Annotated in this window: 44 protein-coding genes; 28 read left to right on the top strand and 16 right to left on the bottom strand. The window is 40.4% G+C overall.

Annotated features, from left to right (window positions below; all coding sequences use genetic code 11):
- Positions 1-39: 39 nt before the first annotated feature.
- A complete protein-coding gene (locus AACX33_RS13940) occupies positions 40-2,931 on the bottom strand; it encodes a glycerol-3-phosphate acyltransferase (protein WP_194001250.1) in 2,892 nt (963 codons plus the stop codon).
- A 687-nt stretch (positions 2,932-3,618) separates the two neighbouring features.
- On the opposite strand from AACX33_RS13940, the gene AACX33_RS13935 reads away from it, so the two are divergent.
- The 3 genes from AACX33_RS13935 to AACX33_RS13925 all read left to right on the top strand — a co-directional run bounded on the left by AACX33_RS13935 (position 3,619) and on the right by AACX33_RS13925 (position 5,154).
- Complete coding sequence (locus tag AACX33_RS13935) at positions 3,619-3,849, top strand: hypothetical protein (protein ID WP_194001252.1); 231 nt, start codon at positions 3,619-3,621, stop codon at positions 3,847-3,849.
- Positions 3,846-4,115, top strand: coding sequence for a ParE family toxin-like protein (locus AACX33_RS13930; protein ID WP_194001254.1), 270 nt, complete (start codon positions 3,846-3,848; stop codon positions 4,113-4,115). The genes AACX33_RS13935 and AACX33_RS13930 overlap by 4 nt, the downstream gene beginning before the upstream one ends.
- Before the next feature lie 82 nt (positions 4,116-4,197).
- Positions 4,198-5,154, top strand: a complete 957-nt coding sequence (locus tag AACX33_RS13925; protein WP_194001256.1) for a GDSL-type esterase/lipase family protein — start codon at positions 4,198-4,200, stop codon at positions 5,152-5,154.
- 83 nt (positions 5,155-5,237) lie between these two features.
- Here AACX33_RS13925 and AACX33_RS13920 read toward each other — a convergent pair whose 3' ends face one another.
- Together AACX33_RS13920 and AACX33_RS13915 are read right to left on the bottom strand one after the other, a co-directional pair.
- Positions 5,238-6,260 (bottom strand): tetratricopeptide repeat protein, encoded by a 1,023-nt coding sequence (locus AACX33_RS13920; RefSeq protein WP_194001258.1) that lies wholly within the window; start codon positions 6,258-6,260, stop codon positions 5,238-5,240.
- A 303-nt stretch (positions 6,261-6,563) separates the two neighbouring features.
- Positions 6,564-7,157, bottom strand: coding sequence for a hypothetical protein (locus AACX33_RS13915; protein WP_194001259.1), 594 nt, complete (start codon positions 7,155-7,157; stop codon positions 6,564-6,566).
- A gap of 178 nt (positions 7,158-7,335) precedes the next feature.
- On the opposite strand from AACX33_RS13915, the gene AACX33_RS13910 reads away from it, so the two are divergent.
- On the top strand, positions 7,336-7,887 hold the full coding sequence (locus AACX33_RS13910) for a pentapeptide repeat-containing protein (RefSeq protein WP_194001261.1): 552 nt from the start codon (positions 7,336-7,338) through the stop codon (positions 7,885-7,887).
- 329 nt (positions 7,888-8,216) lie between these two features.
- On the opposite strand, the gene AACX33_RS13905 is transcribed toward AACX33_RS13910, so the two are convergent.
- The 6 genes from AACX33_RS13905 to AACX33_RS13880 all read right to left on the bottom strand — a co-directional run bounded on the left by AACX33_RS13905 (position 8,217) and on the right by AACX33_RS13880 (position 14,259).
- Complete coding sequence (locus AACX33_RS13905) at positions 8,217-8,573, bottom strand: hypothetical protein (protein WP_194001263.1); 357 nt, start codon at positions 8,571-8,573, stop codon at positions 8,217-8,219.
- A gap of 72 nt (positions 8,574-8,645) precedes the next feature.
- A complete protein-coding gene (locus AACX33_RS13900; RefSeq protein ID WP_194001265.1) occupies positions 8,646-9,011 on the bottom strand; it encodes a DALR domain-containing protein in 366 nt (121 codons plus the stop codon).
- 258 nt (positions 9,012-9,269) lie between these two features.
- On the bottom strand, positions 9,270-9,920 hold the full coding sequence (gene folE / locus AACX33_RS13895) for a GTP cyclohydrolase I FolE (protein ID WP_194001267.1): 651 nt from the start codon (positions 9,918-9,920) through the stop codon (positions 9,270-9,272).
- A 116-nt stretch (positions 9,921-10,036) separates the two neighbouring features.
- Positions 10,037-11,062 (bottom strand): CobW family GTP-binding protein, encoded by a 1,026-nt coding sequence (locus AACX33_RS13890; protein ID WP_194001269.1) that lies wholly within the window; start codon positions 11,060-11,062, stop codon positions 10,037-10,039.
- Positions 11,063-11,266: 204 nt separating this feature from the next.
- Positions 11,267-12,412 (bottom strand): CRISPR-associated endoribonuclease Cas6, encoded by a 1,146-nt coding sequence (cas6, locus tag AACX33_RS13885; RefSeq protein WP_194001271.1) that lies wholly within the window; start codon positions 12,410-12,412, stop codon positions 11,267-11,269.
- Between the two features lie 908 nt (positions 12,413-13,320).
- Positions 13,321-14,259: an Rpn family recombination-promoting nuclease/putative transposase gene (locus AACX33_RS13880; RefSeq protein WP_194001273.1), complete on the bottom strand. Its 939-nt coding sequence runs from the start codon at positions 14,257-14,259 to the stop codon at positions 13,321-13,323.
- Between the two features lie 354 nt (positions 14,260-14,613).
- On the opposite strand from AACX33_RS13880, the gene AACX33_RS13875 reads away from it, so the two are divergent.
- The 10 genes from AACX33_RS13875 to AACX33_RS13830 all read left to right on the top strand — a co-directional run bounded on the left by AACX33_RS13875 (position 14,614) and on the right by AACX33_RS13830 (position 25,555).
- Positions 14,614-14,919, top strand: coding sequence for a CRISPR-associated protein Csx3 (locus AACX33_RS13875; protein ID WP_194001275.1), 306 nt, complete (start codon positions 14,614-14,616; stop codon positions 14,917-14,919).
- Between the two features lie 309 nt (positions 14,920-15,228).
- Positions 15,229-17,508 (top strand): type III-A CRISPR-associated protein Cas10/Csm1, encoded by a 2,280-nt coding sequence (gene cas10 / locus AACX33_RS13870; protein ID WP_194001277.1) that lies wholly within the window; start codon positions 15,229-15,231, stop codon positions 17,506-17,508.
- 4 nt (positions 17,509-17,512) lie between these two features.
- The gene (csm2, locus tag AACX33_RS13865; protein WP_194001279.1) at positions 17,513-17,989 is read left to right on the top strand and encodes a type III-A CRISPR-associated protein Csm2; all 477 of its coding nucleotides are present in this window, start codon (positions 17,513-17,515) and stop codon (positions 17,987-17,989) included.
- A 2-nt stretch (positions 17,990-17,991) separates the two neighbouring features.
- Positions 17,992-18,972: a type III-A CRISPR-associated RAMP protein Csm3 gene (gene csm3, locus AACX33_RS13860; protein ID WP_194001281.1), complete on the top strand. Its 981-nt coding sequence runs from the start codon at positions 17,992-17,994 to the stop codon at positions 18,970-18,972.
- Positions 18,969-20,021, top strand: a complete 1,053-nt coding sequence (gene csm4 / locus AACX33_RS13855; RefSeq protein WP_194001283.1) for a type III-A CRISPR-associated RAMP protein Csm4 — start codon at positions 18,969-18,971, stop codon at positions 20,019-20,021. The genes csm3 and csm4 overlap by 4 nt, the downstream gene beginning before the upstream one ends.
- 4 nt (positions 20,022-20,025) lie before the next feature.
- Positions 20,026-21,312 (top strand): type III-A CRISPR-associated RAMP protein Csm5, encoded by a 1,287-nt coding sequence (gene csm5, locus AACX33_RS13850; RefSeq protein WP_194001285.1) that lies wholly within the window; start codon positions 20,026-20,028, stop codon positions 21,310-21,312.
- Positions 21,313-21,380: 68 nt separating this feature from the next.
- Positions 21,381-22,742: an AAA family ATPase gene (locus tag AACX33_RS13845; protein ID WP_194001287.1), complete on the top strand. Its 1,362-nt coding sequence runs from the start codon at positions 21,381-21,383 to the stop codon at positions 22,740-22,742.
- A gap of 10 nt (positions 22,743-22,752) precedes the next feature.
- Positions 22,753-23,814 (top strand): DUF4435 domain-containing protein, encoded by a 1,062-nt coding sequence (locus AACX33_RS13840; protein ID WP_194001289.1) that lies wholly within the window; start codon positions 22,753-22,755, stop codon positions 23,812-23,814.
- 45 nt (positions 23,815-23,859) lie between these two features.
- On the top strand, positions 23,860-24,621 hold the full coding sequence (gene cas6, locus AACX33_RS13835; protein ID WP_194001291.1) for a CRISPR system precrRNA processing endoribonuclease RAMP protein Cas6: 762 nt from the start codon (positions 23,860-23,862) through the stop codon (positions 24,619-24,621).
- A 22-nt stretch (positions 24,622-24,643) separates the two neighbouring features.
- Complete coding sequence (locus AACX33_RS13830; protein WP_194001293.1) at positions 24,644-25,555, top strand: putative CRISPR-associated protein; 912 nt, start codon at positions 24,644-24,646, stop codon at positions 25,553-25,555.
- Positions 25,556-25,946: 391 nt separating this feature from the next.
- Here AACX33_RS13830 and crn3 read toward each other — a convergent pair whose 3' ends face one another.
- The 3 genes from crn3 to AACX33_RS13815 form a co-directional block, all read right to left on the bottom strand.
- Positions 25,947-26,867, bottom strand: a complete 921-nt coding sequence (gene crn3, locus AACX33_RS13825; protein WP_194001295.1) for a CRISPR-associated ring nuclease Crn3/Csx3 — start codon at positions 26,865-26,867, stop codon at positions 25,947-25,949.
- A gap of 286 nt (positions 26,868-27,153) precedes the next feature.
- Positions 27,154-27,489, bottom strand: a complete 336-nt coding sequence (locus tag AACX33_RS13820; RefSeq protein ID WP_227789088.1) for a type II toxin-antitoxin system HicB family antitoxin — start codon at positions 27,487-27,489, stop codon at positions 27,154-27,156.
- Positions 27,473-27,745, bottom strand: coding sequence for a type II toxin-antitoxin system HicA family toxin (locus tag AACX33_RS13815; protein ID WP_194001297.1), 273 nt, complete (start codon positions 27,743-27,745; stop codon positions 27,473-27,475). Before AACX33_RS13815 ends, AACX33_RS13820 begins: the two co-directional genes overlap by 17 nt.
- 171 nt (positions 27,746-27,916) lie before the next feature.
- Between AACX33_RS13815 and AACX33_RS13810 the strand changes: the two genes are divergently transcribed.
- Positions 27,917-29,359, top strand: a complete 1,443-nt coding sequence (locus tag AACX33_RS13810; protein ID WP_194001299.1) for a TIGR03985 family CRISPR-associated protein — start codon at positions 27,917-27,919, stop codon at positions 29,357-29,359.
- A 199-nt stretch (positions 29,360-29,558) separates the two neighbouring features.
- Here AACX33_RS13810 and AACX33_RS13805 read toward each other — a convergent pair whose 3' ends face one another.
- On the bottom strand, positions 29,559-29,714 hold the full coding sequence (locus AACX33_RS13805; RefSeq protein ID WP_194001301.1) for a hypothetical protein: 156 nt from the start codon (positions 29,712-29,714) through the stop codon (positions 29,559-29,561).
- A gap of 119 nt (positions 29,715-29,833) precedes the next feature.
- Here AACX33_RS13805 and AACX33_RS13800 point away from each other — a divergent pair, with 119 nt between their 5' ends.
- On the top strand, positions 29,834-30,841 hold the full coding sequence (locus AACX33_RS13800; protein WP_194001303.1) for a mechanosensitive ion channel family protein: 1,008 nt from the start codon (positions 29,834-29,836) through the stop codon (positions 30,839-30,841).
- Complete coding sequence (locus AACX33_RS13795) at positions 30,838-32,181, top strand: DUF2254 domain-containing protein (RefSeq protein ID WP_194001305.1); 1,344 nt, start codon at positions 30,838-30,840, stop codon at positions 32,179-32,181. The genes AACX33_RS13800 and AACX33_RS13795 overlap by 4 nt, the downstream gene beginning before the upstream one ends.
- Positions 32,182-33,404: 1,223 nt before the next feature.
- Here AACX33_RS13795 and AACX33_RS13790 read toward each other — a convergent pair.
- A complete protein-coding gene (locus AACX33_RS13790) occupies positions 33,405-33,896 on the bottom strand; it encodes an orange carotenoid protein N-terminal domain-containing protein (RefSeq protein ID WP_194001307.1) in 492 nt (163 codons plus the stop codon).
- A gap of 492 nt (positions 33,897-34,388) precedes the next feature.
- Here AACX33_RS13790 and AACX33_RS13785 point away from each other — a divergent pair, with 492 nt between their 5' ends.
- The 5 genes from AACX33_RS13785 to AACX33_RS13765 all read left to right on the top strand — a co-directional run bounded on the left by AACX33_RS13785 (position 34,389) and on the right by AACX33_RS13765 (position 44,711).
- Entirely contained in the window at positions 34,389-36,932 is a 2,544-nt protein-coding gene (locus tag AACX33_RS13785; protein ID WP_194001309.1) for a dynamin family protein, read from the top strand.
- A 149-nt stretch (positions 36,933-37,081) separates the two neighbouring features.
- Complete coding sequence (locus tag AACX33_RS13780; RefSeq protein WP_194001311.1) at positions 37,082-40,486, top strand: virulence factor SrfB; 3,405 nt, start codon at positions 37,082-37,084, stop codon at positions 40,484-40,486.
- An 89-nt stretch (positions 40,487-40,575) separates the two neighbouring features.
- On the top strand, positions 40,576-41,685 hold the full coding sequence (locus AACX33_RS13775; protein ID WP_194001313.1) for a hypothetical protein: 1,110 nt from the start codon (positions 40,576-40,578) through the stop codon (positions 41,683-41,685).
- Between the two features lie 953 nt (positions 41,686-42,638).
- On the top strand, positions 42,639-43,970 hold the full coding sequence (locus tag AACX33_RS13770; protein WP_194001314.1) for a hypothetical protein: 1,332 nt from the start codon (positions 42,639-42,641) through the stop codon (positions 43,968-43,970).
- A 39-nt stretch (positions 43,971-44,009) separates the two neighbouring features.
- On the top strand, positions 44,010-44,711 hold the full coding sequence (locus AACX33_RS13765) for a hypothetical protein (protein WP_194001316.1): 702 nt from the start codon (positions 44,010-44,012) through the stop codon (positions 44,709-44,711).
- Positions 44,712-45,003: 292 nt separating this feature from the next.
- On the opposite strand, the gene AACX33_RS13760 is transcribed toward AACX33_RS13765, so the two are convergent.
- Both AACX33_RS13760 and AACX33_RS13755 read right to left on the bottom strand, forming a co-directional pair.
- Positions 45,004-45,729 carry a cytochrome b/b6 domain-containing protein gene (locus tag AACX33_RS13760; RefSeq protein WP_194001318.1) on the bottom strand — a complete coding sequence of 242 codons (726 nt, stop codon included), beginning with the start codon at positions 45,727-45,729 and terminating at the stop codon, positions 45,004-45,006.
- A 145-nt stretch (positions 45,730-45,874) separates the two neighbouring features.
- A complete protein-coding gene (locus AACX33_RS13755; protein ID WP_194001320.1) occupies positions 45,875-46,738 on the bottom strand; it encodes a metallophosphoesterase in 864 nt (287 codons plus the stop codon).
- Between the two features lie 157 nt (positions 46,739-46,895).
- Here AACX33_RS13755 and der point away from each other — a divergent pair, with 157 nt between their 5' ends.
- From der to proC, 6 genes are all read left to right on the top strand, one after another.
- Positions 46,896-48,260 carry a ribosome biogenesis GTPase Der gene (gene der, locus AACX33_RS13750; RefSeq protein ID WP_194001322.1) on the top strand — a complete coding sequence of 455 codons (1,365 nt, stop codon included), beginning with the start codon at positions 46,896-46,898 and terminating at the stop codon, positions 48,258-48,260.
- A 157-nt stretch (positions 48,261-48,417) separates the two neighbouring features.
- Complete coding sequence (locus AACX33_RS13745; protein WP_194001398.1) at positions 48,418-49,344, top strand: energy-coupling factor transporter transmembrane component T family protein; 927 nt, start codon at positions 48,418-48,420, stop codon at positions 49,342-49,344.
- A 323-nt stretch (positions 49,345-49,667) separates the two neighbouring features.
- Positions 49,668-49,946, top strand: coding sequence for a transcriptional coactivator PipX (gene pipX, locus AACX33_RS13740; protein WP_194001324.1), 279 nt, complete (start codon positions 49,668-49,670; stop codon positions 49,944-49,946).
- Positions 49,943-50,611 carry a YggS family pyridoxal phosphate-dependent enzyme gene (locus tag AACX33_RS13735; RefSeq protein ID WP_194001326.1) on the top strand — a complete coding sequence of 223 codons (669 nt, stop codon included), beginning with the start codon at positions 49,943-49,945 and terminating at the stop codon, positions 50,609-50,611. Before pipX ends, AACX33_RS13735 begins: the two co-directional genes overlap by 4 nt.
- A gap of 424 nt (positions 50,612-51,035) precedes the next feature.
- A complete protein-coding gene (locus tag AACX33_RS13730; RefSeq protein WP_194001328.1) occupies positions 51,036-51,650 on the top strand; it encodes a cell division protein SepF in 615 nt (204 codons plus the stop codon).
- Between the two features lie 130 nt (positions 51,651-51,780).
- A complete protein-coding gene (gene proC, locus AACX33_RS13725) occupies positions 51,781-52,593 on the top strand; it encodes a pyrroline-5-carboxylate reductase (protein WP_194001330.1) in 813 nt (270 codons plus the stop codon).
- Positions 52,594-52,620 lie beyond the last annotated feature (27 nt).

Genomic DNA, 52,620 nt, shown 5'->3' with positions numbered 1-52,620 from the left:
GCTCCCCGCTCCCCTGCCTCTTCTCCCCTGCTTCTTCGGTTAATCTGGTCTCAAGTCGTCAGATAATTCGACAATTCCCCTAGACCCATCCATTCGTACACGTTGCCCATCCTGTAATATCCAGGTGGCATTGTGAACATCCATAATCGCGGGAATACCGTACTCACGGGCGATGATTGCACCGTGGGAAAGTCGTCCACCAGCCTCAGCAATTAAGCCGCCAGCCCTGACTAACAGAGGGGCCCAACCGGAATCTGTGTAAGGTACTACCAAGATTGTCTCGCGGTTGATTTCTGGTAAATCTTCTAAGTTGCGGACTACCTTGATTCGTCCTTCGGCTTGGCCGTGGCTGGCGGGAATACCCTGTAATATGTGGTCTGAGTAAAGAGGCGAGGGGGGTAGGGGATGGGGTGGTGTATGGCCGTAAACTAAAAGGGGGATTTGATTAAACTGGCTATCTTGGTCAAATAGCGATCGCCTGAATTGTACAATCTCAGATAAATGTTTCCTAAGTTGAAAATCATCCTCCGCTACTAACCGCCGCACCTCATTCAATTCTAGAAAAAAGATATCCCCAGTTTCCTGGAGTAAGCCGGATTTTAACCAAATTTGCTCTAAAGCGACAAATCGCCACCGCAGTTCAGCCAATAGTCGAGAATACAGTTCAGTAACTCGTCCTTTAATATCTACCCGTTGCTGTACTACCCCTCGTTTGCGCTTGGCTGATAACACCCGCTTGATGGAATCTCCACCATGTGTCTCTGGTGGATTTTGCAACAACTGTACAAACAACTGCTTGATGGGTTGGGGGTTTTCCTTCCAGGTAGGAACAGCAATATTTGTCCCCACATCACTTAAATAACCGTAATCTTCCAGCAGTTCGTTAAATTCATAGAGAATTTTATCTCCTTCTGGAGTTCTTGCCAATTGTTCAAATACTTGATCCGGTTCACACGCAGGTAATACCTGTTTCGCATCTGCGGCTAAAGCCGTTAGCGATCGCAATGCTGATACTTCTGGGGCTAAACTGTTATCAATTTCCCCATCTTTGACCCGAAAAATTGCCTGTCTCAAAGCTGCACTCAAGGGCGCTAAAATGCTGTAATAAGTGCCACTGCGGAGCAATACCAGAATCAAATCTATTCTTTCTAATAGCTGGGGCGCTGTCAGTTCTTCTATAGATTCATGGGCTAATTGTGACAAACCAGGAATAAACTTTTGACTATAATCCCGCTTAAAGTCTTTTTCTAAGCTGAGTTCTCGCTTCAGCAACCGCATTAATCCTGGCAAATTCTCCAAAGTTGTCTTTAACGGCGGTTTGCTCATCTTAGCGCCTCTGGTTAAAAATTCCAGACTTTCCGGTGGTAAGCCCATCCGCAGAAAAATCTGTCCTAAGAGGGATGCATTAAAATAAGCTCTGGAATAATGCAGTGTGGCAGTTTCGGTAAAATCCAACCCCAAGGCGCGATCGCCTAAAACCAAAGTAAAAATATCTCCCCAAACGCCACAAGTCAAGGGGCGATTAATTGACCAAGTTAAGGGTTGAATTACCCCAGGAATGACTTCGGCGGCGATTTTCCTAGTCCAGATCGGTAACAGGGTCGTAATGGGTCGAGATTGCAAAACCCAGAGATTTTGACTGTCATAAGTCCACTCAATATCTTGGGGTAAGCCGTTATACTGTTTTTCTAGTCGCCGGACTAAGTATACTACTTGTTTAATTAATGATTGTGGTACTTGGCCGCTACCTTCCAATTGCACAGAGGAAATATTTTCTGTTTCTACCACAAAGGCGCGATATTGTTCTGGTGTAACTTTGCCGGAAACAACTTGAGTCGGGCTACCTGGTAATGCTTCAATGACAATTGCATCCCCTTGTTGGGTAATGGGGTCACGACTGAAAGCTACGCCAGAATAGACACTCTGGATTTGTTGTTGTACCAGTACACCCATTGCGGTATCTGGTAAACCGCGATCGCGACGATACTGCACAGCCGGGGGATGATTGTAAGAAGCTTGGACTTCAGCGATCGCCGCTTGTAATTGCTGTTTGCTGCTAACATTCAAAATTGTGGTGTACTGTCCAGCCGCCGAAGCTTGTTCGGAGTCTTCCCCAATAGCCGAAGAACGCACGACTAAAGGAGATAAATCAGAAGGCTGAAGCATGGCTATCAACTCTTCGGGATCATCCATTGGGGAAATCACCCATCCTTTCGGCACTGGATAGCCCCAGCGCTTAATTTGAGATAATGTCGCGGCTTTTTCTCCGACTACGGCAGGATCTAACTCGTCATCTAAGGTCAGAAGCGAGCGATTACCGCGTAAATAGGCAAAAGTTGCTTGGGAATCTGTATCCGCCTCTTCCACTGGAAGATTCAAATCATCGGGAATTTTTGTGTAAATCCACCCCAATACTCCAGCTAGGACAATAGCCGCCATGATTTTGGGGAAATTGCCCACATTCAGAAGTAACACAAACAAGGGAAATACAAATAAAACTCCGAATTTTACCAGTTGCCGAGATTGCAGCAGTGAAAAACTGATAATTGCCAACAAACCTGTAAATATTGCCACCAGGGGGTCGTGGACGATAAAGCCCCAAACGACATTGGTTGTACCTGCCCCTCTGCCTACCCCATATCTACCTAATACTAAGGCAATCAAGGCAATTAATTCCCAAAACGATCCTTCGGGAAAAAACAACCGAGACAGCAATACTGCCCCAATTCCTTTGATCGCTTCTGACAACACCGCCAGAATCCCTACCCATGTGCCGCCATGATAAAAAGCGGCGGAAACACTGATGTTTTTCGTGCCGATTTGTGATAATTGCCTGCCTTTGAGGGCGTAGGTAATCCCAGCAATAATTGGTAACGCGCCCAAGACTGGACAGGCAATTAAAATAACTAAGACACCCCAAAGTTCAATCATTGTGAATTTTAGATTTTAGATTTATTTTCCCTCTAAAACCTCAAATCTGAACTTCTGAAATTTTTGTGAAATTTTTTGATGGTGGTGAGGATGCTTTGGTTGATGGACACTTGGCTGCGGTGCAAACCGTGGTTGCAAGTGTCCCTTCAGTAATTCTCAGTTTAGCGCATAGGCAGCTTGCAACGCCCAAATAATCAAGGCAGCAATCGATCCCAATAGCAGCACAGTAGAGATGGTGACTACTTTGGGGGAATCTGCACCCTTAAATTTCATAATTCCGCGATTTAAATCGGACATAGCTTGTAAACCTCCTACAGTGCTAATTTGTCCGTTTTGATTGTAGTCTTTCTATTTGCTGATCAAGCTAAATTACAGATAATATTTTGTTTAAGCTTTGCAACAATTACGGTCTTGCACTCTCACAGAGGCAATTATGGGCTAAATCACCTATAGCTCACGTTGCTATATCAACCCAGTATAGTAATTCTCATTCCAGTGAGGTACAAGCAGTAATAATTAAACGCAGATGGACGCAGATAAACGCAGATAATTTTGTACTTTATTAGACTAGGAAATGCTATATGAACTACCACAATCGGTAAAATCTTCGCTCTGAGCGCTGACAGTTCTCAATATTTGAAATACTTGGTATGATGGTAGGTAAAAGGCTACTCAAATTCCTAACTCATGACGGAATTACTCCAGCGCGTAATTGCGGAAATTCAAAAATTACCAGAAGAAGAACAAAATGCGATCGCTACCCGTCTTTTAGATGAACTTAAAGATGAGCAGGGGTGGAAAATTCGTTTTCAAGCTACAACAGCTAATCAATGGGATAATCTAGCTGATATGGTACGTCAGGAAATAGCATCTGGTGAGGTTACTCCTCTTGATGAGGTTTTTCCCCCTTCGCTATGAAGTCAAGTGTAACAAAGACATTTCGCCAGCAATTTGCTCAAATTCCCCTATCAGTTCAAGAACAAGCTACCAAAGTATACTCTCTGTGGCGTTCAGACCCTTATCATCACAGTCTTCAGTTTAAACGAGTGAGTCAACGTCAACCAATATACTCCGCTCGTGTGGGAATTAACTATCGCGTTCTGGGATTACTAGAGGAAAATCATATCTACTGGTTTTGGATTGGTACTCATGCCGAGTATGACAAGTTGCTTCAACGATTGTAAATAGCCTGACGGCATCTTCCACACGTCAGTAGGTAGGAACCGATTAAACTATGATAAAAGTTTGATCGGAGGGTGTTTACTGGTGAAGTTAGCACTAATTATAATTTTGGCGGCTGTAGGGTTATGTGTGGTGTTGGAGGTGGGATTGCGATCGCTGTTTGGTTTTGGTAATCCACTGATTTATATTACTGATCCGCAAATTGGTTATTTATTAGCCCCAAATCAACGCACTCGCCGCTATGGTAATCGCATTGCAATTAATCAGTATTCTATGCGAAGCGCACCGATTGAAAAGATACCCGCACCTTCTACTCTCCGGGTGCTAATTATTGGTGATTCTATTGCTAATGGTGGCTGGTGGACAGACCAAGATCATACAATATCCAGCCTGCTCACCCGTTCTTTAAAATCATTAAATATTAGTAATTTTCAGGATATAGAAGTATTAAATGCTTCAGCTAACTCTTGGAGTCCTAGAAACGAATTAGCCTATTTACAAAGATTTGGTAACTTTAACGCCCAAGTAGTCGTGTTATTAATTAATACCGATGATTTATTTGGGACTGCACCGACTTCTTTACCAGTGGGACGCGATCGCAATTACCCAGACAAAAAACCTCCCCTTGCATTGGCGGAAGTATGGCAACGGTATAGAATCAAACCAAAACCCATCCCCGAAATCAAAGCGGTGCAGAAAGAAACGGGGGATATAGTCGGGATTAATTTAGAGGCCATTAGCCAAATCCAAGCATTGTCTCGTGAAAACAATAGCGAATTTTTGCTGCTGATGACTCCCTTATTACGAGAAATTGGGGAACCAGGCCCCCGTGACTACGAAATTAAAACCCGTCAAAGACTGATTGAATTTACCCAATCGCAGCAAATTACCTATATAGATTTTTTACCGTTACTCAACGCACACCCAGATGCAAAAGCCTTGTATCAAGATCATATCCACTTCAACTTCCAAGGTAATCAGTTTCTTAGTCAAGTCATCGAGCGATCGCTTTTAGCAAAACTGAATGCTGAGACAAGATAAATCTAGTCTGTATAAGAAACTGTTGAGTGCGAAACAGGGTAAGTATTATTCCTTAAACCCCACTCCCCACTCCCTACTCCCGATTAAAGAGCATTCATAAACTGCTGAACCTTTTGCAAGAGTGGCTGAGATTCGATGGCTTTCGCTAAATCTTGAGCATTCTGGTAGTAAGACAGCGCTAACTTTTTGCGTTTGGTCTGAGCGTAACAGTTACCCATATTCAGCAGCGTGGAAATTTCACCCAGACAATCACCAATTTGTTGATAAATCGCGATCGCTTCCTGGTAATATTTCATCGCCTGACGGTGATTAGCCAACATATTGTAGGTAAAACCAATATTTTGTAGAGTTGTTCCTTCACCAGCGCGATCATTTATTGCCCGACGTGTCCACAAAACTTGATAGTAAAGTAACAGTGCTTTTTTAGGTTCTCCCAAATCACCATAGACAGAAGCAATATTATTTAAGGTAGTAGCTTCGCCCATGACATTCTTGACAGCGCGTTGAATTGGCAGCGCTGCTTGCAAAAATTGTAAAGCTTGCTCATACTTGCCTAAAGTGCTGTAAGCATAACCAATACCATTGAGGGTAGTGGCTTCACCAGAAAAATCGCCTAGTGTGCGACGCATCGCCAAAATTTGGTACTGTAGCAACAGCGATCGCTTGGGTTTGCCCAACTTGCTATAAATTAGTGCAACATCATTGAGAGTAGAAACTTCGCCGGGAATATCTTGCAAATCTCGGAAGATTCGTAATGCTTGATCAAAATACTCCAACGCTCGCGTCAAACGCCCCAAACGGCTGTAGGTAGAACCGAGATTGCTAAGTGCGATCGCCTCGGCTCGCCTGTTACCAAGTTCTGTAGCTACCAAACGGGCTTGCTGAAAACACTCTAACGCTTGTAGCGGTTGGCAACAACTCAGATGAGCCAAACCAATATCATTCAATGTATGGCCTTCTCTGGCTCGGTCTGGAATTGCTCTGGCTAACTGTAAATTTTCACTGGCAAAACTGAGATATTCTTGAAACTGCCCCTGTTTGTAGTAGCGGCTGGCTTCGTTACGGCGTTGTTCCCACTCTTGGACTTGATTAAAAGCTTGCGTCATCTGACCCCGGTTACACTCTGCGATGAATTGGCAAGTGATTTTTGGGAATGAACCCCTTGGAGGTTTCCCAAGTTTGAGTTAATTGTTATATTCTACCTTTAGAGATAAAAAATAAATAGAGTTTCAATAAAAAAATATATCTATAGGTACAAGACAGATGACCGTTGATACTTAATTGAAGCAATAGTAGAGAGCTGGCATACAACGTCTCTACATTCTTTCTGGGAAATATCTGATAAAAAGACGCGTAAATACAGACTTATTAATATTTATCTGTGTTTACCTGTGTTTATCTGTGGTTAATTACTTCTGACGAATCCAGAGAGCTAACCCACCCCCACGACCACGAGCCGCAATCAAATCTTCTGTCACTAAAAAGAAAGCAAAAAACGGTAGTTTAGCTATAGACTTGTCATAGAAATCCTCAGATTGAGCCTGACCAGAGCGCATCGGCTGGTTGTAGACCATACGACCAAACAGACACAAAAGCAGATAGTTAAAGTCAAACGCCAATAAATTTTTCTTGCCTAAATATTGTGCTGGTCCAGTAAGCTGCAACAACACCGGGCCTAATTGCACCTGATTACCAATTTCGCCTTTGGTTGAATCCTGGTCTAAAGTAGCACTAAAAGAAAGCTGGACAGCGACAAATTTTGGCACATACAAACCCTTCCCTAAGATAATTCCACCACGTTTGCGCGCTTTTTTCGTGCCAGTAGCAAAGCAAAGTTGCCATTTGCCCAGAAGCGATTCCAAGGGATAAGTCAGCCGTTCCTGTTTGGCAGCTTTCTCAGCTTCTAATAACGCATTTACAACTGTTTCAGCAGTAGGACGTGCGCCCCCTTGTCCGCGATATGCAGCCACTGCTTGAGATAGGGTGGATGTGAAATCAGCCATTTAGTATATTTCTATGAAGTATTTTTTAAATAGCTTGAGATTATAGCACAATAGAGGAACAAGTTTTATAAAAATCTCGGTTGCTGGTAACTCAACAAAATTGTCTTTGGTGTGGTTTGGGTAGAGTGCAAAACTGATAACTCAACTTGCTGACCTGTAGACATTGCGAGGTGACAATATGGATGCTCACAAAATCCTGAAACTTTATGCAGCAGGAGAACGCACATTTAATCGCGCCAATTTACATCAAATAAATCTTTGCGCTGCTAACTTAAGTGGTGCTAATTTTACTGAAGCTGACTTAAGTGGTGCTAACCTCAGCCAAGCTAATTTAAGTGGATGTAACTTTAGTCGGGCAAATCTGACTGATGCTGACCTGAGTGGTGCAAACTTGAACCGTGCAAACTTGAGCGAAGTCAACTTAATTGGTGCTGACCTGATTCGGGTTAACCTAGAGGAGACTAATTTAAGTCGTGCAGATTTGCGGAGTGCAAATTTAGAAATTGCCAGCCTGATAGGTGCAAACCTGAGTGAAGCGGAAATGAGTGGGGCAAATTTAAGAAACGCTAATCTCAGAAAGACTAATTTAATTGCTTGCAATATCAATGAAGCCGAACTCAGTGGCGCAGACTTAGCAGGAGCAATCATTATTGAGCAAGAGAAAACTGAAGGAATATTGCATATAGGAATATCTCATAAATGGGTTACTTGGGCTGGGAGTTATTCCTAATTCTTAGAAATGCAGATTTCATCAAAGAACCTCACCCCCAACCCCTCTCCTTACGAAGGCTATCGTGTACACACAAGTCCTTCCTGTCTGCGTTTGAGCCTGTTTTGCCCCCTAAATCCCCCAAGTTTGGGGGACTTTGAAAATTCTTGTTCCCCCATAATTGGGGGTTAGGGGGCGATTCGATCACTTGTGTGTACACCGTAGCCTTACGAAGGAGAGGGGAGATTTTCACACAAGTTCCAGAAGGGGTGAGGTTAAAAACTGGATTTGTACGTTATTAAAAAAACGCAGCAGGGAAACAACAGACGTTTTTTCCCTTTTGAGCCATCTTAATAAACTAAAGGTGCTATACCGCGCATCTGACGCAAAGCATTTATACACTGTGGACAGTCACAATTAAATAAATTAACGGCCATATCGCTTTCCTCAATATTAAAGGCTAGCATGGTATCTTCATTTTCACCTGCAAACTCAACTGTAGGTTGATCTTTAGGGATTTGAGCTAATACGGAAGCTCTAGCACACACGGGCTTCCATATATGTTGATTCTGGACACAAATTAGTTTATCTGCATTGTTTGCTTGGGCTTCGGCCGCTTGTGCTTGGTTAGCCATTGCTCCCATAGAAAGGATAGAACTAACTAGCATGGGAGTGGAAAGCAAACTAAGTATAGTTTTTTTGTTCATGAGGTTTCCTTTTTAAACAATCCTGATTGCCCAGATTATCCGATTACATCTTACGATTCAAGCAAATATCGATCAGGAATGCCAGCGAGTTGTACCATTTGATTGATCAATTAAAGTCATGCCAAGTTCCTGCAATTCATTGCGAATGCGATCGCTTTCCCTGAAATTCTTGGATTGACGCACTGTTTGACGCTGCTGAATCAAAATTTGAATCTCTTCGTCAGTCAACTTGCTAGCGGTGATACTGGGGGCTTCTGGTTGAGCTTCCAGTCCCAAAACCTGAGCTAAATTCACCAGAGTTTGCCATTGCTGCTGAATTTGTTCTGGAGGACTGTCTGTTTTGCCTTCGTGAGTCAACAAATTACTTTGACGGCGTAATTCCTTCGCCAGTTCAAATACAACCGCTAATGCCCCAGGCGTGTTAAAGTCATCATCCATCGCCCCTTGAAAACTTTCGATGTAAGGATTATTCTCACGGACTACTCCCTACTACCCACCATCGGGTCAATCTGAATTTTAACATTAGTGCTTGAGATCAATTTAGTTCACACTCATGCAACACTAAAAAATTTTAGTATATTTTATAACTTATAGTTAATTTGTAATTTCTAGTTTATTTATTAAAGTAGAGACAAGAATTTTCCTATCTCTACACCTAAATCATGAGCTAGATAGAATTAGCTCTATGAAAACGATTTAATGAAAGTTAGCATTGTGGCGGATCAAATTCATAAATTCGTCACGAGTTTTGGAATCTTCCGCAAAAACTCCACGCATGGCACTACTAAGAGTCCAAGAACCGGGTTTTTGCACACCGCGCATGACCATACACATATGAGTTGCTTCCACAACTACTGCGACACCTTGGGGTTTGAGCAAATTTTGTAATGCGTCAGCAATTTGGCTGGTGAGACGTTCTTGGACTTGTAAACGTCGTCCATACATTTCACAAATGCGGGCGATTTTAGATAAACCGATGACTTTACCGTTGGGAATGTAGGCAACATGAGCGCGGCCAATAATTGGCAGGATATGATGCTCACAGGAACTGAAAATATCGATGTCCCGAACCAACACCATTTCATTGGCATCTTCTGTGAATACTGCTCCATTTAGCAGTTCATCCAAAGATTCAGTGTATCCCTTTGTGAGAAATTGCAAGGCTTTCATGACTCTTTTGGGAGTGTCTTTGAGTCCTTCGCGGTCTGGATCTTCTCCTAATCCAATCAACAGAGTCCGCACAGCCTGCATCATTTCTGCTTCTGTTACTTTTGGCTGCTTTTGAGCAGTTAAAGACGATAGTACCTGATCGGCAGAAGTTAGATCGGGACGAATCGATAAAGTCATTTTTTGAGTTTTGTACGAATGTTTTGATGAATTAGTCAGTTGTGAGATTTCGGTGGTAATGACCGCTGACTACCTCTGACTAATGAATGAGTGTAACATAACTTTACACGTTCTCATCATACCAAACATTTATGCAAATGCGAGTGAATTTCGCTGCTTTTTAAGTTTCTGCCAATAACAACTAGCTGATTTTTTGGTTGAGAACACCAATCATCGGCGTGTAAATTATAACGTGATCCGCTAAGTTGAAAGATATGACGTAGATCACTGTCATTAAACCAAAGTATGCATTTCGCACGAAATACACCGGCTGGCATTTCTTCTGTGAGGAAGGCTTCAAACTTGTTAACATCAAAAGGGCGATCGCTTTGGAAGGAAATCGATATAAAGCCATCATTATCTAAGTGGTCAGAGTGATGGTGATGATGTTCGTGATCATGATGGTGTTCATGCTCCTTGTGGGCATCCGCCTCGGCAATAGAGATATACTCTTGCTGGGGTGTTAGCTGCGTGTCCAAAATCAATGGTAACGGAACTTCCCCATATTGAGTGTGCAGAATCTTCGCACCCACTTTCATCTCATGGATGTAAGTTTCAACTTCTTTGATTTTTTCTGGAGTAGCAAGATCAACTTTATTCAGGAGAATTATATCTCCATAAGTGATCTGTTTTAAAGCCGATTCACTTTGAAAATGTTCTGCATCAAAAGCTTCTACATCTACCAAAGTAATAATAGAATCAAGGTTTGTTAAATCTCTGAGTTCTGTACCTAAAAATGTTAAGATAATTGGTAAAGGGTCAGCCACTCCAGTGGTTTCTATAACGAAATAATCAATGCGGTCTTCTCTTTCTAAGATACGATAAACAGCATCAACTAAGCCATCATTAATAGTACAACAAATACAACCATTGCTGAGTTCCATCATGTCTTGGTCTACAGAAACCAGCAATTGGCTATCTATATTAATATCGCCAAACTCATTGACTAGAACAGCAACCTTTAAATTTTCCTTGTTTTTGAGAATTTGATTGAGAAGAGTAGTTTTACCACTTCCTAAAAACCCAGTAATCAAAGTAACCGGCATTCCCCGTTTAGGAATCTCCGATGTGATGTTGGTTGCTAATGGTGTAAGAGTAGTCATATTACTTCTAATGGTAAAATTTTAGACCTTGCTGCCAGCCATATTACTGGTACAAATTCCCCTGGGACTGGATAACAGAACTAACCATAACGATAAAATAATGAGAATCGTTATCATCTTAGCGCAAAAAAAACCAATTGCCAAAAATACCTTTCCTCTTCCTCTCCCCTCCGCGCCTCTGCGTCTCTGCGTGACACTAATTCCTTACAAATCTGCATCCTTCAGCGATCGCCTAGCCAACTTAGTGTAAGTTTTAACAGTAGCCACAGGCATTTCCAAATCTTCAGCTATCAGCCTTAAAGACTCGCCCATTTCGCGCCGTGCCAAAATTGTAGCCCAGGTAGCGGCTATTTTATCAGTGCGATCGCCTCCAGAGCGTTTGCGTTGAGCCGTAAAAATAGCAGTTAACTCCTCAATGCGTTCTCCCAGGAGATTTGTGAGTAACTGCGTGGGAGTGCTGGCTTCTGGTTCCACCCAACTTAGAGAAGTTTGTCCTAAACCAAAAGTGGTTTTGTGTCCCGTTCCACAGTAGGGGGCGAGTTTTACCAAAGCATAAAACAACTGGGTAAACTCAGTATTAGCCAAAGCAGCTTTACTTAACCCGCAGGAAATCGCCCCAGTAAAGCCGGTCACAGAACCTCGTTTACCAGCAGCGACCTTCACAGATTCCAAGCGGTGTTGATGAATAATCACACTTTCGTCAATCCAATCGAGAAAATCGGCTTGTGATATGGGGATTTGGGAAAAGTCATTCCAGCGCCGCAGGTAGCTATGGAAGAGATTAACAGGTACTGGGAGGGGGAAATGATGACCTTTGCGGCGAAAGCTGGTAGGTGAGATGAAGCTGAGATTGACCTGAGAGTATTTTGCTGGTGGTTGTAATAGTTGGGCGTAGGTGGTGGGAGGATGAGCGATTCTCACCTGTTTTATCTGTAGAGTAGCATCTCTTAATTTTAGAGTTTCTGGCAATTGGGTTAACCATAGTTGGAGAAACTCAGCCACTTTTGCAGATAAAGCGTTGACTTGCCAGTGTAAAATTTGGTTAGCTTCTAGTTGTAATTGTTTACCGGTGGGAAAAAGTTGACTTTCTAGGGCTGAGATATTGAAAGGTTTTTCTGACTCGCCATCATGGAGATAGGCGGAAAGGTCTGGGTCAAGTTGTCGCACTTGGTCAAGAAACCAAGCATGGAGGGCGATGGTGTATTGGGAGTAGAGGGAACTGGTGGTAAGTGCTTCGAGGTCAAATTCTAATCCCACCAATTCGGTATTATCTGCCCATGTGGGAAGTGTTGCGGTAGGTGATGATTTGGGCTTCTGTTGACGATTGGTAGGTTTAGCTGTTCTGACCATTACCGAGTTTTATGCAGGTGTTGTTGAGTATTTTACTCTGTTTCCGTCCCCTTGCGGGGAATATATAAGCGGAAAGGAGAAAGCCCGGCGCAAGAGAGAGAAAGCTATTGCGTTTCCATCCCCTTGCGGGGAATATATAAGTGGAAAGGCAGACGGGAGCAATCGCTCGACTAGAGAAGCAAATGTTTCCATCCCCTTGCGGGGAATATATAAGCGGAAAGCTTCTAATACAGAGTTTATTCAATGTAACTGGATAAAGAGTTTCCATCCCCTGGCGGGGAATATTTTAGCGGAAAGGAATGCAAAGGTAAGGACTTCTGGATAGCTGCAAAGTTTCCATCCCCTTGCGGGGAATATTTTAGCGGAAAGTTCTTCGGGAAGGCAATTACTAACAACGGTGACGCTGAGTTTCCATCCCCTTACGGGGAATATATAAGCGGAAAGTGGGTAGAGTATAAGGGCTACCAAGACAATAACTTGTTTCCATCCCCTTGCGGGGAATATTTTAGCGGAAAGCCCCGCAGGTCAACATGGGAAGGACTGTTATCATCAACGGTTTCCATCCCCTTGCGGGGAATATATCAGCGAAAAGTCAAATGCTTAATTGACTCAGAGTCACATCCACAAATGTTTCCATCCCCTTGCGGGGAATATATAAGCAAAAAGTATTTTCTGACCAATAAATAAACCTGAAACACTGCTAACAGAAACAGTGGAAACCCTATAACTATTGAATTATCAAGGTTCTGGCGATTTGGCGAACCCCCCAGGGTTTTTGACCTCACTATAGGTCTGCCAAAAATCAAGCTAATAAAAATCATAAACCGATTATTTGAGCTTGTCCAGTATTTAATCAAACATCACAGCCCAGACATTTCCATACAGCTTGGGGGTAGGATGCGATGAATTTACTCAACACCATCCTGGTTTAATTCCTGCTGAAACTCAGCAATTGATGCTGTGGTGACAGCTTTTTCCAATAGCTGATTCAGCGATTCAATATCATATAACTTATTGAGTTGTTCCACTAATTCAGGAGGAACATCTTGAAATCGCAGTTTAAGTATCTTAGCTATAGACTGCTGGATGCCTTCAGCTATACCTATGCGTTCTATGCTTGTTATGTATCTCATCTCTTTTTCAGCCTCAAAACGCTTCAATTCAGTTTTGAAATTCAAGTCCAAATCCGGTGGTAAAGTCATTAATCTGTCCAGCAACCGGAATAGCTGAGAGATTTTATCTCTACTATAGCCTAACTCATACATTCGTTTAATCAGGCTCAACTTCCAGCGCAATCGACCTGTTAAATCTTGAGTTGTGGCTTGTGTCCGCAGGTGCGCCATCACCAGTACAGCAAAAGGACTTTCACTTTGTTCTAATTCTAACCAACGGGCTTCATAGTCCAGTAGTTTGACGATGGGAAATTGCAGACTCAGCCGACATCCCCAGCGTCCATAACTGTATTCTTGCGGTCTCCAACTTGGTTGATTATCCCCCAAAATGGCCAAGCTCACCACTTCCTGATTATAACGGTCAAAAATTCGGTAATGGTAAGAAAACATCCGTTGGGCAAAGTTGGGATCAACTTGACTTTGAATTTCCAAATGTACCAACAGCCAGGTTTCCTTTCCATCATTCAGCCAAACTTTAATCAGCTTATCGACGACTTGCTTACCAACTTCAGATTCTCTCATCAATTGCTGAAGTTCTTTGTCAAGAAACTCATAGCCTCGCGTCCAGTCAATTTCTGCTTGAATTTCTGGAAAAAAGAATGCTAGAAACGCTTCAAAATATTGTTCTACACCTTCCTTCCAAGCACCATCATAGTCGGCTCGTACTTCACTCACAGTTATTTCTAGTCAAAATAGCAAAAATATCATAACTCCTTTTTTGTTCTCAGATTTTGAACAAGCGCAGGCGGGTAACTCTGTGGCGAACCCCCCAAGGTTTTTGACTTCACTAGATGTCTGCCAAAAATCCTAAACCAATGATTTGAGCTTGTCCAGTATTTGATCAAACATCACAGCCGAGACATTTCTATACACCTTGGGGGTAGGGTGCGATGACTGTAATCATCATAGCTAATGAATGCGATGCCTACGGCGGCAAGCTACGCGCTCACATCAGCATCCAGCCCATTGGAATTAGCCTCTTCTAGCACCCGTGTATGATGTAGCTATTGATGGAAAAACACAGCAGCAATGACTACCTACAACGTCGAATTCAAAGACGGGATATTACGAGTGAGATTTGGCGAACCTGCTCAAAACGATCAAATTGTCAAAGATGCAGCCGCGCGACTTGAGGAAATGACCACATCGGGAGAACTCACAGGAGGACAACTGCTAAAGATTAACGGGCCGATTTCTATACCTGTAGCCTTTGTTTTAGCTCATAAACTTAGTCATATTTACGGTGCTATTGGTTTCTTTGACCCTAAAATAGGCAAGTATGTAATTTCTATTACACACAACCCAGCATATAAACTAGGTGATTTAATTGATTGATAGCGTTTTGCTGGCGCTAAAAAAACCGAATATATACGCAAATTGCCAGAATTTCGGCAAAAGTTTAATATACCTATCATTGTAAAATTTGATAGTGAGTTATCTACTCAAGAAGATATGATTTATACTGTATTACCGTTTTAAACTAGTGATATTGATGACTTTGCAAGAGACGAGGATATTTCTAGTCGTCCCATAGTTCAGAACTTGGGCGCGGTTGTAGGTGGGGTTGTAGAAGAACGATTAACACAAGGGCGCTGAGTATTCCAGTTCAGATAGAATTTGCAGTTTCAGTAATAACAAGATTTTATGGTAACAAGTTCTGAAAAGGTTGCATTACAAGTTGTTCAACAGGCGATTTCAGCTTTGGCTAAATGGGCTAATTTTGCTCATCCTCCTCTAGATAATCATGAGTTTTCAGAAGTTACTAGAGCAAAGACAATATTAGATTGGACACCAGAGACAAAAGTTGGAATATTAAGCTTAGTATTTGACAGCGTAAACTTACCTAATAAACCTCCGAAAGAAACAACACAACATTATCATCCACTCCAAGTAATTGACAATGACGATAAAAAATATCCTGATATTCCTTATCCCTTAAATTCCGCACCTACTTCAGAACAACAGCAAGCCTATAAAGCAGAGATTAATAACGCACTTTCAAAATATCTCAAAGATAACTGGGAAAACCTCTCGTTATTGATGCTGATATTAGAAAAATTTGGCTCATGTCTGAGTTTTGGCGAAGCGGATGTAGCCTTGGTAGACATAGCCAGAACCACAGCAGCAGTCGCAGTTGCTTTATTGAACAATCCTACTAAAGAAATTAGTTTAATTGCGGGTGATTTATCCGGGATTCAAAAATTCATATATAGCATTTCCTCAGAAGGGGCGCTGAAGTCATTAAGGGCGAGAAGTTTTTATTTGGAATTAGTTACAGAAGAAGTCGTACAACAATTATTAGAGCAACTTAATTTACCCAGGACAAATATAATTTATGCAGGTGGTGGTAACTTGTATATTTTGGCATCTGGAACCGTAGAAAATGAAAATATTGTCCAAAACATCCGCCAGCAGTTTAACAAATGGCTCTTAAAAGAATTTGAAGGTAAAGTATTTCTGGCTTTAGATTGTTTAAAATTTCCCGTTACCGAACTTAAAGATAAATTTGCTGAACATTGGTCAAAAGCCACCAAAAATTTAGCTGTACATAAATCTCGTAAATTTGCTGAAAATAAAATTAGTGAATTTATCAGCCCACGTTATAGCCATGAACCTTGTCGCGTCTGTCATCGTGACGATATAGAAAATTTAAAACCGCTTAACTCCCAGGAACCTGATTCAGTTTTAGCCTGTGGAAATTGTCGGAGTATGTTTGATTTAGGAAGTCAATTGTTGGGAGTAACAGCAATTGTGCGCTCAACCAATGAAAGTGTGAAAAATGCCTTACATACACTCTCATTTAAAATTAACTCTAGAGAAATCCATTATCATTTGTTCAAAAATTGGAAACAAATAGATCATGACTCTGATATAGTTTTGTTAGTTAACGATTGGCAGTTAGAACATTATCAATTTAAGCATTTTCAAAATGCTGCGCCTCTATTATTAGGTAACTACGGTAAAGAAAGCAAGCAAGACTCTGAAATTCCAGCAGAACCAAGAGGCTTCATGCGTGCTGGGGAAATGTCCGAAAAAGCCAAAGGTGCTAACAGAGTTGGTTATCTCCGAATGGATGTAGACCGATTGGGACAAATATTTGCTAAAGGTTTAGGTAAAAAACAAACTTTATCCAGACTAGCTGGATTATCTCGCCAAATGAGTTATTTTTTTAAAGTTTATCTCAACACTTTGGCAGCATATATAAACCTGAAAAACCCTGATACAATTAAACCAGACACGCCAGATGAACAGGGATTAAATATATTATTTATATACGCTGGTGGTGATGATTTATTTATCAGTGGCGCATGGAGTGAAATTGTAGAATTTGCTTTTGAAATTTATCAAGCATTTCGGACATATACAGGTAACAATGAACATATTACCCTTTCAGGTGGAATCAGTATTGATGATATTAAATTTCCCTTATATCAAGCTGCAAAAACTTCAGGAGAAGCGGAAGAAGCAGCGAAAGGAAATGGTAGAGACAGCTTAGGCTTATTTGGTGAAGTTTTCAAATGGGATGAATGGCGAGGAAGAAAGAATTTTAAACATCTTGATGATGATGTTAAAAAGTATCTTGATTCCGAAAAACTACCAAGTTTATTCGGTGTTTCCCCCTTTGTTGAGAGATTAGAACAGCAAGATATTGGGGTTAATTATTCCCGTAATTTTGTCCGTAACCTGCTGATCACTGCACAAATCCAAGAACAGGCTTTAGAAAAGTTTAAAGAAAATAAAAAATCAGAGGAGGCTTTAGGAACTCGTTATTATTTGCATTTACCAAAGATAGCTTACACCCTAGCGAGATTACCCAAAAATGTCCTAGAAGATAGCGAATTTCGGACTTCTCTCAAAAATCCATATAACGCGCCTTATTTTCGCGCGATCGCCACTTGGATTGAATTATTAAATCGGGGATAGTTATATGTCAGAAGCAATTAAACCAAAACCAAATCCTTTACCAGTAAAAAGTAAACCATCAAATCCGCCAGCCAACATGATTCCAAGCAGCAATATTGTCCAGGAAATTACTAAAAAAATCGAAGGTTTGAAAGGTTTACAAGCATATCCTATTCGTGAATTAGTTAACCATGCTGCCGTATTTGGCCCTTATCTCAAACAACAAAGATTAGAAACTAACCAAATTCGCAAATTCTTAGATGCTATCAATCGGTTAAAAGCCGACTTAACCGAAAAAGGTGAATTTTCGGCAATAGAAACAGAAGTAGTGCTGCTGAAACCTAAACTTGCTTATGCTGCTGCGAGACAAAGAGCCGCAAAACCATTAGGTGATGTGATGTCTGTCGCGATAGATAAAGTTAATAGCACAGAAGATTTTGAACGTTTAGTGCAGTTTATTGAATCAATTATTGCTTATCACAAAGCTGAAGGTGGAAAATAATTATGCGAGTATCATACGAACAAACACCCCTAGTTGGTAAACTGACTCTTACTTGTCAACTCACCGCAAAAACAGGATTGCATATTGGTGGTGGTGGCGAAAATTTAGATATAGGTGGACTAGATAAACCTGTAATTCGTGACCCTTTAACGAAGTATCCTTATCTCCCTGGTTCATCTATCAAAGGTAAACTCCGCGCCACATTAGAAAGATTATTAAAGAAACCTCTAAATCGCCCAGGGGGAAGTGGGACATGGCGCTATGAAAGTGATGATTTAGTAGATGGTTTTAGCGAAGTTGAAGCTGGACAATTTATTAATTATGAAGGTGCGAAAACCTGTCAAATTAGTCGATTATTTGGCTCAACTGGCGGTTCTGGCTTTTGGCTTCCCATTGATATTGCTACAAAGGAAGGATTATTTTCAGACAAGAACTCTACACAGACAATCAAAGGTCAAAACTGCGTCAAAATTAATCGCGGACGTAATGCGCCAAGTCGCTTGATTATTCGTGATTGTCACTTATCAACAGAATCAGCAGAGAAGTTGAAAAAAGTTGACACTGGTTTATATATGACTGAGTGGAAATTTGAAAATGGTATTGATAGGGTAACAGCAGCAGCAAACCCCAGACAGTTAGAACGTGTACCAGCAGAATCCAAATTCAATTTTGAGTTAGTTTATACTGTCGAAAATTCAGAACAAGCGGTTGAAGACTTGCAAAATATAGCGATCGCACTGGCGTTTCTCGAAGATGACGCACTAGGTGGACATGGTTCCAGAGGTTACGGAAAAGTCAAATTTGAGAACTTTCTGTTTAACTATCGCAGCTTAGAACAATATCGCCAAATAGCCAACGCACCCCAAGAATCATTAGCTTTACAAACCTTAGACACCATTCCCAACACCCAAGCACTGTTAGATAACTTCAGAACCTTACGCGAGTATATTGAACAGCGACTATTACCGGGAAATGAATCATGAGTGTCTGGAAATTAGTAAAACTGGATTTTGAACGCAATCTAGCTCACTTTGGGGAAGTGGGAATTGGGATGGAAGAAACAGGCGATCGCATCCGTTCAGATAGTTTATTTAGCGCCTGGGTAAGTATCTATGCGCGGTTGTTTGGGAAAGAAGCCGTAGAAGAATTATTACAGCTATTTCCCACAGATAAACAACTCCAACTCATACCCCCCTTTCGCATCAGTTCTACATTTATCTATCGACAAGTGGGGGAAAATACAATTTACTATCTTCCCCGTCCCCTGAAATTTCCCCTCAATTACCCAGATGATGATTTAGCATTTTTTAAAGCTTACAAAAAACTCAACTATTTACCCTTAGAAATTTGGGAAAGATGGTATCAGGGAAAAGGATTCACCACAGATGATGCTGTGGAATTAGAAAAACATATCTCCGATAAAACCCAAAAAAAACTAGCCAAAGCAGGAACATTTGACTACAGCAAAGCTTGCAAAATTGAACAACTCCCCAAAATAGCCATAGATAGAAATACCAGAGCGACAAACATTTATCATACAGGCTTTGTGCAATTTGATTGGGAGAAAAACCCCGCAGGTTTATACTTTCTCTTAGAACTTTCTCCAGAAGGTGAAAAATTAGCCGATAAACTCCAAGCTGCATTACATCTTTTAGGAGAAGAAGGAATTGGCGGAGAACGTTCTAGTGGCGCGGGAAGATTTAAAGTTAACTGGTTAGAATTACCAAAAAATTGGCAAAAAGTAGTTAATTTTCAGGCGGGAAATCACTACACGCTCATGAGTTTATTTTGGGATAATGACATATCATCAGACTTGCTCAAAAATTCTAGTTACGAAATTCAAGAAAGGGGTGGTTGGATAGCAGAAAGTCAATTACGCCGCCAAATGGTGAGAATGTTTAGTGAAGGTTCTGTTTTTTCCACACCACCACAAGGAAAACTGGTAAATGTCAAACCTGAAGAATTCAAAAAACACAGTATTTACCGGAGTGGTATCAGCTTAAGTTTACCAATTAAAGTACAGGGAAAATAAAATCATGGTTATTGCGCCTGAATCTGCACTGAAAAAACCTGACTTTTACGAATCAAAACGCATACAGTTAACCAGTCCGCTTTTACATATTGGCTCATCTGTATCTAGATTAAATCCTTTTGAATATGTGCAGACAGCCAAAAAAGTTTATATCCCCAATCAAGAAGCCTTAGCTAAAGGGTTATTAAAAAAAGGAGGAAGTTTTTTCAATGACTATATTCAAGCAATTGAAGAACGTCAAGACATCACGAGACTTTTAAAACAAGCCTTTGGTGATGAATGGTGGAATGCAAAAGACACAGATGAAAATCTCATTTTTCCCAAAGATGCAATTAGCCAAAACTTCAGCCAAGAAAGGATTACAGATTTACGTCCAATGATTCGCAATGGTATGGGATATTTATTTATCCCTGGTTCCTCAATTAAAGGCGCAATCAGAACAGCCATAGCCTATCATTTACTCAAATATCCTGACCGTTATCAAGTACCTCCAGAAAATCGCAGCAGTCAAATTGAAGACAGGCTGAAAAATAGTTTAGGAGAATTGAGAAATAAGCATAAACAAAAATTTGCTGATGATCAGCTATTTATGGATAATTTATTTTCTAACTATACTCTCAACTATCAAGGTAAAATATTATCTGGTAGCAGTCAGAATACAGACTTTTTACGCTGTTTGAAAGTTAGCGACTCTGAATCGATAATTGAAACCAAAGTTCCCAACAAAACAGGTAAATCAATTCCCGTAAATTTTTCAGTTGTGGCTGAGGTCATAGTTTCTAGCAGATTTCCTGACTATTTAGCCAAATATAAAGCCTCTATTTATGCTGAGATACTGCGGAATGTCAAGACAGAATTTACCCTTACCTTAGATACAGAAATGCTGTCATGGTTCCAGCATAAACAGGGAATGAAATTACCCTTTAACAACCTTGATGAACTATTGCAAATATGTGAAGATTTTGCTCAAGAACAATGGGACTATGAGCATGATTATTGGAACACAATAGAAAATAACCCTAGAGCATCTGGTAAGAACTTAGATTTTAATTATATCCGCGATTTATACGAAGCAGAAAAATGTCCCTATACACTAAGACTAGGTTGGGGTAGTGGAATGACAGGAACCACAGTTGGGTTATGTTTTGATGACGAACTCAGAGCAGAAATCCGCGATATTTGCGGTATTCAAGCACCTGGTTTTGAAGCCCCCAAATCTCGGCGAACAGTGATGAATAGCAATGGCGAAATTAAATTTGTTCCGGGATGGGTGAAATTCAGAGCTTTATAGCTAAAAATAGGTAATAATATTCAAGAAATTCCATTCGTTAAGGTCAAGACCACACAAGGATTTATCAAATGCCCAATTATGTCAAAAAAATAGAAGTTATTGGTATTCATGACCATTTTGATATCATTCAAGAATTTTCACCAAAAATTAATATCATACATGGGATAAATGGATCGGGTAAAACAACCTTAATTCATATAATAGCCAATATTTTAAATGGACAATATTCTCGTTTTTTATATCTTGATTTTTTTCGGATTAGAGTTTGGTTTGATGATGATAATTTGATAACGATTTATAAAAATATCGATGATCAATATAGTGAAAAAGAAGCTATTAGAGTATGCGTTAATAGTGATAGAAGAGGGATACAAATAAAGAGCCAAATTAATGAGTTTGACAATTTTGATATAAAATTAACTGATTATACACAGGAAAAAGTAATATTGCCAGCAGCATATTTTCCTGCATTTAGAACAATGGTAGAAGCTTGGAAATCTTTAGAAAAAAATACAGACACAGATGAAACTACCAGCTTTTTTCGGAGAATTTTCGGAGATTTTTTACCAAAAATAAACTATCCATCACCTCAGAATGTTGAACAAAGTTTAATATATGAAGTTCAAGAAATTGCAAATAAGTTATCATTATTTGACAGGCAGATAATGTCCCAATTATCTGTAGATTTTGTTTTCAATTCATTAACGAATGATTTTAATGATCATTTAGACAAATATGACGACTTAAAGAAAAAAATTGAATCTCTATTTAAAGAAATTCAAAATTATCCAATACCACAAGATTCTTATATTTGTTCAATTGAAGTTTATAAAAAAATTTTCGATTTAAAAATTAATACAAATCTTAAAGATTTTAGATATTTTTTAAAAATTTACTATGATTCTCTACAAAAAATTGCATCCAAAATCAACGTAGACTATCTCAAAATTTATAAATATTTATCAGCGGTTAATAGTTTTCTCAATGACAAAGAAGTAGGAATCTTTATAGCAAATACAGGAGAAAGCAATCCATTAGTTAAAATTAAATTTAGTGATGGTTCATTAATTAATGGTCTAGATGCTTTATCATCAGGTGAACGTCAAATACTTACAATTTTATATTCTACTATCTATATGAGTAATGAAAAGATAGTCTTAATTGATGAACCAGAAATATCTCTTCATATTGACTGGCAAAGAGAATTATTAAAGAAAATATCCGATCAACTAGATGGAAGGCAAATTATTGCTTGTACTCATTCACCAATTATTCCCGCTGATTATGATGATTATTTGAAAGAATTAGAATCAAAAAAAACGGATAAAAATTTATGGGGTTCAGATGAACCAACAGATGAAGATAAATATAAGGATGAGTTAGAAGATGAAGATAGTTTTGATAAATATGATTTTATAGTTGATAATTAGGAGATTTTTAATGAAAAATTGGGGTTTAAATATTGATGAATATCGGCGTGTAATTGGAAAATTTAGTAACAGTAAGCGTTTAATTGTTGAAGGCAAAACAGATAAATGTTTTCTCACTATATTGTTGGATGAATTTTCACAATCAACTGTTCAATTATCAAAACAAAAACCAGTTGTTATAGATGACCTTGATACACTAATAAAGAATGATGATTCAATAAAAAGTTTTACTGTTAAGGTAACTGGAAATCGTCAAAAAATAGAGCGTATTCACAAAAATGTTAAAAATTTACCTAAATATGACAATTTAGTATTTTTTGTTGATCGTGAATTTAGGTATTTTACTATGTTTATTGATGGAAATATTAAAGATAGGCTTAAAAAACATAAAGTTAATGGTTCACTTATTTGGTCTAGAGGACATTCAATTGAAAATTATTTATTTGATTTCACTGTTCTTCGTCAACCCTTAAGAAGGCTAACTGATATAGAAATTTTTGAGGATGTTATTAATACGTTTGAAAATATTTTTTACTTAGTAATTGTTTTGGCTACTGCTATAAGTATGACATTTAAAGAATGCGAAAAAATACAAGAGTTAGAAAATACTATTGACTGGGAAATAATTGAGGTAAATTTTTTAGAAGTTAATCTTAAACTTGATGAGTGGAAAAAAAGAATGTGTGAAAGGAAAGGTTTATGTAGTGAAATGGCTGAACACATAATATCTACTTATAAAAACTGGCATAATAAGATTAAAACAGATAATTTAGATATAGATATTTTAAGATGGTTATGCCACGGTCACATTGGAATTAAAGTTATTCTAGAAGCATATCGTAGCTGTATTGTTTATTGTGCTTCCATAAAAATAGAAGAAAATGTTTTAAATCAAAAAAATTATTCCCAAAAAATAATAAAAGAGTTAACCAAGAAAATACAAATTAGTAAAGAAAAGTATATATGGGAAGAATTTGCTAATTGGTGGGCTGATAAAGCTGTGCGGAATGAATGTTTTTATCCAATAGAGTTATTAGAGAAATTAGGTTTACAATCACAAAAAATTAGGTGATTTTAAAAAATTTCAATTTTTGTAATATTTATTAGTTAGATAACAATGCTAATTCACTCTACTTGGACATTAAGTGTATCTACATCAACAGTTTTACCCCGTTTCTATGGGTTGGAACTGGTAAAGCAATTGCATCACCAGCTAAGTTTAGAAATGGGTAGCGACACTATACCCACTGTTTCTTACTCAGGAATCATCGGTTATGCTTCCACTTCCAGAGATTTTATCACCTTCCATCCAGAGGAATTTTACCAACTATCTTTGTGTGGATTAAATGAACTTTCAGCCAAAGCAATTTCTCATTTAAATCTTGGCGATTCTTTAGAATTTCTCGGTGCAAAGTTCAACATTATCAACCGTGAAGATGAAATTATTAGCTATGAAGAATTATATACAAATTTAGTGGGAAATGAGCCAGAACCAGTGAGGCGTTTTGATTTGCAGTTTATTACACCTACAGCCTTTGCTCAAGGTGGAGTAAATTTACCTCTACCTTTACCTACCTTAATGTTCCGCAGTTGGTTAGAACGCTGGAATACTTTTGCACCTGTTTATTTAGGAAGTGATGATTTAATTGCTTATCTTGGTAACGCTGTTGTACTCAAACATCACAAAATTCAAACGCGAAGTTATCAGTTAAATAAAGGTTTTGTAAATGGGTTTGTGGGTGATGTAACGTTACAAGTTTTAAACCGGGCTGATCCTTTATTGGCAAATGTGGCTAATTTATTAGTCCAATATGCGCGGTTTTCTGGTACGGGGATTAAAACTCGTTTAAGCATGGGTCAGACATTAATCAACTACTAACAATTTAGGGAAATAAAATATCATGGAAACAATGATGATGACTGTAGGTACTTCACTTCTTACTAATCGTGATGACAATTTAGAGAATAAACGTCCTTGGGTTGGTCAGAAAAAAATAGGTGATCGTAAAATCGCTCTTAAATGGATGGGTGAAATAGATCCAGAACTTATTAGTGCTGAAACCAATACAATCTGGCGACTTAATCCCAGTTTTAATGATGAAATTTTATTATTGCATTCAGATACTCCCTCTGGCTTAGAATGTGCTGAAGTAATGCAGGAATATCTAGAAACTATTCACTCTCAAAAAAATGTACATCTGCATCCAGTCCCTGGAATTAATTATGACTTAGATGAGTCAGGTTCAGCACTAGAACAGATGGCGATACTTCTCAAAAAATTGATTACAGAAGCTAAGGGAAACGTTACTTTAGCAGCAACTGGTGGTTTTAAAGCCCAGACGATGGTTATGGCACTGGTAGGTAACGCCTTTAAACTTCCTGTATGCTATGTTCATGAACAATATAAGGCACTTATTTACTTACCATATTTATCTGATACTGCTCAACCTGAAGTATTAGTAAGACGTGCAAATCTACCTGAATCTGGGCTAGATAGGTCAAAAATCATTAAAGTTCAAGATGATTCCTACGGTCATCATAGACCAAAGGTATGGAAAAAAGTAGAAAAAATGCTACAAGATATTATTTGGGTTGAGTATGTGCGCTTTGACAAAAATGCATTTTCTGCTCCTAAAAATGGAGTCAAAGCAGCTACTCGAAAAACTCCTGATGGTCGTCATATATTTTGGATTCATTTACATGAAAGTGAACAAAAACATATCGCTGTTTCTGTGGAAACTACAGGTTATACACCAGAACATTTGGAACAAGCAACAAAAGAACTACGTGAACGCTTAGGTAGCTTAGTTTAAACCAACAGTTCTAAACCCTGACCACCTTCCACCCACGCAACTTTTAATGAGAAGCGATCGCATTTTTATCCCTTCACAACACTAGCAGTACAGGTGAAATCATCAACCGCGATGCCTAAGGCTGGAGAAGCGATCGCACTCTTCCTGTTTGCCAAAACCTAATTTCCTACTTCCCCTGCTTCACTAGCGTTTCTAAAACATAGAATAGAGGATATGTACTAAACATATTTACAACGCTATAATTGTTTGTTTACCGCCAGTATTGCAGAACTTCTTAAATCATCTTTTCCCAAGTGCGATCGCGAAGCGCTCCGTAGGAATCGCCTGAATCATCATTTGCCCTCTCAGACTATATTAAATACTACCAATCACAGCAATTACTACAGAGTATTTACTTAGTGAGAATGATTAATTCTCGCACCCGTTTCAAGAAAGCGTGAGGGACAGTAGCAGCGTTTCCGCGTATCCACGGGCCAGCAGTCATCTCTAAATAAGGTTTTTCCTGATGAATGATTTCTGTCGCACTCAGAACACTATTAATTACACCGATGGGTTTTAAATTACCGCGATCGCCACAAAATTCATGCCACGCATCAAGAGCCGCAAGTTGGGAACTGATAATCATATAATGGGTACAAGCCTCTAAAATCGGTAGCTTTTCTGGCTGTACCATTCCGCCCACATCCACAATCACTAGAGACTTTTGTCGCCGTAACTCCAAGATAACTTGAGAATGGTAGGGGAAAAATCGGTCTGTCAACGCACCGCGATCGCGCGTTTTAAAAGCTTCAATTTCTTCGGAGGTGGTTGTTGCTTCTAGTTCTAAAAGGTAGTTACCCTCACCATCCCAATGGGCGCGTTGCAGATATATATCAGGATTTTCTGCCAACAAAGCTTGAAATAAAGCATGAGAAAAGACACTTTTACCGCTATCTGGTGGTCCCACAACCATTAAAGCCGGACATAATTGCTTCTGGCGGCCATTGGGTGGATCGATGAGAATTACTTCACCAATGCGAACCAAATGAGAGTGAGTTGCTACAACTACCGCACCCAAGCGCGGATCATAACAAGCTACCCAAGCCGTAGGATGTAATTCGTGGGTCAGGTAAGCATACAACCAAATGGGGGCGCGTCCAGAAATCACCACACCGCCAGTGGTATCAATACCCGATGGAAGTTCTAAATCTCTCAAATCTGCTGGTTCAATCAGGCGATCGCTTTTCGTTAATGAAATCGTTAAAAATTGGTATTTCCAGCTTTGGGAAATCACTGGTTCACTTAATTTTAAACTCAATGCGCGTTCAGTCATCAGCCTTGTTTCCTTTCTTGTGACCTTAATAAACCTACATTCCCACTCCCGACGTGCTGATATCACATCACCGTGATTGTGATCTAACAGATGTAATCAAGAGATAAAAGGAAAGGTGCTTTTTTTCGATGAGTTTATTATGGCATCCGTATAGAAAAGGGGTATTCCAATGACTGAACAAATTAGCAATAACCGCCTGAGAATCACTTCTCAAATTGAAAACTGAAGTCCAGAAACACTTAAACTCTCATTTCTACCTGTACTCTGTGGTTCCTTTTCTCAAAAATTAAACTTGCTCACTAGCATACAGTGACAAACATTTTTCCACCCAAGAATTAAGACTGCGACCTTCTTTTCTCGCTTGAATAGCAATAGACTTATGTAACTCAGGGTTAATTCTGAGCATAAACTTACCAGAAAAAGGCTTCTCAGGTTCTTCGCCACGTTCTCGACAAAAATCAAGGTAATCTGCAATTGAATCTTGGAATGCTTGCTTTAAATCTTTGACGCTATCACCTTGAAATGTAATTACATCCCGAACGTTGACGACCTCACCATGAAAGATTTCCGCCTGATCATCAAATTCAACGATCGCCTCATATCCTTTATACTTCATCATCATTTTTTACCCCAGCTTCTATCAAAAACCTTCGCACCGACTTAACAGCACCTTTATCAGTTTCTTTTTCAGGGTGAGGTCTGTGAAATATAGCTTTTCTACCGTTAAGAGCAAATCTGACCCTTGATCCTCTCCCCTCTGATATTTCTGCACCAAGCGCAACTACCATAGACTCAATATCACTCCACGAAATATTGGATCTAACAGGATTCTCGAAAATGGCATCAAATGTGTTTTGCTGTTTGCTGTTAAGTTCCATCTGAATAGTATCATATAGTGATACTATAATCCATCGTTTTCGTGACACTGTGCAAAATTTTGCATTAGACATCTGGGGACAAAAAATATAGAAACAAAGAATTTAGAGACGTTGCATACAACGTTTCTACAAAGGGTAAACACACAAACCATATTATCCGCCACATCCCTTATGCCGCAGGCCATCCGTTCTCCCACACCGCAAATTTTACATTGGTTAGCAGCGGGACAATTAGCTAACCGCTTCCACCGCGCCATCAGACATTGGTGGGTATTAAATCAACTATATGGCCGCGAGACACAATGGGCGGATGATCTCCCCCAGCATTTTACCTATTCTCAACTGCGCGATCGCCTATTTGCCGAAACTCACCCCAAAAGCGAAAAACTCAACCCCCCAGAAATCACCGCCAAATGTCGCGACTTCACCTGTATTTGCCATCGCACCTGTATAGAAATCCTAGAAACATCAGGACTGCACATATCACAAAACCAATGGCAAACAGAAATATTACAACTCAGCGGCATAAATCCCCAACACCTCCAGGAACAACTACAGCAACGACCCTTTACCACAGTCCACCGTTCCCTCAGAGACGACCTTAAACACCTCACTCATCTGGGATGGTTGCAAAAAGTCAGTCAAGGACAATACCAATGTCTTCAGCAATTACAACTACCCACACCCCCAGAAACCGCAACCGCCCAACCCAGCTTTACCCAACTTTCCATAGCCCAAACCTGGGAACTGCTGCACGTCTTAGAATCAGTAGCCTTTGTCCAACCCAACTTAAACCTCATAGTGCAGAACCTGTGGGAACAAATCGCCGATAATTCCGCCTCACCACTAACTCAAGCCCCGCAACAGCGAATATTTCTGCACCTCGACTATATCCTCTCCCCAGAAATCCAAGACCAAGTGGATAACTACCAAGAACAAATAGAACAACTTTGGCGAAAACCTCCCGGTGGCGTAGTGCGATTTGATTACTGGGTAACAGCAGAGAAAAAAGTCCAAATCACAGTGTATCCTGTTTGCTTGCATTACCTCCGCCGTGCCAAATACCTCAGCGCCTATGGTATAGACCCCCAAAGCAAAATCGCCTGGCATAACTATCGCCTAGACCGCATCGCCTCAGAAAACCTGCACGTCCTACCCTGGGGAGATCCTGCTGTTCCCAAACCATTAAAACAAATGTGGTATACAGGCGACTTACCCACACCAGACAACATTCAAACAGAATTAAATGCAGCTTGGGGATTCAACTTTTACCTCGAACGAGAATTTCTCATCCTGCGTTTTCCCCCCGCCTTCGCCCGTAGGTATGTAGACAATACCTTTCGCCATCCTTCCTTTCTGGCAGTCCCTTACAAAAAGTTAGCAAAACTCATAGTGCAGAATATCCCAGAAGCCCAACAGCAACAGGTTTTAGATATATTGCAGCAAAAACCTGATAGTGATGCTTACTACATAGGCTGGATACGCACTGGAGATATCAACGTTTTGATGCGCCTGCGAGACTGGCGACCAAATGGCGAAGTAATTGCCCCATTGTCAATTCGGCAACAATTACGAAAAGAAGCAATACAAGAATTATCTAATTATCAAGACTGAGATTACATGAAATAAACGTTAGCGTAGCTTGCCGAAGGCTACCGCAGAGGCACAGAGGACACAGAGAAATGAGAGTTCAACGAGTAGGGGCGGGTTTAGAGATATGATTCATGATTAACCAACATATTAGACATCTGGTGAAGAAGAATGTAGAGATGTTCCACGGAAAGTCTCTACAAGGGTTCTAGGAAACGCATATTTAATTGTCGGAGATGTCTATTGGTAAACCCGCCCCTACAACTAGAGGAATTGCTGAATTATAGCAACCGCCAAGGTAGTTAGGACATGGCAAAGGTCTAAAACCCAGCCACACCAAGCATTTCAATTTTAACTTTTGACTTTTGACTTTTGCCATATCTCCCTGACCTCTTTTTCAAATCTATCTTCCAGCAGAACAAAAACCAGACCTGAGAAGGTATTTAATTTTCTGACTTTTGGCTATCATCGGCAACGACTGATCAGTGAGGAATCTGGATGAATACAGAGATAGCGGCACTTTTGGACAGGGTGCAGAAAATGGCTAGCGATTTCATTATTTTGCTACCCAATATTGTGCTAGGGTTGTTTGTTTTTACAATCTTTGTAATTGTTGGGAGATCAATCAAGCGACTAGTGAGACGCTTAACCAGCCACCGCAGCTATGCTCGCAATTTGGGAATGGTGCTGGGGAGGTTGGCACAAGGGACTACAGTTTTGGTGGGTTTGTTTATTTCTTTATCCATTGTCTTTCCCTCACTCAAGGCATCGGATTTGGTGCAATTGCTGGGAATCAGTGGGGTAGCAATCGGTTTTGCTTTTCGCGATATTCTGCAAAACTTTTTAGCTGGGATTTTAATTTTACTCACAGAACCGTTCCAAATCAATGACCAAATTGTGTTTAAGAACTTTGAAGGTACTGTAGAAAATATTGAAACACGGGCTACTACTATTAGAACTTACGATGGTCGGCGGATTGTGATTCCGAATTCCGAACTGTTCACCAATTCGGTAACTGTAAATACCGCTTTCGAGAATCGGCGCTTAGAATACGATGTTGGTGTTGGCTACGGTGATGACTTGGACTGGACAAAGCAGTTAATGCTGGAAGCGATGCATAGTGTAGATGTTGTGTTAAAAGACCCGCCGCCTGATGTCCTGGTGATGGAACTTGCCGAAAATAGTGTGAATATCCGGGCGCGATGGTGGATTCAACCACCCCGATGGTCAGATGCTCTAGATTCACGCGATCAAGTCATCTCTGCAATTAAGCAAAAGCTTTATGTGGAAAACGGCATCGATTTACCATACCCCACCAGACAAATTTTATTCCACGACCAAACCGAAGAAACAGATGGCGATCGCTCTCGTCAGCGTGAAGGTTGGCCGGCCGGGAAAAACGAAGTCCCTCAACCACGTAGCATTGGCGGTTCACTCAAACGATTAGCCCAATTGCAAGATCGGAATGGCAAGGTAGATGCTCACAGAAACGACCATGAATCATGAATAAAGTCAAGTTGTCCAAGTTGTGGGATGCCCTTCATACTAGCTACTGGTTTTTGCCGGGAATCCTGGCAATCTGTGCCGTGTTTTTGGCATTTGCAATGTTGAGCCTTGACCGCACCATTGGTTTTGATGATTGGGATTGGATTTACACAGGTGGCCCCGATGGGGCCAGAGAAGTCCTTTCCGCGATCGCAGGTTCAATGGTGAGTGTTGCAGCTACAGCCTTTTCCATTACAATTGTCGCACTGCAACTGGCTTCTGCCAACTTCGGGCCAAGACTGCTGCGGAACTTTATGCGAGACACAGGCAATCAAATTGTCCTGGGTACATTCATTGCCACGTTTATTTATTGCTTGCTAGTGCTGCGTGCTATTTATGGAGAGGACTACAACCTGTTTATTCCCCATCTTTCAGTCACAGTCAGTATCGTGCTAGCAATTCTCAGCATAGCCGTCCTCATTTACTTCATTCATCACGCATCAACCATTATTCAGGCATCGCACGTTATTGAGAGTGTTAGTCAAGATTTAGACAAAGCGATTGATCGACTATTTCCCGAAAAAATCGGTGTTAATCCACCAGCAGATCAACCGCATCTAGAAGAAATTCCACCGGATTTTCAGTTGCAGGCTTACCCAATTAAAGCCCATAGAAATGGTTATTTACAAGCAATTAATGATGAAAAATTGCTGGACATTGCCCGTAAATACAATCTCCTGATCCATGTTAAATCTCGACCAGGAAATTTTGTTGTTCAGGGCAGTGAATTGGTAATGGTCTGGCCTGGTGAACGAGTCAATCGCAAACTTAACCATCGACTACAAAAAACATTTATTTTAGGAAAAGAACGTACTGAACAGCAAGATATAGAGTTTCCTCTGCAACAGTTAGTGGAAATTGCCTTGCGTGCTATTTCTCCTGGAATCAACGATCCTTTCACTGCCATTCGGTGTATTGACCGTTTGAGTGCCGGACTGTGCAATTTGGTACAAAGACAGTTTCCCTCACCCTACCGCTACGATGATCACAAGCAATTGAGGGTGATTGCGAAATCAGTAACTTTTGAGGGGATAGTCGATCAAGCTTTTAACCAAATTCGGCAGGACAGCCGGACTGATGCCGCTGTGACGATTCATTTGCTCAATGCGATCGCTTTAGTTGCCACTTACACCCACAATCCCCAATATCATCAAGTTCTCAAGCGTCATGCTGATATGATCGAGCGGGGTAGCCATCAAGGGTTGCCAGAATCAGAAGACCGCCAGAATGTCCAGGATAAATATCACAGCCTGATTCAAGTCTTGAATCAAAACCATCAACTAGATACGTTACGGCGATGAAATACTGCTCCCCTGCGGCTTTAATAATCAGTCTTTCACCGGACACGATAGGGGGTAGTTCCGAATATAAAAAATGCCCACAAGGGCGGGCATCAAGTAGGCTTTCTGTCACTTTTATTGGCTACAATCATGTTGAATCATGATGTTTTCATTTTTCTCGATTCCCAATCATAAATCAAGCCGGAAAAATCACAACTTTAGACATAATTCATGAAAATATATCTTTTTTATTATCTATCTAATAAAAGAGAATACCAGCACCAAGAGATGATTTTTGTGTTAGCAAATATCCGCAAGTTATTTTAATTGACATTTCCATAATCAATCCCCCTTTAACTAGCATAAATATATATCTGTTTAGCAATATTTTTCAGACCCAATTCACCTATTTATGTCTTTTCGACTTGAGACTTTTCTCGAATTTTATATTAAAACTATAAGTGTGGTCAGGTTAAAAACCCCAGTTATTCCCAGTTCTGGGGTTTTACTTTTTTCTCCGCAGCTAAGTTAAATAATTATTTAAATCATAGATAAATACGCAAGTTTTCCTGAATATTTCCTGCACAATTTCCAGGTGATTAAATCTACATTGTCACAATTTTATTAGTTATTAATATTACTAATTAGCCAATTCAATTCTCCTAAAAATCTCAATCAATACTGCAAAAATAAATATATTTAAATTAGCCATAAGATAGATGCAATTAATTGAGCGATCGCCTTATATTATGGAATATAAAACAAAGAGCGTTATTTACGGCTTGAGGGTGTATCTGCTAATTAAACTCAGCAATAATTAACATTATTTAACTAATCCTAATTTAATATAAAGATACATATAGGACTACTATTTGATTTTTGAACAGACACGTAGGGTGTGTTAGCGGTAGCGTAACGCACCAAAGCCTTAATAATGGTGCGTTACGGACTTCATCCTAACGCACCCTACAATACTTAATTTTTTCATAATAGGACTTACGCAATGACTCTCTGAAACCTTCTTTCCTTTGTGTTCTTTGTGTCCTTTGCGGTTCGTTTTTTCATGATTTTGCGTAAGTCCTGCATAAATCAAACCGGATTCCTATAAATAGAATTTAACCATAAATCCAGTTCCCCTCCTCGCTTGCGGGGAGGGGCTAGGGGTGGGGTGTTATGCCACAAAAAAGCAATTTCCCGACTTGTATGTACACGGTAGCCCCGCCAGGGAGAGGCTGGGGTTAGTTTTAAATTTCCGCACCTGCTTTCGGTTCAGCACCCATTGGCGAAACGTAATCACGGAAAGCATTAATCTGTTGCTCAAAAGGTAAGTCCTTAATTTGATTCAACAGTGTTTGAGATGCAGATGAAAGCTGATAACCAGCAGGTAAAGGAATAATTCTCCCGTTTTCCATCTCTTGAGCTAATCGATACCAAAATAAGAGTTTTGTTGTATCACTCAAAGAGCCATATTCACGGCTAATTTGAGTATTAGCTTGAGTAATTATATCCCGTTGAACTTGCAATTGTTGTTCGTGGCTCAATTCTTTCACTTGATTGAATAAACCCTCGGCAATTTCCGGAGAAACAGTGCTGGCTTCAGGGGCGGCTGGTGTAACGGAACTTCCCATTTCTTCGTAAATGAACCAAAACAAAGCTAACTGTTCATCCACATCTAATTTCCGCCATGATTGGACACATTCACGAATATTTGGATCACTGGTTTGGGTATATGTCATCACAATTGACCTGGTAATTAATTAGTTTCATTGATAACAATATCAAAAACATATTTGCGACTGAACCCTACTGAAGACAGATGTATCTCAACCAGAGAGTAGAACAATGAGAACAATAACAGACAAACATAGACGCTTTGTGGCTTATCGCAGGATTAAGGAAAAATAAAAGGTTTTAAACCAGCACAAGTGGGGTTGGTTCCTGTGTAGCGGTGACTGACTCTCGCCTGGTGCTTGATTTTTGAGGTTAAAATAACATTAATGAAATAAATTATACTGAAAACTCAAAATAGTTATTTATCATTTTTCATCTTTTCTACATAAGCATCCGGTTAAGAATTGTTTAAGTCAGTAAAGTTAAATCTATCCATAGTAATAAATCATCTGATAATGGTGCAAAATGTGATAGCAATAAGTTGCATGAATATCTGCTGATAAGATTTTTTATGTTATAAAACTCACAGAAATTGATGCCAAAGGAAAAAAATTTTTATGGAAATAGAAAAATTAGATTGTTTTAAAGAGTACGGCGAATTTATACTTCAAAAACTAGACTCAGTACCGCAGTCCCCCTCTAAACAAGAAGATTGGATACCAACTAGCCTGGATGACTGTCTGGCGCGTCTCCGGGAAGCTGCTGAGAAAACTGTAGAACTTGCCACATCTCCAGTCAGAATCGGAGTAATGGGAGAATTCAGTAGCGGCAAAACTTTACTTTTAGGCAGCCTGATTGGTTATGCTGATGCCTTACCCATTAGTGAAAACCCCACCACAGGTAATGTTACAGCCATCCATATCGTGCCGCAATCAGGCTTTGTCACCACTCAGGCAAATAATTTTCGGGTAGAGTATCTTTCTCATGAAGGGGTAAATGAGTGTCTGCAATTCATGTTGGAGGAAGCAAGTCGCCGGACTACGGCTGCTGGACTTGCACCTATGCCTCTGTCAAAATTAAACACAGGCAAAGAGATTATTACCTGGTGCGAGGACACATGGAATAGTAGTAAAAACTTGGAATTACGTTATTTACTGCGAGAGTTGGTATTGTTCCTTCGCGCCTATCAAGCATATGGGGAAGCAATGTGTTCTGGACACTACCAAATTGATGCGATCACCGCCCGTGAGGGGCTACAGCTGACTGAACAGCCAATGGCTATCCAAACTCTGCGTTTTGAGGATCTCCCTCCATCTCATATTCGATTACCTAGCCCACCCCAGAGGCTACCTACCAAGCTGTTGCAGAACAGTTTCCCGTTGATTCGGCGTGTGGATATTGAGGTCAAAATATCCAGAGAGATTTGGGATTTTACGGGGGCTTCGGAATTTGTGCTTTTGGATTTTCCGGGCTTGGGGGCGGCTAATTCGGGTGCTAGAGATACCTTTTTGTCACTGCGGGAGTTAGCAGAAGTACAGACAATTTTAGTGCTTTTAAATGGTAAAACGCCTGGAAGCGATCGCGCCAATAAAATCTTCACGATGATGCAGCAGCAGCGGCCAGGACAAGACCTCAAAGATTTAATTTTGGTGGGGGTGGGTCGTTTTGATCAGCTACCTTTAGATAGTGAAGGTTGCGAACGAGAACTGGATCGATTAATTGAAAGTAGTAGACTTTTAGAGGAAGACGATGTTTTCCGCAAATTGAAAGTTCTGCAAACCACCGTTGACGCTGCTAGTGCATTCACCACCCAACAAGAACGGATAGTTTTATTATCGCCACTGCTAGGACTGGCGGAGTTGGCAAAACGTTCTACTACAGTCAAAGCAGGTTCACCAGAATTTTTAGCTAACTTAGACTATCCTGATTACTTGGAACGGTCAAAGCGGTTGCAGCAAAAGTGGCAACTATTAAGCACACGTCTGCTAGAATCTGATCCACGTAGTCATTTAGGCAAACAACTGAGTTACTTTGCTCAAGACGGTGGTGTTGCTAAACTGCGAGAATTAATTCAAAATCATGTTACCAGTCATGGACTGAAACAACTGTATGAAGATACTCGCAGGGCTGCGGATAATTTACTGCAACAACAAGAACATTTAAAAAACATTATTGCTGAAATTCATGAACAAGGCATTCCCACCGCAGATACTCAGGATTTAATTGAGTTTCGGGCTGCTATAGAAAATTTAGATAAAACTTATCGCAATTTCCAAAAAGATTTAGGAAAAGAACCACTCAAAGACCGTCGGGGAGATGTGGTTAGTGATGTGGTGAAAGACGAACTCACGTTTAAAATTCTCAATTGGAATGAGTGGACTTTACTATTTAATAAAGCCAATAATGGTAATATCACCATTGCCGAATTTAAGGGTGCAGCCGGTAAGCTATTTGACCGAGGAAGTAGAGTTAATAGCACCCTACCAACGAAGAGTGAAGATTTTTATCCAGCCTTTGCCAAAACTGTCAAGGAGTTAGAAAATTTTGCGCGCGATCGCATTCATCAAGCAGTAGCAGATTTATTAAGTCAATTATCCCATTATATCGCCCCAGAACGCGATCACTTACAGGCAAATCTGCGTCCAGAAATGGAACAAGAAATTGAAACTAAGTTTGGTGTAGAAGAAGCTGATATTTTTTATAAATTACTGTTAGGATGTGATCCGATTCAATGGCAAGAAGCAATTATTTCGGAAATTAATAGCAAAGAACAATCAATTTCACCGCAAGTTATGTTTCCCCTGGCGCGTCAAGACGCAAAACACAATATTGGTCAAATCTTTGATTGGTCACCTGAAAAAAGCCAAGATTTACCCAGAACAGGTAATCACCAACTTTTTGTGTTGCGTTTAAGAGATGAAATCACTGCTAGCGCTAGTCTGCATTTGGTGCAATATGTTAGCGAAATCAATCAACAGGTGAATGCTGAATTAGAAGGCATTTTGGATCAAATTATTCCGACTCTGCAAAATCTTTCTAAGAAGGAAGCTTTACTCAGACATATTGCGGCGGGAAATTCTCCTGCTAAGGTTGCTATTCCTAGTTGGTTACAGATTCTCTCTAAGGTTGCCACGATTTCTTATACAGATGATAATTTTTAGGTCTGATTAGTTGTGGTAATTCTTTCTGGATGAGAAACGAACCACAAAGGACACAAAGGACACGAAGGAAGAAGGGAGAAGGAAGAGGGGAGTTTTACTACAGATAATTAAGTAGTTGATTTGCAGGTTAGATAATATAAGGAGAAAAAATGGCTGTTGAAATTCGGCTTCCACCCAATTTTCAAGTGCGTGCTAGGGAAAATGAATACTTAGAGTTACCGACTATCCAACTGGTGGCAGCTGGGGATAATGTACCTCATATTGCTAGAATTAATTGTATTGTCACTGGGACTCCAGAGGAATTGGCATTACAAATTAAGAAGGCATATAAACCTTTTGATTCGGTAACTCCAAAAATTTCGCAAATTGGGCAATTAGAGCAATACCCCTGTAAGTTGGAACGCCCTTTAATTGAACCAATTAACTGCACTTTGGAAGTGATGGTTGAGTATTTTGATTCTGATGTTTTAGGAGATCCCATTTTATCTGAACCTCGACAGAGTGGGTCTTCATGCTATCTCTGGTCTCCAATAATTTTTGATGAAGAAATTATTGACACTGATGCTATTAGCAGTCCTATAGAAATCAGTAAATATATTGAAAAAAGAATCAGCAATAAACCACAAAAAAGATTTCCGGGATGGTTTGCTTTAGATTTTGGTACATCCAATTCTACAGTGACACTCTTTGATCCGATGGAAGTTCCAATTGCTGAAATTTTACCGAAAGAACAAGAAATCCGGTTGCGCGATCGCATGGCGGAATGGTTAAGTTCTCCCGCATCGGTGGCTTTACCTGATATCAATCCTCATGACTGGGAAAAGTTTATCGCTGATATTAGCAAAAACTTGGAAATTGAACCCCATCGGCTGCGAGAAGTTTTTGAAAGTGATCAAAAAGAAAGATTTTTAGAAGCGATTCGCCAAGTGGAGTTATGTTTAGGTAACAGCGACAAATTCCGCCGGGCTGCAAGCAAAAAACTTTATCAAATCTACCATGAAGTTTTTCGTGTACCTACCTTAGAATCACAAAATTTAATCCCCGTCGTCTTAGATATTAATCGCCGCGATACAGAAATTCCCAGCGAATTGGAAATTGCCAGTTTGACAGATTTACAACTGCGGATGGGTAGGGAAGCTAGGGATAACAGAAAAAAAGCCATCGCCCAAGGAACAAGCGTTTCTTTAAAGGAAATTATCAGCAGATTTCATCACTCACCCAAGCGCTATTTTGGACAGGATCGGACTTTCTCCGTAATTGTGGATGATCAATTAGAATCAATTAATGTTAACGAACTCATCCAAGCAGCTTGGGCGCATTTAATCGAATTAACTGAAGATTACCGCCAACGCGCTAGACGCAGATTTTCTGAGGGAGATTTCCTCACAGCCGTTGTCACCTATCCCACCGTCGCCCCGCCATTAGTGCGTAAGGAAGTCAAGGAATTAGTCGAACAATTGGGTATTGATGACGTACAAACCGCTTACGATGAAGCCGTCTCAGTCGCAATCTTCTTTTTATGGCGAGAATTTGGCGGAAATCTCAACATTGGGATTGAGTCATTTAAAACTCGTTGTCGCCAAGTCGAAAACAAATGGTCACAAAATGTCCTCGTCTTAGATATCGGCGGGGGAACTACAGACTTAGCTTTAATTGAATTGACTTTGGAAGATAAAACTCCTTTCTTTGCCGATCATGAAGATAGAGGGTTAGGTGGACGTTACTATAAACTGACTCCGAAACTATTAGGTTCCTCTGGACATTTACAGCTAGGGGGTGAATTAATTACCCTGAGAATATTTAGATTATTGAAAGTGGCGATCGCAGATTTTCTCTTAACAGCCATTACTACAGGTGATATCGAAAGCGAAAAGCTAGAAGATTTAATTAACGCCGAGTTAAACGAGCGTTTTATTGAACAAGGTAAATTCAAAAGCGGTAGTCTATTAAAATGTTTAGATAAAGAAAATCCCGACGGTGACGCTGCGTATAAAGATGCTCTAGATACTGCCGATAAAGTATTACCCACCCGATGGCAACAAGCACCCCAAAGGCTACAAACATTTTATACTCTCTGGGATCATGCCGAAGCTGCTAAACTCAAACTGGGGCAAAAGCCACCAGCAGATTATCCTCTTTTAACCTTTACTGTTTCTGAACAACAAATTGCCGAAATACTGACTCAAAGTGCTATAAAATTCCAAGTCAGAAATCCTGATAACTTCTGCGTAATTATAGACAGCCAACAATTTGAACGCGCCGCTTCTTCCACCATTAAAGAAGGAATTGGCATCGCCAAAGGACTGATGGAAAGTCGCTTAGGTTTACAAGACCAAAACATAGATTCTTGGAACACACATAAAGTTGATTGGTTGATTTTATCGGGCAAAACTTGTAACCTAGATTTAGTACAGCGCCACATCTACCAAGAATTTAGTAACTCTCCTTATTTCGTCTGGAACCCAGAACGAATTACCTTTGTTTTGGAATTTACTAAACTAGCCACTTCAGCCGGGGCTTGCTACGCCGAGAAACTCCGCAGGCTGAGATTTGACCCAGAAGAATCCAAAGAATTGCTACGCAAAGGTGCAAATCAGTTAGAAATAGATGTAAAAAACCTCTTTTATTATCTACCTTGCAACTTCAAACGCAAAACCCAAAGCAACGAACTTTTGCCTATATTCAAAGCCGGACAAGAACTTTATCAAATCAATCCTTCAGAAACAGCCGCCAAAGTGCGTACAGAATGGCAAGGGATACAATTAACCAATATTATTTACCGCCAAGACTACGAAGAAGGAGACTTACGACTTTGGGGTAGCTTTGACGGCAAAAACTTGATGAAGAAACTAGGAATGCAAGAAGCTGAGTTTCTCAAAAAAGTGAAAGTCCAGTTTGAAATTGACCAAACTCTGCAATTTAACGTCTTACTTTGTCAAGGAAATCCCCATTATTTAATTGACCTTCCTGGGATTGATGTCGGTGCAGCACTATTAGCAGCTTCCGAAACATCAACACTATTCGCTGATGGTAAATTGAAGTGGAATATTGCCGTAGAAGGTCCGAAGCAAAACTTAAATGATGGTGATATTGCTGTTAATGTCATTGAATCGGCAACAGTTGATCAACCAAACGCCTATCATTTAGTATTTGAAGTAGACAAAGATGATAGTAAGTTTCTGAGAGAATTTCACTATTTACACAATAGCGAACTGCAAGCAGAAAAAGGTTTAGTGAGTAATCCTTTGCCTCCCTTTCCCCACACAAGTCAGCACACTTTTTATATTTATCAAACAGATACCACAACTAACAGCAAAAAATGGATACGCATTGGTGCATTAAGTAAACCAGATATCACCACAGATTACCCTTGCAAATATTGTGTCACTCTCGACAACAAAGGTATTCTGAGAATGCACGCTGGTGAAGTTCCCTATTGGACATCCACAAGTCAAGAATGTCTCAAACAAGCCGGATGTGTTTATCGGGCTGAACTAGAACTACAACCCAACGAAGTTGACAAAGAACGCGATCCCTTTTGCGGCATACATTAACTAACTTTAAATCACGCAAAGTCGCAAAAGCATCATCAAAAACTCTGCGGCTCTGCGTGATCAAAAAATAAATTTTCTGATTAATATTCATGCACCAATTACGTCAGCTATTAGAAATAGAAAACTCAGAATTAGGCAAACTACTAAAATTTAGCCTGTACGGACTAGAAGCCAGCTTAAACAAAGCTCGGACACAATTCCCTCTCGATCCTGGAACAGAGATATGTGACGAAATTCTCCAAGAAATCTCCAGCTTATTGCAACCACCGCCCGATCCTATTCCAGAAGATCCCTTACTCCTGATATCGCCCCCAGGAGAATTAAAACTGATTCATTTGCGGTCAGCCTTTACTGCTGATGCTGAACTCAGCGTATATTTAGGCAATTCCTCACTACAAAGCCAAACCGATGCAGAATTATGGCCAGAAATTCACCGAAAACTGCTGCGAGTTCCCGAACATTTAGCCACAGCTTGGCGACAACGGGCTTTAGATTTCGCTCAAGAAATTGGCGCAGCAGCAGATAATGTGCATCTGCATCAACTTCCTTTCAGCCGAGATGAAATTATCTATCCCGGACTTAAAGGTACGGTGAAAGCCCCAGGATTATGTTTATCAGAAAAAGCATTATTAAAGACTGGAATTAACCCCATTGATGAATATGGAAACTTATATTCTTTAGCTGGCTTTGTTCACCTATTCCAGAGATTTATAGAAATAGAGCCAGATTTACATCATGCCTTAAAAAGCGTGTTTAGCTTCGATATCATGCCTTTACAGTCTCAGCCAGAACAACGAACTCAATATATTAATACTTTAAGCGATCGCTGGCACCGCATACAACAAGCCGAGTCAAACTCTGATGAATTATTAAGTCTGCGTGCATGGATAGACATCGATGAAGCCATACATTCCCTAGTATTTATCCCCCCAGTTGAGCGTTATTCCTGGTGGGGTAACTTGCAACAAGAATCCCGACGCATTTTGAAAAAAATCGCTCAAACAACCATTAATCTCGGTTATGACGTACGGATTCGGCAATTATCTGGACTCTACGCCGATGTTTGTCCTTTCTCAAAAGACGACCTCCAACTGAACTGTGGCGGTGTTCCTGGGGAAGTTTTAACTTGTCTGCGAGTGTATGCGCGAATTAATCAAGAAGAAACTCCAGGACGCGTCATATTTCGCTCATTACGTTAAATACAGGACTTATACCAATTTAATAAAAAGATGCATAAATAGAATTTAACCAGAAATCCAGTTCCCCTCCTCGCTTGCGGGGAGGGGTTAGGGGTGGGGTCGAAATAATATGCAGCCTCATAAATAATTGGTATTACGCAAAAACTCTCTCAAACCCTTATTCCTCTGTGTCTAGGTTTATTTGATGTTTTTCAGATCGATTTACTGCTAGATAGAGGAAACCATAACAAGTAATATTATTTCCGTTTTATTACAGCAGTTTTAACTTCCGTATTGTGTTTCATTTACCTAAAAATTGCTGTCAGCTAAAAATCCTAAATTCTACATAGTTAAATTAGATTAAACTCTTGTGAATTGAGCATACTTCGACAAGCTCAGTACAAGCCTAGACCCCCATCTTATACAAATTAACTGCAAAATAAATGACTATTAAATCCCCATGTTTTCTCTCCATTCATCCCTTGCAATGTAGGATAATAAATTGTAGCAAACATAACTAATTAAACAGACATCATATAACTTCTAAGCATCAAGCAGGAATAAAGCTGTACTGAGTTTTCTTAAAAAAACAAATATAATAATTCAATTTTATTCCTGAATTATTTCTAGAGACATGAAACATTAACAAGCAACTCTTAAAGGAATCAACCTGTAGTGATTTGTGTTAAAAAATTAGGATTCTTATATATCAATTTCCGTAACGCTTGCTACAAAATTTATTCCCCATGAACAATTTTACATTTGCCAGGATTTTTAGAAATTAACTCCTAGCCTAATCATTGAGATAGCTATTCTAAATAATGCTGAGATAAATGGAATGCAGTGCATTTCCTTCATTTTGTCGTCAAAAATGCCGTGAGATTTAAGATCATTACTTTTTTAAGAGTGCATAGCGGCAGTAAAAATTTCATCTTTTTCAAACATCATCTAATAAATAAAATAGGAATATTTGCATGGATAAGATACAGAAAAAAATCCATAGTTGTGATAACTTAAATTTTATTAACCTCAACTATGTTTGTTGGAATTTACGGACAGCATTAGCAACGTTTATGATTCTGTTGATATCACTTCTGATCAAGCCTGTATTGGCTGGGGATATTGCAGAGAAGCGGATAATTTTAGAAAATCAACCAACTCAATTAAATGCCAAACCAAGTCCACAAAAATCTAAAGCATCGCCCCTCAATGCCCAGTCAAATATCAGCCTACGGGAAAGATTATTAGCATTTAAAACAAATCAAATTTTGGCTGAATCAATCAGGAAGAGTTTTACTGTTCAAGTTCAACCGGAAACATTCGGCAATTCTTTCTCTGGAGACAATCTTTTACTCGAATCGGAAAGTGGATTAGAAACCAAAGATACTCTAGTTCAGGACTTATTGGCTGAACAAAAAATTAATCATGATTTGCAATTAGAAGATCAGACTAATGTATTGCAGCCAAAACAACCTCAAACTATCGGAGAAATAGACTCTTCCGCACCTGTGGACGATAACTTTGGCAATCCTGATAAAATACGCCAAGAACTCTTCATCGATCCCATCATAAATCGCCAACAAGCATTAATTAAACCTCAAGCCCCAAAAGCTTGGCCGGGTTCAACAGCTGGGACTCCCTCTGGCTATGGTGCGAGTGCAGGTCAAGTCTATATTGGCGTTGGTGTAGTTTTCCCTTTAGATGAAGATTCTGATGCTTCTGTTGATGGTTCTTACTCTGCTGGTTTTGGCTTAGGAGATCCATTTAAATTTGTGGGATTAGAAATTAATGCCAACTTTACCAGTGCGGGGGGTGACTTTCTCAAAGGAGGAGAGTTTGATGTTGGTACTAGCGGCTATATGGGTTTAAAACTACATAAGTACTTTGCTGATGGTACAGCAGTAGCCGTGGGTTGGTCAAATGCTGTGAAATGGGGAGAATCTTCTAGCAATAAAGATACCGTTTATGGAGTAGTTACCAAAGCATTTCCCCTGCAACCAAATAACTCCAATAATCAATTACCTTTGACTATTTCTGTTGGTGTTGGTAATGGCGGTTTTCGTTCTCTAGGTGCAAGAGAAACAGACGAAAATGATGTAAATGTTTTTGGTAGTGTAGGTTTGAGAGTCATACCTCAATTATCCCTGGTAAGTAGCTGGACTGGAAATCGTCTCAATATAGGTACATCTATTGCACCTTTCAAAAATGTCCCGCTAATTATCAATGGAATTTTCACAGATGTTACTCGTAACTTTGATACTGGTTTAGGTTTATCTCTCAGTGCAGGGTACAGTTTTCAGTTTTAACTGCTCAGTGATGATGCAATTTCATTAACAATAATTATAATGAAGAAACAACCATTCTTTCTCGCCTTTGCTTTATCATTCACTTCTTTAACTTATCTAGTAGCTGTGCCTAATAGAGCAGATGCTGGTAAAGAAGTCGTACCAGGAACTGGCCCCGATTCTGGTTCTATAATTGGAGATAAAGAAACCATACCCGGAACTGGTTCAGATTCTGGTTCCTCAACTGGGGATAAGCTGAATGTATCGGGAACTGGTGACGATTCTGGTTCCTCAACTGGGGATAGTTTTGTCCCTGCACCTGGGGTTAATTTAGAAATTGTTAATGATGGTAATACGTTAATACCAGTTATTCACGTACCCATAAAAGTTCAAGATAATTTAAATCGAGTTGCGAATCATATACTCAATCAACCAGTAGCTGCTAATAGTCCACTTGGCACCATTAGACATATCTTACCCGGTGGAGTGAATGCATTACAACCAGCTAATCATCTACAGTCATCCATAGTTAATTTAGGAGTCTCAACATCAACAGCAGTAGCTCTGGTTAGTGGTTTAACTGGACTGACAGGAGAAACGCAAAATGTGGATATCCAGAAGTTTAATGATGCGGTTACTGCATATAATCAAATTTTGAATGAAAGTAGTCCACAAGTTCTGCAATCACTTGCACACAACCCAGAGTTTCGGACAATTAATCACCTGCTGAAGCAATTCAGAGATGAGCTGAATCAACATTAAAAACTGCAAAATCTAGCTGAATTGTCATTCATCCCAGGTCTTTTAAAAAACTGGAGACTAGGATGAATGACGCAATAACAACAAAACATCGTAAAATTAATTTTTCGTTTCGGCAGCAACAGCCCTAGTAGAAAATCATGTTTTGATTTCTGCTTTGACAACATCCCAAATCCCAGAAATTACATCAGTGTTCATCTGGGGTTGAAATTTCTTGTATTTTTGCGCCTTGTCTCTTATGCTAATTCTATTTTTACATCTATTTAATCACTAATTTTTGGCTGGAATTGTTGACTTATTCACTACCAGAAAAAAACAGTGGTAAAATAAATGCCGCTATAATTCCAAGCAACACAACAACCTCAATAATTCTCAGGGAAAAATTACTCTCTATTAACTGATTAATTCCAGCATTAAAATTATGGGAAAAATTACTCAACCAACTACGCAAACGACTATACCATTTTCTGGGACTATCTCCTGTCCGGAATTTCCATGAAAACATTGATAGTAACAACGGCGCACCACCGACCTTAGCAGACATCAAAAGATGAATGGCTAAACAACAAACCATAATCACCCAAGCGATGAGATGAAAATAGTACCATAAGTGATCAAGTTCACCTATAGGTAGCCATTCTTCCTTCATCATTCTGCCAGATATCACCGCCAAAACGGAGGCGATTAGCATCAAAGTATTGGCAAGACGTTGCAGACTCACCCACCAAATTGGTTTACCAACCTGTGTAAGTTTTGGGATAGAGTCTGGTTGCAATAGGCGCTTTTCTCCAGCATGAAAGCTATAGAGTGCGAAAGCTGGGAATAAAAGTAAGAAGAATAAACCCGCAGTACCGTGAATATCCTGGATAGGATCAATTTTGGGAATTGGGATTTTGCCAAATCTTTGGTCGAAGGTGTTGTAAACTAAGAATCCGGTAATGATTGCCGTAATTACTAAAATTCCACTAATACCATGTAGGATTCGTAATAACAAAGGCTGATAGGGGGCTGAACGACTCATAAAATTGAGAATTTTATTAACAGGTCTAATATCGCTCTAGAATATCTTAAAAGCCTCTCGCTGATCCTGATATTAGTGCGATTCTTTGGCCATTCCTGAATATGAATACTCAAGAATGACCGCAAGTGTTAATTAAGCAAACAAATCAATCAAAACCAGGCGCAACCAAAGTAAACACCGTAATTTCTGGACGCGCAAAAAATCTCAGATGCAGTCCCGTCATCCCCAAGCCACGGTTAGTGTACAACTGCATATCTCCGACTTGATAAAGCCCTAAGTAATACCTTTTACCCCAAGGCGGTAAAATCGGTGGTTTTAAAAAAGGTAACCGCACCTGTCCACCGTGAGAATGACCTGATAACTGCAAATCAAACCGCCCAGTGGTAGCACTAGACAGAGCAAAATCCGGTTCGTGGGCGAGTAAAACTGCTGCACCCCCAGGAGGTAATTTCTGCAAGACCAAATCTAAACGGTCTTTACCCATACCCACATCATCCACCCCAGCAATGTGTAAAATCCCTTGACCCCGCTTTAAGGTGTAAACGTCATTACCAAGATGGACTATACCGCTTTGTTCTATTACTTGTATAATTGCCTGAACATCATTTTCGTGGTCGTGATTGCCTAGTGTCGCCACAGTCAAATCTTTAGGCATAAATTGACCCAAGGTAGACCCAAGAGAGGGGATGAACTGCGGTAAATGACGGGTGATTAAATCACCTGTAATGGCTACCAGGTCTGGTTCTTGTTGGTTGACTAAATCCACAATTCGCCGGATACGCTGAGGATTCATCCATCTATCTCGGTGAATATCGCTGACTTGCACGATGCGATAACCATGAAATTCTGATGCGAGATGAGGTAAAGTTAATTGCAAAGAATTGATAGAAATCCAATTCGGTTCAATGGACTTGGCGTAAAATAAAGTACAAAATCCTAACAGAAGACACCACCTTAAAAATCGAAAGGTTGATGGGCTGGCTCTTTTTAGCCACTTACGATTTCTCAAGGCACAAACTCCTGCGACGTGACTGCCAGATTTTCCGTTATGCTATTGCTTTAAATTTGCCAGTGAATTATCGTTTGGGTCGAGAAATTAAATAAAGAATTAAAGTAGTTAAAATAGAGATTGGTGATATACTATCTCTCTCACTCACCCTGGTTTTATGGGACTGCCAATTGTTGCTATTATCGGTCGCCCGAATGTGGGCAAATCCACCCTGGTTAATCGTCTCGCCGGGGAACAAACGGCGATTGTCCACGACGAACCGGGTGTGACACGCGATCGCACTTATATGCCATCTTACTGGAGCGATCGCGATTTTCTAGTTGTAGACACAGGCGGTTTAGTCTTTAACGACGATACCGAATTCCTGCCCCTGATTCGCCAACAGGCACTCACAGCCCTCTCACAAGCCAGCGCCGCTATCTTAGTTGTAGACGGTCAAACCGGCCTCACAGGGTCAGATCAAGAAATTGCCACATGGTTACGCCAACACCCTGTACCCGTCTTACTGGCGGTCAACAAATGTGAATCCCCAGACCAAGGCGCAGTTCAAGCCTCGGAATTTTGGGGATTGGGCTTGGGCGAACCTTTCCCCATCTCCGCAATTCATGGTAGTGGTACAGGCGAATTACTCGACGAGTTAATTAGTCACATCCCCATCGTTACAGAAGTAGAAGAAACTAACGAGATTAAAGTAGCCATTATCGGCCGCCCTAATGTCGGTAAATCGAGTTTATTAAATGCTTTTCTTGGTGAAGAAAGGTCAATTGTTAGCCCGATTTCCGGGACAACACGCGATGCTATTGATACCATAGCCGAACGGAATGGGCAAGTTTATCGCTTAATTGACACCGCAGGTATTCGCAGAAAAAAACAAATAGATTACGGTACAGAATTCTTTAGTATTAACCGTGCTTTCAAAGCGATTCGCCGCGCCGATGTGGTTTTAATGGTCATTGATGCCTTAGATGGAGTCACAGACCAAGACCAAAAATTAGCCGGGCGGATTATCGATGAAGGTCGAGCTTGTATTATTGTCGTCAACAAATGGGATGCGATCGAAAAAGATTCCTACACCATTTACGACTACGAAAAAACAATAGAAGCCCGGTTACATTTTACAGAATGGGCAGAAACCATTTTTGTCAGTGCCTCCACCGGACAACGGGTAGACAAGATTTTAGAATTAGTCAATGAAGCAGCTGAATCACACAAACGCCGTGTGAGTACATCTGTAATCAACGAAGTTCTTACAGACGCTGTGAGTTGGCATTCACCCCCAGCTTCCCGTGGTGGCCGTCAGGGCAAAATCTATTATGGGACTCAAGTAGGTATCCAACCACCAACCATCGCCCTATTCGTCAACGAAGCTAAACGCTTTAATGACAACTACCGCCGCTACATTGAACGGCAATTCCGCAAACAATTAGGGTTCAAAGGCACACCCATGCGTTTACTTTGGCGCAGTAAAAAGGTTCGAGATATGGAAGTTGGTAGTGTGAATAGAGCCACTCGCGTTAAATAAGTTCTACGTTCCTGAGTGCTTCCTTCGTGAGTAGGCTAACGCACCATTTGCTTATATTATTGGTGCGTTACTATTTTGCATTGGCATATCGCTAAAATCAAAGCTGACGAATATAGTCGCGTTGCTTTCTGCTCCTTACTCAGCACTCAGAAAAGACATGGATTTATTGCGATCGCTACCACTGGGACTATACTTAGAACAACCGCAAACTTGGCTACACAAACTCGACCCGCGTGTGAAAATAGCTTGGTTGATGAGCTTTCTGACCAGCTACTCCTTTGCGAATAACGAGTGGCGGATACTACTGGTTGCACTATTAATTATTTTTACTGTCATCGCCCGCATACCCAGACGAGTGTGGAAACAGCAAATGGGTTGGCTGTTAACCCTGGCACTGTTTGTCTTTATAACTATCAGTATTAGCCCTGATGGTTTGGGTGTAAGTTATCAGCCACGCCTCCCAAATAATGCACAAATCTTAACTCAGCCAGCCAACGCCAGTAATAACGATACTGTTCCAGCACCAACAGGCACAAATCAAAACTACAGTTACGTCCTATTTCATAAAGGGCCAGTTAAAGTAACTCGTCGGTCAATTGATTTAGCCACCAGAGTCAGTACGATTATATTTACCGTGATTTACAGCAGCAACCTGTATCTGCTCACAACTGCACCCGAAGAAATCACCACGGCGATAGAAAGCTTAATGCAGCCCCTCCGCAGGTTCAAAGTCCCCGTCACGGAAATTACGCTCACCTTAACTTTGTCCTTGCGATTTATCCCCCTAGTTCTCGAAGAAGTGCAAAATTTAATTCGCTCTGTGATGACCAGGGCAATTAATTGGAAAAAACTGGGGTTAAAAGGAGCAGTGAAAGTTTGGATGACAGTTGCCGAGAGACTCTTAGAAAATCTCCTCTTACGAGCCGAACAAATGGCTAGTGCGATGATGGTACGCGGCTTCACTAGCCCCAATGAACATCAAGTCAAATGGCACGAATTACGCCTCCAAGCCAAAGACTGGCTAGCGATCGCTATGCTTACCCTCTTTTGGGGTGCTAGACTAGTTCTAGGAAATTTGGCTTAAACATTTACCGACTCTTTTCTCATTGCCGTGATCTCTTGCCCATTTTGCTCCACAGGGCGATAATTATGGCAATATGGAAAGAAGCCAGAGCCAACAGACATAAGTAATTGCCTTTGTGATCTCTTGTGCCGTTCTATGTTGCTACTGCCAACTTCATCTGCCCATTCAGAACAAGATCAAGGTTTTGATCACTGCCATTAAATGGCCAGAATTACTGATTTTCGCATAATCTAACCAAATATTCTGGCGAAAGGGGTGTATTATCTTCTGAACATTTGTACTGATCTGCGAAAAGAGATATATACTCCTACCTTGACTATTAAATGAATCCAGAAATCTCAGAAACTTACATAAATCATCCAACTTGGGGTTTGCTTTATCGGATCTGTATGGTCGATGATCAGCAGGATCTGTTCACTACACTTTATGCCCAACGTTTGTTTTTTTTGGTTGCCAACGACATTAAAGGCATCAAATTTCAGTCCATAGGACGTACTGAAGCACGAATGTTGTTAGAAAATCGCTTGCGTACTCTGCGCCGCAGTGGTCAATCCCAGGAGTACGAGCAACTTCAGAGTGTTTTCCAACGCACATTCCAATGACCAGTTCCATTCGCGAACATATCACCACCATTTCGGCTTCACTACCAGCTTCAGTCCGGTTGATTGCTGTGAGCAAGACATTTCCGACTGAGGCCATTCGGGCTGCTTATGAAGCTGGAATTCGGGATTTTGGCGAGAACCGTATCCAAGAAGCTGCCAGTAAACAAGCCGAGTTACAAGACTTACCGGATATTACCTGGCACTTTATTGGACGGTTGCAAAGTAATAAAGCCAAAAAAGCCCTGGAATTATTTGATTGGATTCACTCAGTGGACAATTTAAAACTGGCGCAGCGCTTAAATGAATTGGCGCAAGAGCTAGGAGTTAGTCCTCAAGTTTGTCTACAAGTGAAAATTCTTCCTGACCCCAATAAGTCGGGTTGGAGTGTCCCAGAACTATTAGTTGACTTAGCTGAACTCAACCAATGTAAAAATTTACAAATTCAGGGTTTGATGACAATTCCGCCTTTAGGATTGAATGATGCTGAAATAATTGATGTGTTTAATAATACAGGCAAATTGGCAACAGAAATCCAGAAACAAAACTGGTCTCACCTGAAAATGTCGGAACTTTCAATGGGTATGTCAGGAGACTACCAACTGGCAGTGCAAGCTGGAGCAACGATGGTAAGATTAGGAACCGTCTTATTTGGTAAGCGCACTTAAGGTATGACTAATCAAAAAAATCGGCGGGGGGATATGCCTAACGGCAGGCTTCGCCCACAATCGGAGATGAGTGAATTTTGGGTTCTGGTATCAATAATACTAGGGATGGAATACAGAGAGATTTATAATATTACTGGTATTGTATTATACTAATTAATTAGGATTGACCCTGGTGACGGCCAATAAAAAAGCGGGGTACAGTCATCTTTATATCAAACAATCATTGGTCTATAATCTTGACTCATTATTGTGTCTGAGTTAATCTACAGGCGTTCCCCAAAATCTTAATTCATCAACCCTAGTTGTAACAGAAGCTACAAACAGCGATAAAATTACTAAATTGTCTGACTTTTGTAGCGATCAAATCTGGCTACATTAACTCATAGCCAAAGCAATCAGGGTAAATTCTATCAGGAGCATAACAATGAACAACATATTTAGTAAACTCCGAGACTTTGTAGGTCTCAATGAGCAAGTGGAATACGAGTACTACGAAGAAGAAGCCGATACAGATGCTGGTAACTACCAAAACCTGTATCAAGAACAAAATCCCCAACCAGCACCAACAACAGCAGCAGCAGAAGCCACGGCTCAAAATCGACGCTGGCGGGAACCCATGACTACAATGGGTGATGATGTAGCATCAGGATCAAAGTCTACGATGGGAAACGTGATTAGTATGCCAGGAGCAATTAACGGGATTTCAGAAGTGTTAGTACTTGAGCCGCGTACATTTGAAGAAATGCCCCAGGCAATTCAAGCACTCAGAGAGCGGAAGTCAGTTGTTTTAAACTTGACCATCATGGACCCGGATCAAGCACAACGAGCCGTTGATTTTGTCGCTGGTGGAACTTACGCACTCGATGGACATCAAGAGCGCATCGGAGAAAGCATCTTTTTGTTTACGCCTAGTTGTGTGCAAGTTAGCACCCAAGGTGGAGTTATTCATGAAGTACCACAAACACCCGTTCGTCCTTCACGTCCCGCAAGTAGTCAAAATCAAGCCTGGGGCAACGACGTTAACCGGATGGTCCAGTAACATTAAATTAGTCAAAAGTTCAGCCACCAAAATTTTTGATGATTTTACGAGCGGGTTTAATAAAACATGGTATCGTACCATAGATTAATGGGTTAAACCTGCTCTTATTGACTATTGACTATATAACTTAATGACTATTAAATTTGGCTTAATTGGTGGCGGAGTCATGGGAGAAGCGTTGTTATCCCGCCTGATTGCGCGGGAAATTTATCAACCATCGGAGGTGATAGTCAGCGAACCCCTAGCGACACGCCAAAGTTATTTGCGACAAAAATATAATGTAACTGTAACTACAGATAATGGTCTGGTATTTACACAAGCAAGTGAAGTAGTATTTTTAGCAATAAAACCACAGGTATTCAGTGCGATCGCACAAGAATTAGCAGACGTTCTGACTATCCAAATATCGCCCCTAGTGATTTCTATTTTAGCTGGAGTATCCTTAAGCCAACTAGAATCAGCATTTCCTCAGTTACCAGTCATTCGAGCCATGCCCAATACCCCAGCCACCGTGGGCGCGGGAATTACCGCCATGTGTTTAGGTGCATACACTAGCCCCAAGCATCACAAAATCGCACATCAAGTGTTTTCGGCGGTGGGAGAAGTGGTAGAAGTTTCCGAAATGCTGATGGATGCAGTCACAGGACTATCTGGTAGTGGCCCTGCTTACGTCGCCTTGATGGTAGAATCACTAGCTGATGGGGGAGTCGCCGCCGGGTTACCTAGAGGTATCGCCAATCAACTAGCCCTGCAAACTGTCTTAGGAACAGCACAACTGTTGCAAGACAACAAAATGCACCCAGCAGAACTCAAAGACCGTGTGACCAGTCCCGGTGGTACGACAATTGCTGGTATTGCTCAACTCGAACGGGCAGGATTTCGTTCAGCTTTAATTGAAGCAGTGAAAGCGGCTACAGTGCGATCGCAAGAGTTGGGGAAATGAGAGGCAGGGGAGCAGGGGGCAGGGAGC

This window comes from Nodularia sp. LEGE 04288, from assembly GCF_963896525.1.
Lineage (GTDB): Bacteria > Cyanobacteriota > Cyanobacteriia > Cyanobacteriales > Nostocaceae > Nodularia.
This window is presented reverse-complemented; position numbering and strand designations above follow the sequence as displayed.

Coding starts and splice junctions, on each gene's coding strand:
- AACX33_RS13940 (WP_194001250.1), bottom strand. CDS start 2,931: ATGATTGAACTTTGGGGTGTCTTAGTTATTTTAATTGCCTGTCCAGTC.
- AACX33_RS13935 (WP_194001252.1), top strand. CDS start 3,619: ATGACGGAATTACTCCAGCGCGTAATTGCGGAAATTCAAAAATTACCA.
- AACX33_RS13930 (WP_194001254.1), top strand. CDS start 3,846: ATGAAGTCAAGTGTAACAAAGACATTTCGCCAGCAATTTGCTCAAATT.
- AACX33_RS13920 (WP_194001258.1), bottom strand. CDS start 6,260: ATGACGCAAGCTTTTAATCAAGTCCAAGAGTGGGAACAACGCCGTAAC.
- AACX33_RS13915 (WP_194001259.1), bottom strand. CDS start 7,157: ATGGCTGATTTCACATCCACCCTATCTCAAGCAGTGGCTGCATATCGC.
- AACX33_RS13910 (WP_194001261.1), top strand. CDS start 7,336: ATGGATGCTCACAAAATCCTGAAACTTTATGCAGCAGGAGAACGCACA.
- AACX33_RS13905 (WP_194001263.1), bottom strand. CDS start 8,573: ATGAACAAAAAAACTATACTTAGTTTGCTTTCCACTCCCATGCTAGTT.
- AACX33_RS13900 (WP_194001265.1), bottom strand. CDS start 9,011: ATGGATGATGACTTTAACACGCCTGGGGCATTAGCGGTTGTATTTGAA.
- folE (WP_194001267.1), bottom strand. CDS start 9,920: ATGACTTTATCGATTCGTCCCGATCTAACTTCTGCCGATCAGGTACTA.
- AACX33_RS13890 (WP_194001269.1), bottom strand. CDS start 11,062: ATGACTACTCTTACACCATTAGCAACCAACATCACATCGGAGATTCCT.
- cas6 (WP_194001271.1), bottom strand. CDS start 12,412: ATGGTCAGAACAGCTAAACCTACCAATCGTCAACAGAAGCCCAAATCA.
- AACX33_RS13875 (WP_194001275.1), top strand. CDS start 14,614: ATGACTACCTACAACGTCGAATTCAAAGACGGGATATTACGAGTGAGA.
- cas10 (WP_194001277.1), top strand. CDS start 15,229: ATGGTAACAAGTTCTGAAAAGGTTGCATTACAAGTTGTTCAACAGGCG.
- csm2 (WP_194001279.1), top strand. CDS start 17,513: ATGTCAGAAGCAATTAAACCAAAACCAAATCCTTTACCAGTAAAAAGT.
- csm3 (WP_194001281.1), top strand. CDS start 17,992: ATGCGAGTATCATACGAACAAACACCCCTAGTTGGTAAACTGACTCTT.
- csm4 (WP_194001283.1), top strand. CDS start 18,969: ATGAGTGTCTGGAAATTAGTAAAACTGGATTTTGAACGCAATCTAGCT.
- csm5 (WP_194001285.1), top strand. CDS start 20,026: ATGGTTATTGCGCCTGAATCTGCACTGAAAAAACCTGACTTTTACGAA.
- AACX33_RS13845 (WP_194001287.1), top strand. CDS start 21,381: ATGCCCAATTATGTCAAAAAAATAGAAGTTATTGGTATTCATGACCAT.
- AACX33_RS13840 (WP_194001289.1), top strand. CDS start 22,753: ATGAAAAATTGGGGTTTAAATATTGATGAATATCGGCGTGTAATTGGA.
- cas6 (WP_194001291.1), top strand. CDS start 23,860: ATGCTAATTCACTCTACTTGGACATTAAGTGTATCTACATCAACAGTT.
- AACX33_RS13830 (WP_194001293.1), top strand. CDS start 24,644: ATGGAAACAATGATGATGACTGTAGGTACTTCACTTCTTACTAATCGT.
- crn3 (WP_194001295.1), bottom strand. CDS start 26,867: ATGACTGAACGCGCATTGAGTTTAAAATTAAGTGAACCAGTGATTTCC.
- AACX33_RS13820 (WP_227789088.1), bottom strand. CDS start 27,489: ATGATGATGAAGTATAAAGGATATGAGGCGATCGTTGAATTTGATGAT.
- AACX33_RS13815 (WP_194001297.1), bottom strand. CDS start 27,745: ATGGAACTTAACAGCAAACAGCAAAACACATTTGATGCCATTTTCGAG.
- AACX33_RS13810 (WP_194001299.1), top strand. CDS start 27,917: ATGCCGCAGGCCATCCGTTCTCCCACACCGCAAATTTTACATTGGTTA.
- AACX33_RS13805 (WP_194001301.1), bottom strand. CDS start 29,714: ATGGCAAAAGTCAAAAGTCAAAAGTTAAAATTGAAATGCTTGGTGTGG.
- AACX33_RS13800 (WP_194001303.1), top strand. CDS start 29,834: ATGAATACAGAGATAGCGGCACTTTTGGACAGGGTGCAGAAAATGGCT.
- AACX33_RS13795 (WP_194001305.1), top strand. CDS start 30,838: ATGAATAAAGTCAAGTTGTCCAAGTTGTGGGATGCCCTTCATACTAGC.
- AACX33_RS13790 (WP_194001307.1), bottom strand. CDS start 33,896: ATGACATATACCCAAACCAGTGATCCAAATATTCGTGAATGTGTCCAA.
- AACX33_RS13785 (WP_194001309.1), top strand. CDS start 34,389: ATGGAAATAGAAAAATTAGATTGTTTTAAAGAGTACGGCGAATTTATA.
- AACX33_RS13780 (WP_194001311.1), top strand. CDS start 37,082: ATGGCTGTTGAAATTCGGCTTCCACCCAATTTTCAAGTGCGTGCTAGG.
- AACX33_RS13775 (WP_194001313.1), top strand. CDS start 40,576: ATGCACCAATTACGTCAGCTATTAGAAATAGAAAACTCAGAATTAGGC.
- AACX33_RS13770 (WP_194001314.1), top strand. CDS start 42,639: ATGGATAAGATACAGAAAAAAATCCATAGTTGTGATAACTTAAATTTT.
- AACX33_RS13765 (WP_194001316.1), top strand. CDS start 44,010: ATGAAGAAACAACCATTCTTTCTCGCCTTTGCTTTATCATTCACTTCT.
- AACX33_RS13760 (WP_194001318.1), bottom strand. CDS start 45,729: ATGAGTCGTTCAGCCCCCTATCAGCCTTTGTTATTACGAATCCTACAT.
- der (WP_194001322.1), top strand. CDS start 46,896: ATGGGACTGCCAATTGTTGCTATTATCGGTCGCCCGAATGTGGGCAAA.
- AACX33_RS13745 (WP_194001398.1), top strand. CDS start 48,418: ATGGATTTATTGCGATCGCTACCACTGGGACTATACTTAGAACAACCG.
- pipX (WP_194001324.1), top strand. CDS start 49,668: ATGAATCCAGAAATCTCAGAAACTTACATAAATCATCCAACTTGGGGT.
- AACX33_RS13735 (WP_194001326.1), top strand. CDS start 49,943: ATGACCAGTTCCATTCGCGAACATATCACCACCATTTCGGCTTCACTA.
- AACX33_RS13730 (WP_194001328.1), top strand. CDS start 51,036: ATGAACAACATATTTAGTAAACTCCGAGACTTTGTAGGTCTCAATGAG.
- proC (WP_194001330.1), top strand. CDS start 51,781: ATGACTATTAAATTTGGCTTAATTGGTGGCGGAGTCATGGGAGAAGCG.